Below are 55,384 nucleotides of genomic sequence, written 5' to 3'. Positions count from 1 at the left end.
GAATTCGTCGGGAAAGGCGGTCTTCTGGTAGTGCAGCTGCGCGCCGACATTGAGACCCATCGCGAGGTGCGGCGAAAAGGTTTCGTCGAAGGAGGGGCGCAGCCGCGTGTAGGCGTCGCGGATGTCCTGCGGATATTCGTGTTCATAGTCGATGACAGGCATGGCAAGCGTGCCGTCCCGGCCAAGCAGTGCTGCGGAGGCGCCATGGGTGGTGATCGAAATGGCGTCGAAGCCGGGCTCGCGCGCAAGACTCTTCAGCGCATCGAGCGCAAAGGACCAGAGAGCCTTTACGTCGTAATGCGGATAGAGACCGGTTTTGATCGCGATATTCGGCCGTTTCAACACAGCGATCTCGGCGCCCGTCTCGCTGTCGAGCACGACGACCTTGGCATTGGTCTTGCCGATGTCGAGGACGGCGATGCGGCGATAGGAGGTGGCGTTCATGGCATATGGAAGACGGTGACCAGGTCGCTCTGGACCGGTGAATTATCGGGATTGGTCGCCATGATATCGGCCATGTGCGCCCACCACTTTTTCACGACCGGATGGTCCGGCAGGCTCGCCATCGTGTGGTCGGCCGGCCGCGTCAACACGCCGAACAGCGTGTTGGTCTCGCGGTCGAGATGGATGGAATAGTCGCTGGCGCCTGACTTGTGCAGGAGATCGACCAATTCCGGCCAGATCTCGTCATGCCGCCGGCGGTATTCGGCTTCCATGCCGGGATTGAGCTGCATTTTGAAGGCGTGTTTTTCTAAAGTCATCGGGAGCTCATGACCTTGATGCGGCGGGCGATGATCGGGATGGCGATGGTGATGATGAGAAGCAGGCCGATGAAGATCGACATAACGATGCCGGGCACGTTCAGCAGGCCGAGGCCGAAGGTGACGAGGCCCATGACGAAGGCGGCGATGACGACGCCGACGATCGTGCCGGAACCGCCGAGGATCGAGATGCCGCCGAGCACGACCATGGTGACGACCTCGAGTTCCCAGCCCTGGGCGATCGACGGCCGGGTCGAGCCGAGGCGTGAGGTCAGGCAGACGGCGGCAACGCCGCTCATGACGCCGGTCAGCAGGAAGAGGATGAATTTGACGCGTTCGACCGGAATGCCGGAGAAGCGGGCGGCGAAGTCGTTGTTGCCGATCGCATAGACCTGTCGGCCGAAATTCGTCGCATGCAGCAGGATGGCAAAAAGGATCGCCAGCACGATGAAGAGCACGAATTCGAAAGAGAACACCCAGACGACATAACCTTGGCCGAAATAGGCGAAATCCGTAGGGTATTTTCCATAGGCCTGGTCGCCGAGCACGATATAGGAAATGCCGCGGAAAAGGCTCATCGTGCCGATGGTGACGACGATCGACGGCAGTTTCAGCACCGAGACCAGCACGCCGTTGAAGATGCCGCAGGCAAGGCCGGTGCCGATGCCGATCGCCACCAGGCCCGGAGTGCCGATGCCGACCTGCGCTGCCGCGCCCATCGCCGTCGAGGCGAGCGCGATGATCGCAGCGACCGAGAGGTCGATCTCGCCCGATATGACGAGCAGCGCCATGGCGAAGGCGATCATCGCCTTTTCGGTGAAGTTGAAGGTGGCGTCCGAGAGGTTCCAGGCATCGAGGAAATAGGGCGAAGCCAGCGAATTGAAGATGAAGATCAGGACGGCGACGGCAAAGAGCAGCACTTCCCAGCTCGCGACGACACGGCGAAAAGGTGTGCCGAGGCGGTCGGGGATGACCCGCTTTTGGTGTGTGGACACGGTGCTCATGCTGCGGCCTCCGTTCTGATCTCGGCTGCGGCGCGGTCGCGCAGGATGATGCGGCCGCGGTTGCGCTCACGCCTGGCGTTGAAGGCGACGGCGAGAATGATGACGGTTCCGGAGATCGCCATCTGCGTGAAGGGTGAAATGCCGATCACCGGCAGCGCATTCTTGATGACGCCGAGGAAGAGCGCGCCGAGCACGGTGCCGGCGACCGAGCCGACGCCGCCGGCAATCGAAATGCCGCCGATGACGCAGGCCGCAACGCTGTCGAGCTCGAAGCCATTGGCGATATCGACATAGGCAACGGCATAACGCGATACCCAGAGATAGCTCGCAAGCCCGGCAAGTGCGCCGGACAGAACGAAGGCCAAAAATTTCGTCCAGCCCGTATCGATGCCGGCATAGACGGCTGCAGTCGGATTGCCGCCGGTCGCATAGGCCGAGCGGCCGAACTGGGTGTATCTGAGCAGGACATACATCAGAAGCACGATGACGATGCCCACCCAGCCGAGAACCGGCAGGCCGAGGATCGGCGTGCGCGGCACCGACAGGAAGACCGGCGTCATCTGGTGAGCGTTGACCCACGCCCCGCCCGAAAGCACGAAGGCCATGCCGCGATAGATGGTGAGCGTGCCGAGTGTTACGACGATCGGCGGGATTTCGAGCGCCCAGACGAGAAAGCCGTTGATGGCGCCGAGGCAGGCGCCGATGACGATCGCGGCAAGGATGAGCACGACGAGCGGCAGATCGGGATAGGCGGCATTCATCATCGCGATCGCCATGCCGGTGAAGGCGAGGTTGGCGGCGACGGAGAGGTCAATCGATTTCGTCAGGATGACCGTCATCTGCGCCAGCGCCAGGATAATCAGGATGGAGGTATCGTTGAAAATGCCGGCGAGATTCTCCGGCGTTGCGAAATCGGCAGCGCGCGTCGAAAAGATCGCGATCATCACCACGATGATGAGGAACAGCAGGGTTTCGCGTTTTCTGATCAGTCTTGCCATGCTCTTACCTTATGCATTGCCGGTGGCGGCGCGCACCAGCGCTTCCGGCGACAACTCGGCGCGGTCGAAAATTCCGGCGGAAAGACCTTCCTTCATCACCAGGACGCGGTCCGACATGCCGATGATTTCGGGCAGTTCGGACGAGACCATGATGATCGACAGGCCCTCGGCGGCGAGTTCGCTGATGAAGCCGTGCACGGCCGCCTTCGAGCCGATGTCGATGCCCTTGGTCGGTTCATCGAGGATGATGACCTTCGGCGCCGTCGCCAGCCATTTGCCGATGACGACCTTCTGCTGGTTGCCGCCCGACAGCGTCCCGACGGGCACGGAAAGAGCAGCGGCGCGCAGGTCCAGCCGTTCGGCATATTTGCGGGCGAGCGCGAATTCTTCTGCCGCCCTGAGGAAGCCACGGCGCGAGGTGCGGGTAAGCGAAGGCAGCGTCATGTTCTGGAAGATCGGCATCGGCAGCGCCAGCCCGTGGCGGCCGCGCTCTTCCGGCACATAGACGATGCCGGCGCGGATCGCATCCTGCGGCGAATGGATGGTGATCTCGCGGCCTTCGAGCATCATGGTGCCCGAGAGCGGCCTGGTGATGCCGAAAAGCGATTGGGACAGTTCCGAACGCCCGGCGCCGATCAGACCGTAAATGCCGAGAATCTCGCCCTGGCGGAGCGTGAAGGAGATGTCGCGGAATTCGGTGCGATGGCTGTAATTGCGGATCTCGAGAACCGGGCCGCCGATGGCGACATCGACCTTCGGAAAGGCATTCTCGACGTCGCGGCCGACCATCATGCGGACGATCTCGTCCTGCGGCGTTTCCTTGAGCCGGCCCTGGCCGACTGCGCGGCCGTCGCGAAAGACGACGAAATCGTCGGCGATCTCGTACACTTCGTCGAACTTGTGGCTGATGAAGAGGATCGCCTTGCCCTTTTCCTTCAGGCCCCGGACGATGCGGAAGAGATCGTCGATCTCCTTGCGGGATAGGGCTGCCGTCGGCTCGTCCATGATGACGATGCGGGCCTCGATCGACAGTGCACGCGCGATCGCCACCAGATGGCGCTGCGCGATCGAGAGGTCCTTCAGCCGAATCGTCGGATCGATATTGCTTTCAAGCGCTGTCAGCAGCGCCTTGGCGCGGCTGTTCATCGCCTGCCAGTCGATGGTGCGCAAACGCGTGCGCGGCGCATGGCCGAGGAAAATGTTTTCAGCAACCGTCAACTCGTCGAACAGCACGGTTTCCTGATGGATGGCGGTGACGCCGGCATCGATCGCGGCCTGGGCGCTGGCAAAGGTCACCGGCTGGCCATCGACGAGGATCTCTCCTTCGTTCGGCCTGTAGATGCCGGTCAGGATCTTGACGAGCGTCGATTTGCCGGCGCCGTTTTCGCCGATCAGCGCGGTGACCGTGCCGGGATGCAGCGCGATGCTGACATTGTCGAGCGCCTTCACGCCCGGGAAGATCTGCGAGATGCCGCGCATTTCCAGAATGGCGGGCGCATCACCGGTTTTGCTGTCCGTGGCGGTTTGTTGAAAGGCGGCGTTCATCGAGCTTCTACCAGTGTCGAATGAGAATCCCGGCGGCCATCGAGCCGCCGGGCTTTTATGCGATGGCTCCGGATCAGAAGACCTTGGAGAACTGGTCGATATTCGAAGCATTGTAGACGAAGGGATCGGCCATGGCGGCTTCGCCGTTGTCGCCGACCTTGATCTTGCCCATGCGGCCGACTTCTATCTCGCTGCCCGGCTTGCCGTCGGTCTCGCCCTTGACGAGGCGATAGGCGATCTGCGTTGCGGAGTAGCCGAGATCGATCGGGTTCCAGATGGCGAATTCCTTCGTGGCGCCCGACTTGATCGCGCCGGCCATTTCGGACGGCAGGCCGAGACCGGTGACGTAGACCTTGCCGACCAGACCCTTGTCTTCGACGACCTTGGACGCGGCGAGAACGCCGACCGTCGTCGGAGCGACGATGACCTTGATGTTCGGGTTTGCCTTCAGCAGGCCTTCGGCTTCACGATAGGACTTGTCCGAGAGGTCGTCGCCATAGACGGTGGTGACGAGGTTGAGGCCCGGGAAATCCTTGAGCTGCTTCTTCATCTGGTCGATCCAGATGTTCTGGTTGGTCGAGGTGGTCGTGGCCGACAGGATGGCGAAGTCACCCTTGCCGCCGTCGAGATGATCCTTGACGAGCGTCAGGCACATCTTGCCGATCAGCTCGTTGGACGACGGGTTGAGCTGCAGGATGCGGCCTTCAGGTGCCACGCCGGAATCCCAGGAGATGACCTTGATGCCGCGCTGTGCAGCCTTCTTCAGCGCCGGAACGAGCGCGTCGGGATCGTTGGCCGAAACGGCGATGGCGCTGACGCCCTGGGCGATCAGCGAGTTGATGACTTCGATCTGGCCTTCGGCCGTCGTCGTCGTCGGACCGGTATAGATGACCTCAACGCCGCCGAGTTCCTTGGCGGCTTCCTGCGCGCCTTTGTTGGCGGCATCGAAGAAGCCGTTGCCGAGCGACTTGACGACGAGACCGATCTTGATGTCGGCGGCGCTGGCCGTCCCGGCCATCATGGCGACGGCAAATGCCACGCCGATTGCGAGTTTCTTTGCGAGTTTCATGCTTTCATCCTCCCACTTGATTGACACTCTTCACACCTCCCCGGTGCCTTATGCGACCGACGAGGAATCCTCCTTGATTGCCTGGGCGGCCGGGCTCGCGACAATGAGCCTGATGCCGGCATTCTCGATCATCCTGACGGCTTCTTCTGGAATGCCGTCATCGGTGATGATCGTAGACACACGCTCGAGCGGGCACAGAATGAGGCTCGACCGGCGATGGAACTTGCTGGAATCGGCCATGACGACCAATTCGTCGGCCTGATGCATCAGCTTCTGTTCGCTTTGAATAATCAGCGCGTCGGCTTCCATGATGCCGAGCGGGCCGATGCCCTGCGCGCCGATGAAGAAGCGGCGGGCGTAGAAATTGCGGATCGCGTCATTGTCGAAGGGGGAGAGGATCAGGCTCTGCTCGCGGTAGATCGCGCCGCCCGGCACCGTCACCGTGTTCTTCGAATGCTTGACCAGATGTTCGGCGATCGCGAAGGAATTGGTCATCACCTGCAGGCGGTGCGCCGCCATGAAATGCACCATCTGGAAGGTGGTCGTACCGCCATTGATGATGATCGCGTCGCCCGGATCGCAAAGCTCGACCGCCTGGCGTGCGATTGCACGCTTCTTGTCGATATTGACCGATTCCGAAACGCGGAAGGGGCGCCCGGCGAGATTGCCGAGCTGCGGCGGATGCACCGCTTCGGCGCCGCCGCGCACACGGCGGATCTTGCCCTGGACATGAAGAGCCGCGATGTCGCGCCGGATCGTGGCCTCGGAAGCCTCGGTCAGTTCGGAAATATCCTGAACCGTCACGACGGACTTTTCCTGAACGGCGCTCAGAATGATGCGATGGCGTTCGCGTTCGTGCATGGGGCTCCTCCTTCAATCGTTTATTTCGCACATATGACAATGTGTCAATCAAAAACGATCATAAATTTTCATATTGCGCTGCACAATTATCGAATTTGATCGTTTTCGATTGACAACCTCGGTTTTGATGAGCGATACCGTCTGCGAAAAGGGGCGCGAACTTTGCGCTCCGATGATGATTTCATATGGGAGGATGACATGGCGGCGAACGTCCGGCTTCTGGAAAACCGGTGGGATGATGCTTACGCGGCAGGCCTCGATGAGCCTGGCAAGCTGCTCTATCGTTCCAACCTGCTCGGCGCCGACAAGCGCATCACCAATTACGGCGGCGGCAACACCTCGGCGAAGGTGCTGGAAACCGATCCGCTGACCGGCGGCAAGGTGAAGGTACTTTGGGTCAAGGGATCGGGCGGCGACGTCGGCACGATCAAGCTCGACGGTTTCGCGACACTCTACCAGGACAAGCTGGAATCGCTGAAGGGCATCTACAAGGGTGTCGAGGACGAGGACCGCATGGTCGGCTTCCTGCCGCACTGCACCTTCAACCTGAACGCCCGCGCTGCCTCGATCGACACGCCGCTGCACGGCTTCGTGCCTTTCACCCATGTCGACCACATGCATCCTGACGCGATCATCGCGATCGCCGCGTCGAAGAATTCGAAGGAATTGACGCAGCAGATCTTCGGCGATGCGATCGGCTGGCTGCCCTGGCGCCGTCCGGGCTTTCAGCTCGGCCTCGACCTCGGCGCATTCGTTGCCGCAAACCCGAATGCCAAGGGCGTCGTGCTCGAGAGCCACGGCCTCTTCACCTGGGCGAACGATGCCAAGGCCTGCTACGAGCTGACGCTCGATATCATCAACAAGGCGATCGTCTGGTTTGCCGAAAAGACCGAAGGCAAGACGATTTTCGGTGGCGCGCTGGCACAAAGCCTGCCGGTCGCCGAACGCCGCGCCATCGCCGCCCGTTTGATGCCGGAGATCCGCGGCCGCATCGGCAAGCAGGAGCGTAAGCTCGGTCATTTCGACGATCAGGACGCCGTGCTCGAATTCGTCAATTCCAGCGATCTGCGGCCGCTCGGCGCGCTCGGCACCAGCTGCCCCGATCATTTCCTGCGCACCAAGATCCGCCCGCTGATCGTCGATTTCGACCCGGCCAAGCCGGATGTCGACGCGATCGTTGCCGGTCTCGACAAGGCGCTGGAGGACTATCGCGCCGACTACGCCCGCTATTATAACAACTGCAAGCATGACAATTCGCCCGCCATGCGCGACGCCAATCCCGTCATCTTCCTGGTGCCCGGCGTCGGCATGCTGTCCTTTGCCCGTGACAAGGCGACGGCCCGTATCGCCAGCGAATTCTACGTCAACGCCATCAACGTCATGCGCGGCGCCTCGACGGTGTCGCAGTATCAGGGCCTGCCCGAGCAGGAAGCCTTCGACATCGAATATTGGCTGCTCGAAGAGGCCAAGCTGCAGCGCATGCCGAAGCCGAAGAGCCTTGCCGGCCGCGTTGCCTTCGTCACCGGCGGCGCCGGCGGCATCGGCCGGGCGACGGCCGCGCGCCTCGTCGGCGAGGGCGCCTGCGTGGTGCTTGCCGATATCGATCAGGCAGCGCTCGAAGGCGCCGAAGCCGATTTCGTCAAGAAGTTCGGCGCTGACGCCGTGCGCAGCGTCCGGCTCGACGTCACCAAGGAAGATGCGGTGATCGCCTCCTTCGCGGAAGCCTGCGTCGAATTCGGCGGCATCGATATCCTCGTCTCGAATGCCGGCATTGCCTCCTCCGCGCCGATCGAATTGACCGAGCTGTCGACGTGGAACCGCAATATCGATATTCTCGCGACCGGCTATTTCCTCGTCTCGCGTGAAGCCTTCCGCCTGTTCCGCCGTCAGGCGCTCGGCGGCAACGTCATCTTCGTCGCTTCGAAAAACGGTCTGGCCGCCTCGCCGAATGCGTCTGCCTATTGCACGGCAAAGGCTGCCGAAATCCATCTCGCCCGCTGCCTGGCGCTGGAAGGCGCGGATGCCGGCATCCGCGTCAACACCGTCAACCCGGATGCGGTCCTGCGCGGTTCGAAGATCTGGAGCGGCGAATGGCGCGAGCAGCGCGCCGCCTCGTCGAAGATCGAGGTGGACGATCTCGAGGAACATTACCGCAAGCGTTCGATGCTGAAACTCAACGTGTTTCCGGAAGATATCGCCGAGGCGATCTATTTCCTCGCTTCAGACCTTTCGGCAAAATCGACCGGCAACATCATCAACGTCGATGCCGGCAACGTGCAGAGTTTTACGCGCTAGAGCAATTCCAGCAACGGTGCGCAGCGGTTTTGCGTCCGGAGCGCGTAAAGCAAACGGATAGAGCTATTTCCGGAGGATCACCCATATTGCGTGGATGATCCCCGGCAGATAGCCGCAGAGTGTCAGCAATATATTGAGCCAGAAATGCAGGCCGATCCCGACCTGCAAGAATACGCCAAGGGGCGGCAGGATGATCGCAAGAAGAATGCGGACAACGTCCATCGTAGCTCCTTCGTTTGAAGACATGTAAGCGTTTGAACGCGAACCGTGCCCCTATGGTTCGCGACCAGGGAGGAATAGATGACAGATTCCAGGATTGCGCCAGATCTGGTGGCGACTGACAACGACAAGCGGGCAACCGCGTTGAAGGCCGATTACGAGGCACTGGGCGCGACGCTTGCCCGTCGCGGCGTCGATATCGAGGCGGTCACCCGGAAGGTTGCGGAATTCTTCGTTGCCGTGCCCTCCTGGGGCGTCGGCACCGGCGGCACGCGTTTTGCCCGTTTCCCCGGTACCGGCGAGCCGCGCGGCATCTTCGACAAGCTCGACGATTGCGCCGTCATCAACCAGCTGACGCAGGCGACCCCGAAGGTCTCGCTGCATATTCCCTGGGACAAGGCGGATGCCCGGGAGTTGAAGGCCAAGGGTAACGCGCTCGGCCTCGGCTTCGATGCGATGAATTCGAACACCTTTTCCGATGCGCCCGGCCAGGCCCATTCCTACAAATACGGCTCGCTCAGCCACACCGACGCGGCGACGCGGGCGCAGGCGGTCGAGCACAATCTTGAATGCATCGAGATCGGCAAGGCGCTCGGCTCCAAGGCGCTGACGGTCTGGATCGGCGACGGTTCGAACTTCCCCGGCCAGAGCCATTTCACCAAGGCTTTCGAGCGTTACCTTGCCTCGATGGCGGATATTTACAAGGCGCTGCCCGACGATTGGAAGCTCTTCTCCGAGCACAAGATGTACGAGCCGGCCTTCTATTCGACCATCGTGCAGGATTGGGGCACCAACTACCTGATCGCCCAGACGCTCGGCCCCAAGGCCTATTGCCTCGTCGATCTCGGCCACCATGCGCCAAACACCAATATCGAGATGATCGTCGCCCGGCTGATCCAGTTCGGCAAGCTTGGCGGTTTCCACTTCAACGATTCGAAATATGGCGATGACGATCTCGACGCCGGCGCGATCGATCCCTACCGGCTGTTCCTCGTCTTCAACGAACTGGTGGACGCCGAGCAGCGCGGCGTCAACGACTTCAACCCGGCCCATATGATCGACCAGTCGCACAATGTCACCGACCCGATCGAAAGCCTGATCAACAGCGCCAACGAAATCCGCCGCGCCTATGCGCAGGCACTGCTCGTCGACCGCAAGGCGCTCTCCGGTTACCAGGACGACAACGACGCGCTGATGGCATCGGAAACGCTCAAGCGTGCCTATCGCGCCGATGTCGAGCCTATCCTGGCCGAAGCCCGCCGCAGGGCCGGCGGCGCGATCGACCCGATCGCCGTCTATCGTACCAGCGGTTATCGCAGACAAGTGGCGGCCGAGCGTCCGGCATCCGCTGCCGGCGGCGGCGGCATCATCTGAACGCTCGATTGTTTCACATGGGCTGAAGCCATGCTGATTAGGGATGATGGTTGCCGGCAGCGCAGGGGTGACGCGCTGCCGGCAACCTCGCCGTTTACGGCTTCCAGGCCCCGGCGATCTGGCGGGTGGCGATGTTCAGCCGGTTCCAGACATTGATATTGGCGATGGCGATGACGAGTGCCGCAAGGCTCTTGCCGTCATAATGCCGCGTTGCTTCGTCCCAGATATCATCCGGCACAGGGTCGGCGCGGTCGCTAAGGCGGGTAAGCGCCTCCGTGAGCGCAAGCGCGGCCCGTTCGGCATCGCTATAATAGGGAGCGTCACGCCAGCCAGCGACGGCAAAGAGCCGCTCATCGGTTTCGCCGTGTTTACGGGCAATGCGCCAATGGCCATCGATGCAGACGCTGCAGCCGTTGATCTGGCTGGAGCGCAGATTGACGAGTTCGAGCAGCTTTGGCGAAAGGCCGTTCTCTGCCGGCACCTTGCTGAGGGCATTGAGCGCCTGCATGGCCGCGGGAAGGACGAGGGCGGGATTTCCCATTCTCTCCTGAATGATATGTCTCCTTATACGTTTCGTGTTCGACGATCCGCCGGCGCTGTCACATCGGCCGGGTTTCATGCGTCATGGCTTTGACGGAACGCAGCGGAGGAATGTGACACGTGGACGAGAAAAAATGGCTGACTGACGAATTCGAGGCGAACAGAGCGCATCTGCGGGACGCAGCCTATCGCATGCTCGGCTCGCGCAGCGAGGCGGAAGATGCCGTTCAGGAGGCCTGGCTGCGGCTTAGCCGCGCGGATACGACAGGGGTCGGCAATCTTGGCGGCTGGCTGACGACGGTGGTGGCGCGCATCTGCCTCGACATGCTCCGCGCCCGCAAGACCCGACGCGAGGAGCCGCTGGAGGCGCCTGTCCATAGCGGGATCGCCGATCCCGCGAACGATCCCGAGCGCGAAGCCGCCTTTGCCGATTCGGTCGGTCTGGCATTGCTCGTCGTGCTACAGACGCTGGCGCCCGCCGAACGTGTCGCCTTCGTGCTGCACGATATGTTCGACTTGCCCTTCGACGAGATCGCGCCGATCATCGGCCGTTCGTCCGGTGCCACCCGCCAGCTCGCAAGCCGCGCCCGCCGTCGGGTGCAGGGGGTGGACGAAGCGCCGGATGTCGATTTCGGCCGCAAGCGGACGATCGCCGAGGCCTTTCTGACGGCCTCGCGCAACGGTGATCTGGAGGGCTTGATCGCGGTGCTTGCCCCTGACGTCGTCTTCCGGCCGGATGCGACGGCCGCCCGCTTCGGCACCATTGGCGAAATGCGCGGCGCAGCTCACGTGGCTGAAGCCTTCAAGGGTCGGGCGCAGGCGGCAGAAATCGCCATCGTCGGCGGCGAGCTCGGATTCGTCGTGGAGATCAAGGGCCAGCTTCGCGTCGTGGTGGCGCTGACGATCGCCGATGGCAGGATCGCCGCGATCGACGCCATCGCCGATCCGGATCACCTGGGACGGCTTGACTATTCTATTCTTCGAGATTGAAAAGAAACGCGAATTCGCCCGCTCTTCGAAACCGGGGGCGCCTCGGATGGAGCGCGCCGCTCACGTTTCTTCAGCGATGACGGCCGGGTCATTTTTCTTGACAGCGGCGTCCTCGGCCTTATTCTATTATAAAGATTTATATAACATAACTATGGAATTGTAGCGATCCAGATACCTCTCTGCATCTTTCGCTACCCAACACTCTTCCATAATGACCCGCAGACGGATGGCCGAGGAGTGATCCCGGTCCGAGACTTCGAAAGGAATGCATGTCATGTCCGGCGACCAGATGAAGAAGCCGCTTCTCCTCACCAATGTCAAACCGGTGGCCTTCGGTGCCAGCACATCCGAGGGGGCAACCGACATTCTCGTCAATGCCGACGGCAGGATCGCCGAGATCGGTCCGTCGCTTTCCGTCTCGCAGGATGTGACGCGCATCGACGGCAAAGGCGCCTTCATTTCGCCGGGCTGGGTCGATCTGCACGTGCATATCTGGCACGGCGGCACCGATATTTCCATCCGCCCGTCCGAATGCGGCGTCGCGCGCGGCGTCACCACACTGGTCGATGCCGGTTCAGCCGGTGAGGCGAATTTCCATGGCTTCCGGGAATACATCATCGAGCCTTCGCGCGAACGCATCAAGGCCTTCCTCAATCTCGGCTCGATCGGCCTCGTCGCCTGCAACCGCGTCGCGGAATTGCGGGATATCCGCGATATCGATCTCGACCGCATTCTCGAAGTCTATGCCGCAAACAGCGAGCACATCGTCGGCATCAAGGTGCGCGCCAGCCATGTCATCACCGGATCCTGGGGCGTCACCCCGGTCAAGCTCGGCAAGAAGATCGCCAAGATCTTGAAAGTGCCGATGATGGTGCATGTTGGCGAGCCGCCGGCGCTCTATGACGAGGTGCTGGAGATCCTAGGCCCCGGCGACGTCGTCACCCACTGCTTCAACGGCAAGGCCGGGTCGAGCATTATGGAGGACGAGGACCTCTTCAACCTCGCCGAGCGCTGCGCCTCCGAAGGCATCCGTCTCGACATCGGCCATGGCGGCGCCTCCTTCTCCTTCAAGGTCGCCGAGGCGGCGATCGCGCGCGGGCTTCTGCCGTTCTCGATCTCGACTGACCTGCACGGCCATTCGATGAACTTCCCGGTCTGGGATCTGGCGACGACGATGTCGAAACTTCTCAGCGTCGGCATGCCTTTCGACAAGGTGGTGGAAGCCGTCACCCATGCACCGGCATCCGTCATCAAGCTGTCGATGGAGAACCGGCTTTCGGTCGGCTCGCAAGCGGAATTCACCATTTTCGATCTGGTGGATTCCGATCTCGAAGCGACGGATTCCAACGGCGAAGTTTCGGTCCTTAGCAAGCTGTTCGAGCCGCGCTATGCGGTGATGGGCGCCGATGCCTTCGCCGCCAGCCGCTATGTGCCGCGGGCGCGCAAGCTGGTGCGCCACAGCCACGGCTATTCCTACAGGTAGGATCCGCTGAAGGGCTCAATCCTCAGCGGTTGCGCCAGCCCATCAGCTTTTCGATCCGCTCCGCTGAACTGCGCACGTGGGCCGTATAGTGGTTCTCGTCGGAAAACGCCTTCTGTTCCGGCAGCACGATGGAAATGGTGGCGACGCACTGGCCGTCTCGATCGCAGATCGGCGAGGCGATGCAGGCAACCGCATAATCCGATTCCCCCGCCTGGATCGACAGCCGCGACTCGAAGGCCTTGCCGGCGGCTTCCGACAGCGTGCCCGGATCAATCTCGGCGCGGCCGGTCGGTGAAGAGCGGGCGCAGCGCTTGAACAGTTCGATGCGCTCCTCCTCGGCCAGGTGGCCGACGAGCAGCCGGCCGGAGGCCGTCCAGTTCAGCGGCACCCTTGTGCCGACGCGGGACGCCACCTGAAAATGGCTGGGGCCGTCGGCCATGGCGAGCACCAGCATATAGTCGCCGTCGCGGCCGCAAACCTGCACGGTTTCGCCGGCCTGGCGGCAGAGATCGTGCATTTCGTGGGTGGCGATGCTCATGAAATCCAGCGACCTGGCATAGGCAAGGCCGTAATGGTAGAGCCGCGCGCCGAGCCAGATCGAGCCGTCGGCCTGGCGCGTCAGCATGTTTTTCTCGACGAGATCGTCGACGATGACATAAACGGTCGACAGCGGCGCCTTCACCGCCTTGGCGATAGCATAGACGCCGGCGGGCGATCCGGTCTCGTAAAGATGATCGATCACCTGAAGCGCCCGGTCGATGCCGCTGACGCGCGCGCGGCGTGCCCCCTTGCCACCGGCCTCGCCGACGACGCCCTCATCTTCGGAGTAAACTGCGGATGATGTGTTTCCGTCCAATTTCACGCCCCTCATAAAACTGCGATCATGTTACATTACTATGGCATAGTTGTCGCTGTGGCAAATCGCAACATTTCGCGGGTTGATCGTATGGGCTAATGTGACGGCGGTCGAATCCCGGAGGCTGCGTGATACCCCACGATACCGTCCACTTCATAACAACCGATGATGCGCGCCGACGATGCTGCAAGCTTTTGCCAGCCCCTTGTCCAGAGTGACGAGCGTGGCGTCGCTGCCGAGCGCGACAGCGAGATGCAGAGCATCACTGGCGCGAAGACCGATATTAAGTTGATCAGTCATTCGTGCCGATTCGACAAAGTGCGATCGAGATATCGGCAGAAGTTCGAAGGTCGTCGAACATAGTTCCTTGAACAACGCCAAAGCCTTGCTGCGTTCGTCCGGATCGATTTGTCCGTTTCTCGCCTTAAGCGCGATGGCGCTCGAAAATTCGGTGATCGTCCAGCCGCTGACCGCAATTTCTTCGGATCGAAGCGTCGCTAGCCATTGCTGCACGTCGTCCGTGCGGGTTTCGATCGTCCACGCGGCGACGAGGACTGACGTGTCGATATAAAGCATCAGTAACGGTCGGTGTCGCGCATGTCGCGGATGAAAGTCGTGGAATCGACCGGTTCGGCCGGCGGTTTCATCGAGGCGGTCAAAGCCTTCAACCGCTCGACATCGATCGGTTTTTTGCGTGTCTTGACGGGCACGAGCTGCGCCACCGGTTTGCCATGCCGCAAAATCTCGACGGTCTCGCCGGCTTCGACGCGATTGAGTAATTCACTGAGATGGGCTTTGGCTTCCGCCAGATTGAAACTTGCCATAATGTGCCCTGATGACCAATTTTCTGGTCATTTTAGTTCGAAAGCAAAACTGCCGCAAGGCCGCTGGAACAACAAGCCGTAGCCCGAGTTTGACCCCCTGAACCCAGGAGGTCACCATGCCAAATTATCCCACACCGCCTTTCCCGTCCCAGAAACAGCCGATGCCGGGTTTCACGGCACAGATGGACCCCATTCCCGACCATGGCGAAAAGAGCTATCGCGGCTCCGAGCGGCTGAAGGGCAAGCGGGCAATCATCACCGGCGGCGATAGCGGCATCGGCCGGGCGGTGGCAATCGCCTATGCCAGGGAAGGTGCCGATCTGGTGCTCTCCTATCTTGACGAGGACGAGGATGCCGATGAGACGAAACGGCTCGTCGAGCAGGCCGGACGCAAGGCTATACTCGTCAGCGGTGACATCCAGGATCCCGCCCACTGCAGACAGATCGTCGAGACGGCGGTCAAGGAGCTGGGTGGGATCGACATTCTCGTCAACAACGCCGCGCATCAGGCGAGCTTCAAGAGCATCGACGAGATCAGCGATGAAGAGTGGGAACTGACTTTCAAGGTCAATATCCATTCGATGTTCTACCTGACCAAGGCAGCCGTCGCCCATATGAAGCCCGGCAGCGCCATCATCAACACCGCTTCGATCAATTCGGACAATCCGAACCCGACGCTGCTTGCCTATGCGACGACCAAGGGCGCGATCCAGAATTTTACCGCCGGTCTTGCCCAGCTTCTGGCCGAGAAAGGCATTCGCGCCAATGCGGTGGCGCCCGGGCCAATCTGGACGCCGCTCATCCCTTCGACACTGCCTGAAGAAAGCGTCAGCAATTTCGGCAAGCAAGTGCCGATGAAACGGCCCGGCCAACCGGCCGAGCTTGCGACAGCCTATGTGATGCTGGCCGATCCCTTGTCGAGTTATGTCTCCGGCACGACCATCGCAGTTACCGGCGGCAAGCCGATCCTCTAAAGCGCGTCGCGATCGTTCAAATTCGCTCTGTCGCAAAACCGCTGCACACTTTTGCGCGACATGCTTTAAAGCGGCAAGGGCCGCCGTCTGGTTGTGACGGCAGCCCTTGACGGGGGCAGGGAGAGATCCCCAAGCTGTTTAGGCGGCTTCCTCAGCCGAAGCAGGGCATTGCCGGCAGATTGGCGCGGCTTGCCAGTGCTCCGATCATATTGCCCACCGAAGTCGAGCGCGGTTCGCGTTTGCGGGCGGCCGTCTCCAGGAGTTGCTTGAAGTCTTCAAGCTTTACGCCGTCGGCGCGCAACACCATGGCGATCAGGGGGTCGCGAAGGGCTTCGGATATTGTCAGGTCATCTCTGGTCTTTGTCATGGTTGTCCTCCTTTCGTGGGCGGTCGCCCGTGTTCCACTTTCCGCTGCCATGCCCTCGGCATTGACTTTCGCGTTTCGTGGTGTTACCGGTAAGTAACAATGCATTTGTTACCGATCGGTCACATTGATGTCAAGGACTAAGTCCGCAAAAAAATCAGAAACTTCGAATGAAATCCCCGCAGCCGTTCCAGAAGATCGCTTGCCCCCGCGCGAGCGTATCGTCTCGACAGCCTCGGAGCTTTTCCGCGAGCGCGGCATCCGCGGCATTGGCGTCGATGCCATTGCCGACGCGGCTCTGACCAACAAGATGACGCTCTATCGGCATTTTGGCTCGAAGGACGAGTTGGTCTGCGAGACGCTGCGCCGCGCCTCCGAAAAGGCGGGTGCCATCTGGCGCGATCTGGAATCGGCCTATCCCGGCAATCCGCGCGCCCAGCTGGACGCCTGGGTGGAGCTGCGGGCGCAATGTCTGAACGGCGAGCCCGCCGGCTGCGATCTCGCCAATGCCGCCATCGAGCTGAAGGGCGAGGGCCATCCCGCCCACGAAATGATCGAGCGGCACAAGGCCGAACAGCGTGATCGCCTGGCCGCGCTCTGTTCGGCGGCCGGCGCGCGCGAACCCCGGCTTCTTGCCGATACGTTGACGCTGCTGCTCGAAGGCGCGCGCGTCAGCCGCCAGGCCATGGGCGCTGCCGGCTGCTGCGGTCATTTCGCCAAGGCCTGCCACGCAGCGATCGCTTCCTTCGCCTGACCGCCGCAAGTGTGTGGGAGGGGAACCTTACCACTTCCATGCCGTTTTTAAACTAACCCGAGGGCGATGTGGAGGCAGGGAGATGAACTACGTCTATCTCAAACGCCTGTATGCCAAACGCGCCGAGCTCGAAGCCAAGCTGGAGCTCCATGATGCGCGCTATTGTTTCGGCGAGGAAGAGGTCGATGACGGCACCGACAGCGATTTGCGTCAGCGGCTGAGCGAAATTTCCGAGGAAATTGCTACGCTGGAGAGCAGGCCGGGCCGATAACTATTTAATTTGCAACAGCATTCAGATTTTAAGCCGACAGGCATAAAATCAGTCTGTGCTAGCACTGAGGATTTTCATCGTCCGATCGTCGAATTTTCCCTGATAGAAACGCTCGATCACCCGGTGGAAGGGCGAACCGTGGTCGCTGATCGCGGCAAACAAGGTCATCGACGAGCGCAGCTTGAGGTCGTCGGGCGAGCCCAGGATTTCGTGCGCCGATCTGCCGCCAACAGACAGGATCGCCTCGACGCAGCGCAGCAGCCGGCTTGAGAGAATGGGATCGGCGAGATAGGCGGCGGCTTCCTCGGCCGAGCGGATCGCATATTTTTCGGCCATCGCCGACATACCGAGACCGGCGATCTGCGGGAATATGAACCACATCCAGTGGGACGTCTTGCGCCCGGCTTTCAGCTCTAAAAGCGCCTGTTCGTAGACGCCGTTCTGGGCATCGATGAACCGATCGAGATTATAGTCGATTTCACCGGCCATGGTCCTTTTCCCTTCCTGCTGTCGATGCAGCCTGGGCCAAGGTCTCCATGCCCGGCGAGCCACTGCATAATTCCTCAAATCGGAATCGATTTTAAGGACAAAATTACACAGCAATTCAAAGTGCTACAGCGTCCGTTGCGCGTCCGAAAAGACGCGGCGCTGTAGCTGCTATTAGCAGACCCTCTCGGCGTAGGGGCTACTGTCGCGGCAATGGCCGTAGGCCGGATGAGCCGGCGTGTTATCGCCGGCCGGGGCGGCAATGGCCGATGTCGTCATCGGGTCCGTATCGCCGGAAGAATATGCGGCAAAACCCGCAAAGCTCAAGAGAACCAGCGCTCCGACCACGACAATGCGCTCGAAGGCCGAAAGTTTCTGGGCGCTGACATGATCTACATAATCGCGCTCGCCTAAACCGGCGGTTTCGTCCTCTTTTACATGGAGAGTCACCATATCCTCGCGACGACTTAAAGTTCCACAATCTGTCATTTTAAATACTCCTGCAACACATGCGGAGCGGAACCGGGTTCTTAGAGCAAACTCTCACCCTCATGCCGAACCGGCTTCGCATGCGAGCAGCATGTGTGTCTTCGATCGTGGCAATTGAAGGGACGATATTCAAACTCAGTGTTCAAAAAATCGTACCAATAAATGCAAAATATCGTGAAGCTCTGGTTGACCGGCATGATCCGGGGTAGTCCAGAGAGGAACATCTTTCTTCTGGATAGTCCCATGAGCAAATCCTTCGGCGCGATGTCGGTCGCGCAGCTTTCCGTCCTCATTCAAGGTGGCGCGGCCGACCCGGTCGAGGTGGCCGAGGCGGTCTTCGATTCCATCGCGAATTATGCCGACAAGTCGGTCTTCACCACACTGCTCGAGGGCCGGGCGATGGAGGAGGCGCGCACCTCTTCGCGACGTTTGCGGGAAGGGCGCTCGCTTGGATTGCTGGACGGCATTCCGATCGCCTGGAAGGATCTCTTCGACATCGAGGGCCTGCCGACGACGGCGGGCTCCGTCGTTCTGGCCAAGGATATGCCGGCCAAGCGCGACGCGGCTGTCGTCGCCTTGCTCAGGCAGGCGGGCATGATCGCCGTCGGGCGCACAAACATGAGCGAATTCGCCTTTTCCGGCCTCGGCATCAATCCGCATTACGGCACGCCGGCAAATCCGCGAAGCACCGATCTGCCGCGCATTCCGGGCGGCTCGTCCTCCGGCGCCGGTGTCGCCGTCGCGGCCGGGATCGTGCCGGTCGCCATGGGCACCGATACCGGCGGCTCGGTGCGCATTCCCGCCGCCTTCAACGGTATCGTCGGTTATAAGGCGACACGCGGCCGCCACGCGATGGCGGGCGTCTATCCGCTGGCAAAGAGCCTGGATTCGCTGGGACCGCTCTGCCGCAGCGTCACGGACGCGGTCTGGATCGACGCGGCAATGCGCGGCCTGACGGTGCCCGATGTCGCCACGCATCCCCTGCAAGGGCTGGAACTCGTCGTGCCTGAAAATGTCGTCTTCGATGGCGCTGAAGCCGGGGTCGTCGATGCGTTCGAGGCAGCTCTGGGACGTCTTCAAAAGGCGGGCGCCAAGGTTGCCCGCACCGTCATCCCCGCCTTCGATGAGATATTCGAGCTGATGACGAGATATGGTCCGCTGGTCACGGCGGAGGCTTTCGCACTTCACCAGGAACGCTTGGCCGGACCGGACGCGGACAGGATGGATCACCGTGTCGTCATGCGCACCCGTCTCGGAAGCAGGACGACGCTGCCCGATTACCTCAGAATCCTCGAGGCGCGCAGCCGCCTGATCGCCGATGTCGAGCGCCTTGTCGGCGACCGGCTGCTCGCCTTTCCGACTGTCGCCCATGTCGCGCCGCCGATCGGGCCGCTGGAGCAGGATGACGAACTGTTCTTCGCGACGAACAACAAGACGTTGCGCAACACCGCACTCGGCAATTTCCTCGACTGGTGCGGCGTTTCCATTCCCTGCGGCACCGGCGAGGCTGGCATGCCGGTTGGCCTGCTGCTTTCGGCCACTGCCCATCGGGATGAGGCGCTGCTGGGGATTGCCCTTGCCGCCGAGGCGGTTGTCCGCGGCGATTTTGCCTGATGGCAATTGAACCGACTGGCTTTTGTTGCCATTGATGGCATGAGGAGATCCTGGAGGAAGACACGTGCAGGTTTTGCAAAACGGACGTTTCGCGGTTTCGACATGGTCGCTGCATCGGCTGCTTGGCGCCGTTCATGCCTATAGTCCCGATCCCGACAAAAGCGCTGCGCCGAAAGAACCCTATGGCCCGGGTGCCACGGCGCTGATCGACGTGCCGGCGGCGCTCTCGGCGCGCGGCGTTAACCGGCTGGAGGTCTGTTCCTTCCATCTGCCGAGCCTCGACGCCGCCTACATGAGCGACTTGCGTGGCGCGATGGCGGCCTCGAACGTTCTGTTCCAGACGCTGCTCGTCGAGGACGGCGATCCGAGCCATCCCGAGACAGCCGAACGCGACGTCGAATGGATGGCGGGGTGGATCGACATTGCCGCAGCCCTCGGCGCGCAGAGGATGCGCGTCATTGCCGGCAAGCAGAAGCCGACGGAGGAAAACCTTACCCGTGCCGCCAACCATCTGAACTGGCTGGCCGGAAAGGCCGAAGACAGCGGTGTGCGTGTCGTCGTCGAGAACTGGTTCGACCTGCTGCCGTCGCCGGTCGAGATGAACTGGCTGCTGGACCGGCTGGACGGCAGGGTCGGCCTCAACGGCGACCTTGGCAACTGGCCGGCGCCAGCAAAATATGAAGGCCTTGCCGATATCATGGGCCGGGCGGAAATCTGCCATGCCAAGGCCGATTACGGCGCCGCCGGTCTCGACACCGAGGATTACCGCAGGTGCCTGGAGATGTGCGAGAGAGCCGGTTACGACGGTCCCTTTACGCTAATCTATGACTCGCCCTTCTTCCCCGATGAATGGGACGGCATCCTGCTGCAAAAGGCCTTCATCGAGGATTTCCTGCGTGAGGCGCCGGCGCGCAGGACGGCTTAAATCAGACGCGCTTCTTGCTCATTCCTAGTGCATGATGCCGAAACGTGTGAGCGGTTTTCGGACGACATCATGCTCTAACTATATAATGTAGAACAGGATTCAGATTTTAGGCCGAGCCGGCCTAAAATCATCCTGTTCTAGCGTGGGAACCTTTGGTTTTCCTCCAGCACGTTCAGATCCATGTGGTTGCGCATATAGCGCTCCGAGGCTTTCTGCAGCGGCTGATAATCCCATGGATAATAGGCCCCATTGCGCAGCGCCGCATAGACCACCCAGCGGCGCGCCTGGCTTTCGCGCACGGCGGCGTCGAAATCGGCAAGATTCCAGCGCCGGCCGGCCTGTTCGACAAGCCTTGCCAAGATCTCGGCATGCGCCGGGTCGGACGCCAGATTGTCGAGCTCCTGCGGATCGGCCTGGAGATTAAACAGCATCGGCGGGTCCTTCTCGCAGAGTGAGAGCTTGTATCGTCCGTCCCGGATACAGACGAGCGGCGCCTCGGAACCCTCTGCGGCATATTCCATCGGCACCGGGCTGCGGCTGCCGGTGCCTTGGGCAAGTGCAGCCAGATCCTCGCCCTCGGTCCATGGCTTCAGCGAGGCAATATCGATCCCCGCAAGACCGGCAAGCGTCGGCGTCACGTCGAGAGTGGAGACAGGCTGGTCGATCCGTCTGGGCTGCCAGCCGGGTGCTGCGATCATCAGCGGAACGCGGGCCGATCCTTCGAAGAAGTTCATCTTGAACCAGAGGCCGCGGTCGCCGAGCATGTCGCCATGGTCGGAGGCAAAGAGGATGATCGTGCTTTCAGCCATGCGGCTTCGTTCCAGGACGTCGAGAATGTCGCCGATCTTCTCGTCGACATAGGAGATATTGGCGAAATAGCCTCGCCTTGCCCGCCTGATTTGCTCATCGCTGATGTCGAAAGCGTCGTGATCACAGGCTTTCATCAGACGCTGCGAGTGCGGGTCCTGCCGCTCGAAGGCAATCGGCGCAACCGCCGGGTCCAGTGCCGGGCAATCCTCATAGAGGTCCCAGAATTTGCGGCGCGCGACATAGGGGTCATGCGGATGCGTGAAGCTGACGGTCAGGCACCAGGGGCGCTCGTCGTGTCCGCGCGAGAGATCGAACAGCTTGCGGCCGGCTTGGTAAGCGACCTCGTCGTCATATTCCATCTGGTTGGTGATCTCGGCAACGCCGGCGCCGGTGACTGAACCCAGATTATGATACCACCAGTCTATACGCTCGCCGGGCTTGCTATAGTCGGGCGTCCAGCCGAAGTCGGCCGGGTAGATGTCCGTCGTCAGGCGCTCTTCGAAGCCATGCAACTGGTCGGGGCCGACGAAATGCATCTTGCCGGAAAGCGCGGTCTGGTATCCGGCCGCGCGCAGATGATGCGCATAAGTCGGAATATCAGAGGCAAATTCCGCCGCATTGTCATAGACGCGGGTTCGGCTCGGCAATTGCCCGGACATGAAGGAAGCCCGCGCCGGTGCGCAGAGCGGGCTTGCCGTATAGGCGTTGGTGAAACGCACGGAGCGCTCCGCCAATGATTTCAGATGTGGCGCATGCAGGAAATCGGCAGGGCCATCGGGAAAGAAAGTGCCATTCAACTGATCGACCATCAGGATGAGGATATTCGGACGCGCCATGTGAAATTGTCTCCTATGGTCTCAAAGGCCGGGCCGATCTTCCTGGAAGGGGACGTCCCTTGCTATTTGCAGATCTTATCAAAACCACTATCATATCGCTTGTAAAGCCAGCTTTTTTTGATGCTTGCCAAAAGGATTTTTTATGCCAGACCGCCTGCCTGAGCTGGGATGGATGCGCATCTTCGCTGAGGTCGCAAGGCTCGGCAGCTTTTCGGCCGCGGCGGCAGTTCTCGGCCTTACGCAGCCTGCCGTCAGCTATCAGATTCGGCGGCTGGAAGAGCAGTTCGGCGTCGCCCTTCTGCGCCGCCAGCACCGCGGCGTCGAGTTGACCGCGGAGGGCGAACGGCTTTTCCTGGTTGCCGCTAAGACGGTCGCTGACGTCGATGCCCTGGCGCGCAGTTTCCGTACTGAGGCTCAAAGGCCGGTTGTCAGACTGAGAACCGACTATGCCTTTTCAGCGCTTTGGCTGATCCCGCGCATGCATGGTTTTCGCCTGCTTCACCCCGAAACGGATATTCAGATCGTCGCGACCCAAAGGCTTGAGCCCGGCTTTCGTGACGACGCAGATGTGGTGGTGGTCTTCGGCACAAATGCCGAATTCGGCGCTATCGGGTCGCTTCTGCTGCCGGAAAAGGTCGTGCCTGTCTGCACTCGAGGCTTTCTCGATCGCAACGGCCCGTTCGACGATCCGCAGCAGCTTGCCAAGGCGATCCTCATCCATCTCGATTCGCCGATGCCATCGCCTTGGTTCGACTGGCGAAGTTATTTTGCCGAATTCTCCGTTACTCGCGATCTCCACGCCGGCCGCGGCGATGTCAGCTTCAACACCTACTCGCTGGTCGTCCAGGCCGCTCTCAGCGAACAGGGCGTGGCGATCGGCTGGATGGGTCTGGTCGATACGCTTCTCTTCACGCATATGCTGGTGGAAGCCGGGCCGCCGCTCGAGGCCTGGGACCGCGGTTATTGGCTGATACCGCCGCGATCGGCAAATGTTGATAGCGAGAGGCTCAGCACCTGGCTGGTGGATGAAGTCGGCAGGACATGACATTCATTGCATCCGGAATATGTTCGCTCTCAGGAGAGAAGCCTTGTCATGACCGACGCCGATCGACATTGTGGCATCGATTCATAGGGAAGGGGCGAAGCATGTCGCGAACCGTCGGATACGTCGTTGGACTGCTCATGATCCTCCTGGGGCTGATTTGGATCGCCCAGGGAAGCGGTTATTTTCCCTATCCTGCATCCAGTTTCATGATCAACCAAAGCATCTGGGTTCTCTGGGGAAGCATCATGGCTGTCGCTGGGCTCGCCGTGACAATCATTATTTCACGACTGCGCCGGAGAGGATGAGCCGGCAACCCGTGCATAGCTTTGAGGGAATTCGGCATTCAAGAGTTCCTCGAGCAGAAATATCTGGCCGCTGGCGGCCTGTCGAATTGAGGAGAATGGCATGAGCGCAGCTGAAATCGACGGCTTTGCGGACCGGATCAGGCATCAGCGGGGCGGAATGATCTCCGCCTGGATCGGTATTCCCGACGCCACGCTTGCCAATCACCTGGCGCAGGAGGCCTTCGACACCATCGTGCTGGATATGCAGCACGGCATGTGGGACATGCCGTCGGCAGCGAATGCCGTCGCCCAGGTGCGGCTTGCCGGCAAGCCGGCGCTGGCGCGCATACCGGTCGGTGATTTCGCGTCCGCCTCGCGCCTGCTCGATGCCGGTGCCTCCGGCATCATAGCGCCGATGATCAATTCGGCCGAAGACGCGCAAGCCTTCGTCAGGACTACGAAATACCCGCCTCTCGGCGAACGCAGCTGGGGACCGTCGCTGGCGCTCAACCATACAGGCCTGTCGGCCGATGATTATCTGAAGAACGCCAACGCGCTGACCGTCGCCATCGCCATGATCGAGACCCGGGCGGCACTCGAGGCGATCGACAGAATCCTCGGCGTTGCCGGCATCGACGGTATCTTCATCGGCCCCTCCGACCTTTCGATCGCACTCTCGAACGGCGACCAGGTTGCGCCGAACGCCGCCGAGATCGACAGCGCCATGCAGCATGCGGTTTCGCGCTGCCGCGCCCATGGCAAATTCGCCTGCGCCTTCGCCGCCGACGGCGAGCGGGCGGGCGAGCTACTGAAATTTGGCTTCGATCTGGTCATTGCCGGTGCGGAGACCGCGCAACTGCGCTCCGGTGCCCGCCGCGCCATCAATGCCGCCCGCAGGATCGCTTCGGGTAGCTGATCCGAACGCGCCTCATTGCGCAGCCCCTCGCCGGACACGCATTTGTTGCGTCTACGCAAGCCTCGCGAAAGCTTCGCCAGACATGATCTCAGGTAATTGGGAGACCGTCTATGGATGATGCAGCAGCTGAGGACCGCGTACTCGAATTTGGCGCAAGCCGCGTCTATATCGGCAAGTATTCCTATGGTGTTTTGGGGACGCGGATCTTTACCTATGATCAGGGCGCGTCATTGCATGTCGGCAGGTTCTGTTCTGTGGCCATGGACGTGAACATCCTGCTTGGCGGAGAGCACAGGACCGACCGCTTCACGACATATCCTTTCGGCCATCAGAAATTTCTGGTGGAACTCGGCGGTGAGGGGATTACGCAGCCGAGCGGCACGAAAGGCGATGTCGTCATCGGCAACGACGTCTGGATCGGCTTCGGCGCCACCATCCTTTCGGGCGTTACCATCGGCGATGGGGCGGTCATCGCCGCCCGCGCGCACGTCTATCGCAACGTCGAACCTTTCGAGATCGTCGGCGGCAATCCGGCCAAGCACATAAGATACCGCTTCAACGCCGAGATGCGCGACCTTATGATGCGGCTCAGATGGTGGGAGCTGCCGGATGAAAGCATCAAGCAGATTTCCGAGATACTGTCCTGCAGCGAGCCCACCAAGGAGCTTCTGGACCTCATGCTGCAGGCATTCCGCGGCCAGGACGCGATCGGCGAGCAGCGGACGGACGCCGCCTGAGCGTCAGCCGGCCGATTTGACGGCAAGCCATATCACGTGGCGGGCGCCGCGTTTGCGGTTGGCGCGGATATTAACGAGATCGACGACAAAGCCGCTGTCCCTGAGGCGGCGCGTGAAATTGGGATCGGGACCGGACGACCAGACGGCCAGCACGCCGCCGGGGCGCAACGCGTCGCGGGCGGCGCGAAGGCCGGCAAAATCATAAAGCCGGTCGTTGGATTTGCGGGTCAGGCCATCAGGGCCGTTGTCGACATCGAGCAGAATGGCGTCATAGGCAGCCTTGCCGGCGCGGATCGCCTCGCCGACATCGCCCTGATGGATGCCGACGCGCGCATCGTCGAGACAGCCCTTGAAGACCTCGGCCATCGGCCCGCGGGCCCAGGCGATCACGGCCGGTACCAGTTCGGCGACGGTGACGCCGGCATCTTTCGGGAGAATGGCGAGAGCGGCGCGCAGGGTGAAACCCATGCCGAGCCCGCCGATCAGCATCCTTGGCTTCGGCTGCGACTTGATCCGATCCCAGGAAAGGGTCGCCAGCGCTTCTTCCGAGCCGCTGAGACGGCTGTTCATCAGCTCGTTGGCGCCGAGCATGATCGAGAACTCGCTGCCGCGCTGCTTCAGCCGCAATTCGCCGTTTTCACCGGGAATGGTCGCGGAATCGAGTTGGATCCAGGGCAGCATGACGGCTTCGCCTCGCATGAAAGGAACCGTCCCCTAGCATAGGGCGCTAGATGAGGCCAGCAAGCCGGCTTCAGATCATCCGCATGAAATGATCCTGCTCGAATTCGACGATGTCGTCCTGCGGCAGGGCCGAACGGCGGCGGATGTCCTCCACCTCGTCGGGCCTCAGCCGCGCCTTCGGATCCTCGAACCGGACCTCGGGATCGGGCACGGCCGAGAGCAGCAGCTGGGTATAGGGATGCAGCGGATTGTCGATCACCTTGGCAACGCTGCCCCATTCGACGATCTGGCCGGCATACATCACGGCGATGTCCTCGGCGACATAACGGGCGGTGGCGATATCGTGGGTGATGTAGAGCAGGCCGAGATTCATCTCCTGCTTCATCTCGTTCAACAGGTTCAGCACGCCGAGGCGCACCGAGACGTCGAGCATGGAGGTCGGCTCGTCGGCGACGATCACCTCCGGCTTGACGGCCAAGGCGCGAGCGATGTTGACGCGCTGGCGCTGGCCGCCGGAGAGCTCATGCGGATATTTCGGCGCGACGAGATCGGGATCGAGCCTGACGCGCTGCAGCAGTTCGCGGATCGCGGCGTCGATCTCGGCCCCCTTGATTTCCGGGCGGTGCAGTTTCAGTGGCCGCCGGAGATGATGGGCGATGGTGTGGGCAGGGTTCAGCGAGGCGAAGGGGTCCTGGAAGATCATCTGCACCGAACGGCGGTAACGGGCGATCTCGGCGGATTTCGCCGCCTCGACAGGCCGGCCCTTGTAGAGAATCCGGCCCGATGTCGGCAGATATTCGCGCATCGCCATGCGGGCGCAGGTGGTCTTGCCGCTGCCGGATTCGCCGACGAGCGCCAGCGCCCGGCCGGCATGCAGCGAAAACGAGATGGCGCGCGCCGCATGCACGGCCCCGAAGCCATGGCCGAAAGTCTTCGTCACCGTGTCGAGTGCGAGAATGGCGTCTGTCATAGCAGCACTCCTCCATGCAGCGAGGGGAAGGAAGCCCAGAGCTTTTTCGTGTAGTCATGCTTGGGCGTCCTGTAGATCGCCTCGGCCGTGTTCTGCTCCACCAACTGGCCTGATAGCATGATGCCGATGCGGTCGCAGAATTGCACCATCAGCCCGAGATCATGGGTGATGAACAGCACGGAGAAGCCGAAGCTGCGGCGCAATTCGTTGATGCGCTGCAGGATCTCGCGCTGGACGACGACGTCGAGCGCCGTCGTCGGTTCGTCCATGACGACGAGCTTCGGATCGAGCGCCATGCAGATGGCGATAACGATGCGCTGGCGCATGCCGCCGGAAAACTGGTGCGGATAGTCGCGCATGCGATCCGGCGCGATATCGACGAGCGTCAGCATCTCGGCGGTGCGCTCGCGGGCTGCAGCACGGCTCATGCCCTTGTGGGTGCGCAGCATGTCGTAGAATTGCGTCTCGATGCGCAGCACCGGGTTCAGCGAGTTCATGGCGCTCTGGAAGACCATGGCGACATCGCGCCAGCGGAATGCGTTGAGCGCCTGCCGGTCGAGGCCGAGCACGTCGCGAGCGTCGAGCAGGATGCGGCTCTCCTTGCGGATCAGCGCCGGCGGCTTGTGCAGGCGGCTGATGGCAAAAGCGATGGTGCTCTTGCCGCAACCGGATTCGCCGGCAAGGCCGAAGACTTCGCCGGGCGCGACATCGAAGCTGACATCGCTGACGGCCCGGAAATCCTTCTCCTCGCCGATATAGTCGATGGTGAGGTTCCTCACCGAGAGCAGCGGCTGCGTCACAGGCGGCCCTCCCCTGTTCGAACGAGCAGGGACCAGCGCTTCAGATGATTGCCGGTGCGCAGTCGCGGATTGGCGATCTCGTCGACGGCGAAATTCAAGAGCGACATGCCGATGCCGAGGAAGGCGAGCGCGAAGCAGGGGGTGAGGATATCCCACCAGGCGCCGACCGAAAGGGCCGAGGCCTTCTGTGCATTGTAGAGCATCGTGCCCCAGGAGATCGCTCGGGGATCGCCGAGGCCGAGGAATTCGAGTGTCGCTTCGGTGATGATCGCGAAGATGACGCTGCCGATGAAATTGATGCCGACGATAGATATCACGTTGGGAAAGATCTCGAATGTCATGATGCGCCATTGCGGCTCACCCATCATCTCGGCCGATTTGACGAAATCCTTCTGCTTGACGGAGAGCGTTTCTGCGCGGGTGACGCGTGCGCCCCAGGCCCAGGAGGTGGCGCCGAGGATAAGGGCGATGACGAGGGGGCTTGCCTGGCCGATGAAGGCGGCAAGCACGAGCAGCAACGGTAGGTTCGGAACGACCAGCACCATGTTGGTGAAGAAGCTGATGATCTCGTCGGTCTTGCCACCGCGATAGCCGGAGATGATGCCGAGCGCGGTGCCGACGAGGGTGATCAGCAGGCCGGCGCCGAAGCCGACGGCAAGCGATGTACGGGCGCCGTAGATCAGCCGGGCGAAGACATCCTGGCCGATGCGGGTCGTGCCGAGGATATGATCGAGCGATGGCGGCTGGTGCGGCCGCCCGGTGCGGGCGGCGGGATCGTACTGCGTCAGCAGGGGCGCTGCGATCGCGACGAGGACGATGAAGGCGATAATGACGAGACCGACGAGCGCCTTGCGGTTTCGAAGCAGGGTCTTCATTTCACGCTCCCTTCAGCCTGGGATCGAGCAGCACATAGCTGACGTCGACGATAAAATTGGCGATCAGCATGGTTGCGGTCATGATGAGGAGCTGGCCCTGGATGACAGGGTAGTCCCGGGCGAGGATCGCCTGGTAGAGAATGTTGCCGAGGCCGGGATAGTTATAGACGACCTCCGTCACCAGCGATCCGCCGAGGATGGTGCCGATGGCGATGGCAAGGCTGGAGACGGTCGGCAGCAGGGCGTTGCGCGCCGCGTACCAGAGCATCACATGCCGATCCGAAAGGCCCTTGGCGCGGGCCATGACGATATAGTCCTCGCCGAGCAGATTGATCATGTTGTTGCGCATGGTGACGGTGAAGCCGCCGATCAGCACGGTGCAGAGGGTCACCATCGGCAGGATGCCGTGGTAGGCGAGGCTGCCGATATATTGCAGGCTGAAGGCGGGATCGAGCGATGGGTCGGCGGCATAGCCGTTCGGAAACCAGCCGAGCGTGAAGCCGAAGATGAAGAGCACGATCAGCGAGGTGACGACGGCCGGTACCGAGGTTGCGAAGATCGCGCCGACGGAGACGACGACATCGAACTTGCTGCCGCGCCGCCAGGCGGCGACGATGCCGAGGAAGGTGCCGATCGCGAAGCTGACGATCGTCGCCGTACCCATCAGGCCAACGGTCCAGATGAGCGCATTGCCGAGCACCGAGGTGACGGGTAGCGGGAAATACTTGATCGAGCGGCCGAGATCGCCGGTGAAGATGCTGCCGAGATAGGTGAGGTACTGCTGCCAGAGCGGCCCGTCGACGAAGCCGAAGGTGAGTTTCAGCGCCTGCAGACTTTCCGGCGGCAATTCGGTGCCGGCGCTTGAGAACATGATCTGCACCGGATCGCCCGGCATCAGACGCGGCAGGAAGAAATTGATCGTCGCTGCCGCGATGAAAGCTGCCATGTAGAAGACGAGGCGGCGAAGCAGGAAAGCCATGGGAACTCCGTCGTGACGGGAGCGGCGTTTTACGCCGCTCCCGAGAATTTGCGATGCTTACTTGACCGGCTCGAGAGCCAGGAGGTTCAGCAGGCGTGCCGGGTTGGTCCGGGAGATCGACGGGTTGACGAAGGGGTTTTCCTTGGTCGACCAGCCGCTGAAGCGCTTGGTGTTGTACTGATACCAGTTCGGATTGTTGAAGACGGGAATCATCGGCATGTTTTCAGCGACGATGCGTTGCGCCTTGTTCATCGCGTCCTTCTGCTTGGCAAGATCGGCGGTATGAGTGAACTCGGTGACGAGTTTTTCGACCTCCGGATTGAACCAGCGCTGCGCGGTGAAGCGGGTCTTGCCCTTGTCCGAGGCGCTGAAGGCGCGCTTATAGGGGTAATAGGGCGAAGCCGAAGCCGGCAGGCTGTTGATCGCCGCATCGAAAGTGCCGTTGATGAGGTTGCCGGTCCAGACGGCTTCCTCCGGCGTTTCGATCTTGGCGTCGATGCCGACAGCCTGGATGCCTTCCACGGCGATGTTGACTGTATCGACCCAGTCCGTCCAGGAATTCGGGACAATGATGGAGAAGGAGATCTTACTGCCGTCGGGATTGTCGCGGAAGCCGTCGCCGTCCTTGTCCTTGTAGCCTGCCTCGTCGAGCAGGGCCTTGGCTGCATCGGCGTCATAGGTTGCGAACTTGCCGAAGTCGGCCTTGATGGATGGGTCCGCCCAGCTCTTGTAAAGCTCGCCCATCAGGCCGGGGTCTTCGTTCAGCGTCGGATAGCCATAGCCGGCGACGTCGATCATCGTCTTGCGGTCGAGCGCCATGCTGACCGCACGGCGGAATTTCAGGTCGTTGAAGGCCTTCTTGTTGTTCTCGTTTGCCGTTTCCAAGTTGAACAGAAAGGCGACCATGCTGCTTGGCGAATACCAGTAATGGAAGTGCGCCGGATCCTTGGAAACATAGACATTGTCGATATCGGGAATGAAGGAGACGCCCCAGTCGAGCGTGCCGTCGGCCGTTGCCGTCAGGATCTGGTTGTTGTCGGCAAGCTGCGGGAAGCGTATGCAATCGACCTTCAGGTGAGCGTTGTCCCAATAGTGCGGGTTGCGGCACTGGTCATAGGTCTGGCCGGTGAAGCGCGGCACCTCCGTCAGCGGGCCGCTACCAACAGGGGTCTCGTTGGCGAAAGTCACGGGATCGGCGACGTCCTTCCAGACATGTTCCGGGACGATCGGCAGCTGCGAGATCTGCTCGGCGGCAAGCGAGCTCGGATTGGCGAGCGTGAAGCGCAACGTCTGACCGTCGACCGCCTGCACGTCGGTGACGAAGGTCCAGATGCTGACGAAGTCGAGCGCCGGGAATTTTTTCAGGTAATCATAGGTGAACTTGACGTCGGCTGCCGTCAGCGGCTTACCGTCAGACCATTTCAGATCTGAGCGCAGCTTGAATTCGATGCTCTTCAGATCATCGGAGAGCTTGAAGCTTTCGGCCAGGCGATAGACCGGCTTGTTGCTGTCGAAGCGGTTGAAGACGACCAGCGGCTCGTAGATGAAATCGAGCGTCGACTGGCGCGCCGAGGTCTGGTTGAACGGGTTGAAGTTGCGAACCCAGGTCGTTGCCGGTTCGATATTCGCCGTCAGCACCGTTTGCGCCATGGCGGATCCGGAAAGCAGGGTGATTGCTGCGGCTGCAAGAAAATGTTTCTTCATGTTTTATTCCCCTTTTCTTATGCGGTGAGAGATGGCGCGCCGGTCAGGAGACAAACGCGCTTGCAAACATGTCTTCGACTTCTGCATGGGCGGCGCGGACATCGACCTTGAGATTGCCGAGGCGGGCCTTGCCGGCAGCGATCCGCTGCAGGGCAGCTTCCGTCAGCGGACGGGCGGCCTTGGCGGCGGCTTCGCTTTCCGGAATGTCGCCGTGGCTGTGGAGCGCAATGTCGAAGCCTGCGTCGAGCACCTGTTTGACACGTTCCGGCAAAGTGCCGGAGAGCGACTCCATGAAGATGCAGTCGGAAATCAGCACGCCGTCATAACCCATCTCCTTGCGGATCACGTCGTGCATAACAGGCGAGACGGACGCCGGCAGCTCGGCGTCATAGGCCGAGTAGACGACATGGGCGACCATCGCCCAGGGCGTATCTTTCAGCGCCACGAATGGCTTGAAATCGGTGGCGGTAAGCGTCTCGCGGCTGGCATTGACCACCGGACGCTCCTTGTGGGAGTCGAGCGTCGCACGGCCATGGCCGGGTATGTGCTTGATAACAGGCATGTTGCCGGTCTCGAGCAGGCCATCGACCACCTCGCGGCCGAGGGCAGCGATGAAATCGGGATCAGGGCCAAAGGAGCGGGCGCCGATGACCGCGCTCGTCGTCTCGAAGACGAGATCGAGAACGGGCGAGCATCCGCTGGAAAGGCCAAGTTCCGTCATCATCGCGCCCATGGCCTGGGAGGAAAGGCGCAATGCTTTTTTGCCGAGATCGAAATCGCGGCGCGCAAGTTCGGCGAACTGGCCGAAGCTGCGGAAGAGCGGCCAGGGACCGGCATCGAGATGCTGAACGCGGCCGCCTTCCTGGTCGGTGAAGACAGGCGCGTCATCGCGGCCGACAGCTTCGCGGAAGCGGTCGATCAGCCGCCTCGTCTGCTCCGGCTCGCGCTGATTACGTCGGCCGACGAAGAGGCCGAGCGGATTGGTGTCGCGAAAGAGGGCGAATTCATCATCCGAAATGGTGGGATTCGGAAGGCCGACGAAAAGGGCGAGCGGGGTCGAGGACAATTCTGGTGCTCCGGGATCAGCTGGTCATTTCGGCGTGCTTCTCAGCATGCCTTCGTAGATGCCCTTGTCGGGGGCGGGGATGACGATTGCGCCTGCGGCCTTGGCGTAGAAATCGACCGGGCCGGCATCGCCGATGAAGGCATAGGCGTGACCGAGCGCCTTCATGGTCTGAAGGCAGGCGGAAAAGAGGGCGAGCCCGATCCCTTTGCCGCGCGCATCGGGATCGACGCCGGTGGGGCCGAAGAAGCCGCGCGCCGTCGTGTCGTAGCAGGCAAAGCCGAGCAGCTTGCCGCTTTCAACGGCGATCAGGCAGGCAGCAGGCTGGCGGGAGAAGGCGACGGTGACTTCGCTCGCCCAGCTCTCGCTGAACCGTTCGCGAACCCAGCTGACGATCAGATGCAGTTCCGGGGGGAGGGCCGGACGGATGGAGATGCCGACATCGTCGGCTTTGCATTTCAGGGCGGCGAGCTCTGTGGAAAATAAGCGCACAAGCAGGTCTGGCACCTGTCACCCTCCATTTATTCCGTTACTGCGGAACGTATCCCCTTTTAGTGTCATAGACTTGGCCATCTGGCCGGGCTTGTCAACTAGGTTTTTAAAACGGCCAAAGGCGCGACCCGCCGCAGTCCCAGGGTTTCAACGCAAAGTAGGTGCCGAACGCAAAAACGGCCCGGGAAGCCGGACCGCTTTCGATTGGAGGCATGTTGGCTGAGCGAACGCCTATTCGCCGTCTTTCCAAAGTGCATGAAAATGCTGCACCGGGCCGTGGCCGGAGCCGACGGTGAGGCGTGCGGCAGCCGCGACCGCGCCGGCGAGGTAATCCTTCGCGATGGCGACGGCCTCCCGCGCCGAAGCGCCCTTGGCTAGCTCGGCCGCCAGCGCGCTGGAGAGCGTGCAGCCGGTGCCGTGGGTGTTCTTGGTCGGCACGCGCCTGGCTTCGAACCAGTGCAGGCCGGCGGCCGTGGCAAGCACGTCTGGGCTCTCGTTACTGTCGAGGTGGCCGCCCTTGACCAACACCGCGGTGGGGCCAAGCGCCAGCAGGCGTTCGGCCTGCGCCGCCATGTTAGCTCGGTTTGTCGCCACCGGCTGGTGCAGCAGGGCGGCGGCTTCGGGCAGGTTGGGGGTCAGAAGCGTGGCAAGCGGCAGCAGCCGCCGGGTCAACACGTCGACCGCTTCAGGCGCGAGCAAGGCGGCTCCACCCTTGGCGATCATAACAGGGTCGATGACGATGGGAATGTCGCGGCGGTCAGTTAGCGCACCGGCAACGGCATCGGCGATGCCGGCATTGGCGATCATACCGATCTTGACGGCATCAACGCGCACATCCGCAAAGACGGCATTGATCTGGTCGGCGACGAATTGCGGCGGCACCAGATGCACGCCGCTGACACCTTGCGTGTTCTGCGCCGTCAGCGCAGTCAGCACCGCCATGCCGTAGACGCCGCGGGCGGAAAAGGCCTTGAGATCGGCCTGGATGCCAGCGCCGCCGGAGGGATCGGAGCCGGCGATGGAGAGAACGTTGCGGATCATGTGCGGACCTTTCTAATTTCTGCAGCGATGCGGCGCGTGGCGGCTTCGGGGTCGGGCGTGCCGCAGATGGCCGAAACGACGGCAAGGCCCTTGGCGCCTGCGGCGAACACCTGAACGACATGATCCGCCTTGAGTCCGCCGATCGCGACCGATGGCACCGGCGAGGCCTTTACCAGCCTTGCAAGTCCGTCAAAGCCGATCGGCTGCTTGTGATCGGCCTTGGTCGGTGTCGCAAACACCGGCCCGACGCCGGTGTAATCGAGGAGATCAGGATCGACGGCGTTAGCAAGCGCCTCGCTCTCGACCGACAGGCCAAGGATCATCTCAGCACCGATCATCGCCCGGGCTTTACGCGCATCCATGTCCTCCTGACCGATATGCAGGCCGTCGGCGCCGATGGCGATTGCCGCCTCGACGTCATCATTGACGATGAGGAGGGCGCCGGTCCCATCCAGCACCTGTTTCAGGGCGCGGCCGGTCTCGATCATCCTGATGGTGCCGGCATGTTTGTCGCGCAGCTGCACCATGGTCGCGCCGCCGGCAACGGCAAGGCGCGCGGTCTCGACCATGCCGATCCCCGCGCAGAGATCGGGGTCGAGGACGAGATAGAGCGAAAGGTCGAAAGCCTTCATGCCGCCGATATCCTTGCCCTGGCGTCAAGCGTTTCGGCGTCGAGCGCGGCCAGCGCATCGAGGAAGCGCCAGGAGAAGGAGCCGGGGCCGGCTGCTCCAAGGGCGGCCTCCTCGCCGGCGATGGCGAAGGTTGAAAGTGCAGCGACCGTCGCACCGAAGATGTCCTCAGGCGCTGTCGCGGCAAAGGCGCCGACAAGGCAGGTGAGCGAGCAGCCGAGTGCTGTAACCTGAGGCATCAGGACCGATCCGCCTTCGATGCGCACAGCTCGCTCGCCATCGGTTACGAAATCCACGACGCCGGTAACGGCGACCACCGCCTGCTGCCGTTCCGCCAGCCATCGCGCCGAACCTTCCGCTTGCTCGACCGGGTCGCGGCTGTCGACCCCCTGGCCGCGGCTCTCGCCGCCGGCAAGCGCGATGATCTCGGAAGCGTTGCCGCGAATGATAGTCGGTCGCAGGGCGAGCAGTTCGGCAACCGCATTGCGGCGGAAGGCCGTGGCATAATGCGCGACTGGATCGAGCACCCAAGGTTTGCCGGCTGATGTCGCCACCTTCGCCGCCGCCTGCATGCCGTCAATCCATTGCGTCGACAGGGTGCCGATATTGATTGTCAGCGCGCCGGCGATCGCGGCGAATTCGCCGGTTTCTTCGGCGGCATGCACCATGGCGGGCGAGGCGCCTGATGCAAGCAGAACATTCGCGGCGATATTCATGGCGACGTAATTGGTGATGCACTGAACGAGCGGCGGCTTCTCGCGCATCGCCTTCAGCATCGCTCCTGGTGTGGTCCTGGTCTGCATGTGGCCCCTTTCAGGCGGGGGGCGGGCACGGGGCGGTTCATGCGGGCGGTGCCGCGGCCCCGAGCGACTCCCTCCGCCGGCATTATCCGGTTCAGGTTCGAAGGGTGCTTCTCAGCCCGTCTGTCGACGGGCGCCCCTGTCTCTCATCGCGCTCTTTTCGCAGAGAATGGGGCGACTGTCACCCCGAAAATGACAATTCCACGACCTGCCGACGCGTCTCTTCTACGAAAAGGCGGTCAGCCGACGATCTTTGTCAGCAGCCGTCCGATATCCTCGTTGGCGACAGTTTCGCCATGCTTGACCCTCAATCACGCATGCGCTTCCCTGCCGCGATAGACCTCCGGATCGGGGATCGGAACCGCGGCGATCAGTGCGCGGGTGTAGTCATCCGTCGGGTTCTCGAAGATATCCCGCCGCGTGCCGGTTTCGATGATGCGGCCGGCGCGCATGACGGCGACGTTGTGGGACATGCGCTCGACCACGGCCATGTCGTGGGAGATGAAGAGATAGGCGAGCCCCATCGTTTCCTGCAGTTCGAGCAGCAGGTCGAGCACGCGGGCGCGGACGGAGACGTCAAGGGCTGCGACGCTCTCGTCGGCGACGATCAGCTTTGGCTCAAGCGCGAGCGCCCGTGCGATGCAGATGCGCTGGCGCTGGCCGCCTGAAAATTCGTGCGGGTAGCGCGTCGCCGCATCAGGCGTCAGGCCGACCCGGCGCAGCAGTTCGGCGACGCGGTCCTGCCGTTCGCTGTGGTTGCCGATGCCGTGGATGACCATCGGTTCGCCGATTGCCTTACCGACGACCATTCGCGGGTCGAGGGAGGCATAGGGATCCTGGAAGATCATCTGCGCCGAGCGGCGCACGGGCCGCATCTTGCGCTGGCTGAGGCCGGCAATTTTGCGGCCGTCGATCAGGACATTGCCCTTGAAGGGGATGAGACCGAGCACGGCCTTGCCGGTGGTCGATTTGCCGGAGCCGCTTTCGCCGACGAGGCCGAGCGTTTCGCCCGGCAGGATATCGAAGGAAACGCCTTCGACGGCTGCGACCGGCGGCTTGCCCTTGAAAAACCGGCTTGCGGCATTGCCATAGGTGACGGTGAGGTCGCGCACGTTCAGCACCGGCGTGCGGTCCGGATGCAGCGTCTCGATGGCGCGCTGGCTGATGCGCGGCGGACGGTCGGTGCCGGCAAGCGCGCCGAGCCGCGGGACGGCGGCGAGCAATTGCTGCGTATAGGCCTCCTTCGGCCGCTGGAAGATGGCGAGCGCCGTTCCCTGCTCGACGATCCTGCCATTCTGCATGATGACGACGCGGTCGGCCATTTCGGCGACCACCCCCATGTCGTGAGTGATGAGGATGATCGAGGCGCCGAATTCGCGCTTCAACTCTCGCATCAGCTTGAGGATTTGCGCCTGCACGGTGACGTCGAGTGCGGTTGTCGGCTCGTCGGCGATCAGCACCTTCGGCCGGCAGGAGAGCGCCATGGCGATCATCACCCGCTGGCGCATGCCGCCGGAAAGCTCGTGCGGGTACTGCTTCAGCCGCCGGGCCGGCTCGGTGATCTGCACGGCATCGAGCATCTTCAGCGCCACCGCCTCGGCATTGTCGCTGCCCTGGTGCGCGCGGATTGCCTCAGTCAGCTGGTTGCCCACCGACATGACCGGGTTGAGCGAGGTCATCGGCTCCTGGAACACCATGGCGATATCGCCGCCGCGCACGCTGCGCATCGCGCGGTCGGAAAGCGTGAGCAGGTCGCGCTCGCCAAGCAGCACGCTGCCGGAGGCCACCCGCAGCGAGGCCTTCGGCAGGAGCCCCATGATCGACAGCGAGGTGACCGACTTGCCGGAGCCGGATTCGCCGGCAATGCAGAGCGTTTCGCCGCTTGCAAGCTCGAAGCTGACATCCTGGAGCACCGGCTTGCGGCCTTCGGGGGTGCGGGCATCGACGCTCAGATTGCGAAGGCTGAGCACCGCTGCGGCGGCGGGCATGGCTTCGTTCACGCGAACACGATCCTCGGGAAGTAGAAGGAAACCACCCAGTTCGGCTGGTCGACGATCTCGCTGATCCGCAGATCGCCGCAGACCGAGCAAAGCAGATAGGCATCGACGGCGCTCATGCCGTGTTCGGCGCCGAGAAGATCGATCATGCGCATGACGCTTTCGCGCGCCCCGGTCATCAGATCAGGGCCGATGCCTGTCGTCACCTCGTAGCCGGCGCCGTCGAGATGGCGGGTCACCGGTTCGGTCGTGGTGAAGCGCGGCGTCTGCAGCTTGGCGCCCTTGACGAGTTCGATCGTCGCTTCGACGTTCATCTGGCTTTCGATCGCCGTGCCGCAGACTTCGCCATCACCCTGGGCGGCATGGGTATCACCGATCGAAAACAGCGCGCCGTCGACCTCGACGGGCAGGTAGAGCGTCACCCCGGCCGTCAGGTCGCGGATGTCCATGTTGCCGCCGACGCGGCGTGGGGGAACGACGGAGTGGGTGCCGGGCTCGGCGGGTGCGACGCCGATCGTGCCGGCGAAGGGCTTTAGCGGCACGCGGCCGCCCGGGCCGTAAAGGGCGGGCACCATGCTGTTGGCGTCATAGGACCAGACATGCAGTGCCGGATCCGTGAACTGATCCGCGAGCAGGCCGAAGCCCGGAATATTGGCCGTCCAGCCGACGCCCGACGGAATGAACTTGCGCAGCGTCACCTTCAGCGCATCACCGGGCTTGGCGCCTTCGATATAGACCGGGCCGGAGACCGGGTTGATCTTGCCGAAATCGAGCGCGTTCAGCGTTTCGAGCGTCGCGTCGTTTCCGAGCTGGCCACCCGATGAATCCATGCATTCGAAGTGGATCGTCTCTCCGGGCTTGGCGACGACGGCGGGGGGGAAATCCTTGTTCCAGCCGAAATTATGCTGGGCGCGGTGGATGGTGTGGGTGCAGGCGATGCACATGTCATATCTCCCTCGATTTTATGATGCCTTCCCGGCATGGACCGGGAAGGCTTTGTTTCTTCAGGGCCTATTGCTTGACGTAGATCGCGTCGTAATTGATGACGCGGGTCGGATCGATGTAGATGTTGTCAGCACCGCCCATGCGCATCGACTTGGCGACGACGCGGCGTTCGTTGATCACAGGGATCCATGGCGCATCGGCCATGATATCGGTGAAGATCTTGCCCCAGGCGGCGGTGCGCTCGGCTACCTTTGCCGGATCGGACATCGAGTCGGCGGCAACGGCGCGCTTGTCGAGTTCGGCGTTGCAGTACCATGACCAGTTCCAGCCGCCCGGAACCGCGCCGGCGCAACCGAGAATCGGGCCGTAGAAGTTGGACGGATCCGGGAAGTCGGCGATCCAGGCCATGCCGCCCGACCAGATCATCGGCGCTTCGCCTTCCGTGCCGCCGGCCGAGATGACGTTTGCCTGGGCCAGCGCTCGGACCTCGGCCTTGACGCCGACAGCGGCCAGATCCTGCTGAATCGCCTGGGCGATGCGCGGCTGCGGATCGGTGTTGGTGGAGTAGAGCACGGTCTCGAAGCCGTCGGAATAGCCGGCTTCGGCAAGCAGCGCTTTGGCTTTCGCCACGTCATAGGCATAGCCGGTGAAGGACTTGTCGTAGCCCGGCATCAGCGGCGGCAGCGGCTGGTTGGCAGGCGTTGCGCGGCCGTTGAGGATGCGGGTGATGCGCTCCTTGTTGATCGCCATGTTCAGCGCCTGGCGAACCTTGACGTTGTCGAAGGGCTTCACCTTGGTGTTGAGGGTGATGTAGCCGGTATGCAGCTGTTCGCCGTCGACGATCATCTGCGCGCCGTCGGCCGAATTCTTGATTTCAAGAAACTTCGCCGGCGGAATGCCGTCGCCGGCAATATCGACCTCGCCCTTCTGCAGGCGCAAGAGCGCCACCAGCGGCTCTTGGCCGACCTCGACCTTGAAGCTGTCGATATAGGGAACGCCCTTGACGAAATAATCCTTGTTGCGCTCGAAAACGAGCTGCTGGCCGATTGTCCAATCCTTCAGGATGAAGGTGCCGGAGCCGACCGGCTTCTTGCCGAAGTCGCCGGCCGCGGCCTCGACGGCTTCCTTCGGCACGACCGAGGCGAAGTTGATGGCGAGCACGTGCAGGAAGGTGGCGTCGGGGCGCGAGAGGTTGAAGATGACGGTGCTATCGTCCGGCGTCTCGATGCCGGAGAGCGTCGTCGTCTTGCCGCCAGTTTCATCCTCGAAGCCCTTGATCGCCCCGAAGAAGCCGGCGCCGGGCCCTTGAGTCTTCGGGTCGACGGCGCGTTCGATCGAATATTTCACGTCGGAGGCGACGACCTCGCGGCCGTTCGAGAACTTCACGCCCTTGTGCAGCTTGAAGGTATAGGTCAAGCCGTCGGCCGACACGGTGAAGCTTTCGGCAAGCGAGGGAACCGGGTTCGGCGTGCCGGGCGCGTAGTCCATCAGGCGGGAATACAGGCTCTTGATCATCGACCAGTTGACCCAGTCGTAGCCGATCGCCGGGTCGAGTGTGGTGATGTCGTCCTTGTAGGTGACGACGATATCGCCGCCCTGCTTGGGCGTTTCCTGCGCCATGACGGACAATGGCGCGAGCGCCACCATCGTTGCCATGGTCGTCTGTTGCAGCCAGCGTTTGAACATCTTGGTTCCCCTTCTTTGGTTGCTGTCAGCGTGTGCGGATGCGCGGGTCGATGACCGGCGCGACGAGGTCGGCAAGCAGGTTGCCGATGATGATGGCAAGTGCCGAGGTCAGGGTGACGCCCATGATGATCGGGATGTCGACCTGCTGGATTGCCTGCCAGGCGAGCTGGCCGATGCCGGGCCAGCCATAGACCGCTTCAACCACGACCACGCCGCCCATGAACTGGCCGATGTCGATGCCGATCATGGCGATGATCGGCAGCACGGCATTGGGCAGCGCATGGCGCAGGATGACGCGCTTCGAGGAAAGGCCCTTGGCGCGCGCCGTGCGGACATAATCCTGGTTCAGCACGTCGATCATCGACGAGCGCACCATGCGGGCGTACCAGCCGGCGCCGCAGATGCCGAGCGTTACGGCAGGCAGGACGAGATGCGAGAAGCTGCCGTAGCCGCTCATCGGAAACCAGCCGAGCGTTGCCGCCAGCAGGTAGAGCAGCAGCAGGGCGACGAGGAATTGCGGTGCGGAGGTGCCGACAAAGGAGGCCATCATCACCAGCCGGTCGACGAAGCCGCCGCGGCGCATGGCAGCGATGGTGCCGAGCGTCAGGCCGAGCACCACCTCGACGAAGATGCCTGCAAGCATCAGCGTCAATGTTGCCGGCAGGCGGGCGGCGATCAACGTCCAGACCTCGGTTTTCTGCGCATAGGAGCGGCCGAGATTCCCGTGCAGCAGATTGCCGAGATAGGTGCCGAACTGGACCAGCAGCGGCTGGTCGAGGCCAAGCTCACGGCGGATGTTGGCGACCGTCTGGGCGGTGGCGCTGCGGCCGGCGATCATGCGGGCCGGATCGGCCGGAAGGGCGTAGAGCAGCACGAAGGTGATTGCCGCGACGCCGAGCAGGATGAGAGCCGCCTGTGCCAGCCTCCGGAGCATGAGTGACGCCATTAGCCCCTCCCGCGCTGGGTCGGGTCGAGAATGTCGCGCAGCGCGTCGCCAACGAGATTGAAGGAAAGCGCCGTCAGAAGGATGATCGCGCCCGGAATGAAGACGAGCCAGGGGGCGGCTTGGAAATAGCTTTGGCTCTCGAAGATGATGTTGCCCCAGGAGGGCTGCGGCGGCTGGACGCCGACGCCGAGGAAGGAGAGTGTGGCCTCGAGCAGCACCGTGGTGGCGATGCCGAGCGTGCCCCAGACGATTGCCGTCGGCATGAGGTGCGGCAGGATATGCATGAAGAGCACGCGCATGTGGCCGGCGCCGAGCGAGCGCTCAGCCATGATGAAATCTCGCTCCACCAGGCCGCGGGTCTCGGTATAGACGATGCGGGCGACCTGCACCCAGTTGACCAGCGCAATCACCATGGCAACGATCCAGAGGCTCGGCTTCAAAAGGGCTGCCAGCACGATGGCGAGCAGCAGCGCAGGAAATGCCATCATCAGATCGGTGAAGCGCATCAGGATGTTGCCCGGCAGCCCGCGGAGATAACCGGCAACGATGCCGACGAAGAGGCCGATCGTCACCGCGATGCCATTGGCGACAAGGCCGATGATCAGCGAGGTGCGGGCGCCGAAGAGCAGGCGCGAGAACAGGTCGCGGCCGAGCGTGTCGGTGCCCAGCAGATAGGGACCGCCCGGTGGCAGCGGCGCGCCTTCGAGCGAGAGGCCGTCAAACATCTGCTCGTCCGGGCTGAACGGCGCGATCCACGGCGCTGCAATCGCGAGCGCGATGACGAGTGTGACGACGATCAGGCCGAACAGCGCCGTCGGCTGGCGGATCATCTGTTTCAGCACATGCATCAACCCGCCTCCGGCAGGGGTTCGGCACCCGCCAGGATGAAGGCTGATATCTGCTCCATCGGCAGGCGGCGGCGCATGGCGCAATTGCGCAAGATTGAGTAAGCGCTCTCCTCGTCGATGCCGTGTGCGGCCTGAAGCTTTTCGACGGCGGCATGAACGAGCGGCCGCAGCCGGACGCGCTCTTCGAGATATTGCAGCTTCTCCACGGTCGCCTTGCGCTCCCGATGAATGGAGACGGCCATGACAAGCGCCGGATAGACGGCCGATGTGGCGATCGGCTTGGCGATGATCGCGCCGGCGCCCTGTGCGAGCGCCCAGGCGATGCGGCCGGGCGCTTCCGAGCCAAGCAAGGCGACGACGGGGCAGGCAGGCGTTTCGCCGTTCCAGGGCAGCAGATCGTCCCAGCCTTGATCGGCATCGACGATGACGAGATCGGGCAGTGTCGCGGCCGAGAGCGGCGCCCATTGCAGCGTTGCATGCATGCCGAGCAGGCGAAGCTGGCGGATCAGCTTTTCGGTGTTGCCGTCCTCGCGGTGCAGGACCATCGCCTGCCAGCCGGTGAAATTGGGTGTCTCTCTCATGACACCACCCTTAACCGCGGCAAGGCCTGTCGGTTGCGGCCGGTCAGATAGGGGTCGGCGGCGAGAGGCGGCTGCGAGGCGACGACATCGAAGCCGTTGTCGGCGTTGATCCGGCCGAGATGGAAGGGCAGGGCGGCATGATTGGTCTCGCGGTCGATCGAAAGTGCGCCGAACGGGGTCGGCCAGGATCGATTGTAGAGCTCGCGCCGAACGGCCTCGGGCTCGTCACTACCGGCAGCGACGATCGCGTCGACGCAGAGCCGGACGGCGGTATAGGCGCTGGCAAAGACGCTGGAGACACGCCGCTCGGCGCCGTGATGCTCGGTGACACGGGCCTTGAAGGCGGCATTTTCGGGGGTCGCGATACTATCGAAATAGGAAGCGGCGCAAAGCTGGCCGGCAGCAGCTCCGGCGGCGATATCGTCGAGTTCGCATTCCATCAGGTCGCAGCTCACGACCGGGCAGTTTTCCGCGCGAAAGGCCGGGTCGCGATCACCGAGGGCCTTGATCGCCTCCAGGAAGGCGTAGCTCGAGGGGCCGATCAGATTGTTGAGGATGAAGCTCGGGCGGCGTTGCGCGATCTCGGCGACGATGCGCTCGACGGCGGTTTCCTCGAGCGGAAGATAGCGTTCACCAAGCACCTCGCCGCCGGCATTGGTAATGAGTTCGCGGGCGAGCCGGTTCATCTCCCAGCCCCAGACGTAGTTGGCGCCGACGAGATAGGGCCTTGCGCCGTAACGCGGGATCAGGTGCTCGAAAAGCGGCAGCAGATGCTGGTTCGGGCAGCCGCCGACATAGATGACGTTCTCGTTGGCCTCGAAACCTTCATAGGGGCACATATACCAGAGCAGGCCGTCATGTTTCTCGACGAGCGGGATGACTTCCTTGCGTGCCGCAGATGTGATCGTGCCGACGATATGGCGGCAACCGGCGCGCAGAAGATGGCGCGCACCGTCCAGATAGGCGGCAAGATCGGCATGCGGGTCGAAGAAGGCGGGTTCGATCGCCAGCCCTTCGACGCCGGCATATTCGGCCATCGCGAAATCGGCGCCGTCGCGAGCGTCGCGGCCCATCGAGCCGTAGGGCCCGGTGGTCGAAAAGAGGATGCCGATTTTCAGCGCGTCGTTCATCAAGTGACCACATCAAAAACCCCACGACGCTGGTCCCATCGAGCGATGAGGCGTCATGGGGCGAAACTGCCCAGAGACTATCGGAGTCATGTCAATGCGGCTGGCCTTCTGCCTAATCCGCAGGCCTGAGTAAAATACAGGCAGCTTGTCTTTGTCAAGTGTGCTGCGCTGCACTCGCAGTCATTTGATCTTGTTCTTTCGGTAGAGCAGCCAAAGGTCGCTCTTCTAGCTCAAATCATGCAGATCCTTGGCGGTCGCCGGCCCAATCGAGAATTCGGAAAAACGCACCGTCAGTCCGCTACGCTCCGGCGTGCAGGCGGTCGGTCCGACCTCGTAGTTTGCCGCTGCCGGGAAGGGCGCTAGCCGCAGCAGCGGCCAGAAGCTGCCATCGCGCGAGGCCTGGATGCGCATCGCGCCGTTGGCGACAGTGACGCGAATACGGAAATCCTCCAATTCCCTGAAGGGCTGTGCCACCGACCAGTCGGACTTGCCGTCGGTGACGACGGTGCTGAGGAAGGCTTCACCGTCGGTGAACTCGACGCCTGTTTTCACCCAACGTTTTTCGTCGATGCGAACCATCAGGCCGGCCTGGTCGTAGAGCGTGCGGAATTCGCCCTGGACGCGGATCTGCGCGGTGAAGGCGTCGGTGGTGGGAAAGGCGAGGAAATGGCCGCTGTCGCGGGTGAAGCCGTAATGGGTTTCCCGCCAGAAATCTGTTTTCTCGTCGGTCGTTAGGGTGAGGCCGGCTTCCTCCGCGTGCCAGATGGCCGGTTCGTTCAGCCATTTTCCGTCGTTGAAATTGGTGCTCATCTGATTGTCCCGTTCTGTTGAGGCGTCACCGCAGGGTGTTTGACTCACCTTGGCATAATGCGCGGTCTTGTTGCAGGCCGGCGCAGCCGAAGTTTTGTGTTTTTCCGGCGTCTCGGCTTCGGCCGAGGGCATAATCCGTCGCTCATGCTTGACAGGATCGATCCATCTCTTATTCTGTTACAAAAATATGAATTACATAATTGTGGAACTAAACGGGAGCTGTCACATGAAAACACTGGTCGCATTCCTTCTCGGCACCGCGCTTGTCGCCCTGCCTTCGACCCTCTTTGCCCAGGAAAAGGGCGGCGTCATCAATGTCGCGACGATCGGCGAGCCGCCGACGCTCGATCCGATGTCGTCGACGGCCGATCTGGTCGGCATCGTCACCCAGCACATTTTCGAAACACTCTACACCTTCGACAAAGGCTGGAACGTCACGCCGCTTCTGGCCGAAAGCCTGCCTGAGATCAGCGCCGACGGCAAAACCTATACGATCAAGCTCAGGACCGGCATCAAGTTCCACGACAATAGCGACATGACATCGGAAGATGTCGTCGCCTCGCTTGGCCGCTGGATGAAGATCGCCTCGCGCGGCAAGCAGGTGGCCGGCTTCATCGATAAGGTCACCGCCGTCGATCCGGCGACCGTGACGATAACGCTGAAGCAGCCCTATGCGCCGCTGACCTCGCTGCTCGCCTTCAACAATTCGGCCGCAATCATCATCCCGTCCGAAAAGCAGGACGAGCCGATGAAGGACTTCATCGGCACCGGTCCCTACATGTTGAAGGAGCGCAAGGCTGACCAGTATATCCAGCTCGTCCGTTTCGATGGCTACAAGTCCCGCGAAGGCGACAGCAATGGTTATGGCGGCGCCCGCCACCAATATCTCGATGAGATCCGCTTCGTGCCGGTGCCGGATCCGAACACCCGCGTCGAGGCAGCCGTTTCCGGCCAGTATGATTATGTCGACTCGATCCCGGTCGAATCCTACGACAAGCTGAAGGCCTCCACCGCCTCGCAGCCGATCATCCTGAAGCCCTTCGGTTATCCCGTCTTCGTCTTCAACACGAAAGAAGGTATTGCCGGGAATGTCGAGGTCCGCAAGGCGATCCGTCAGGCGCTCAGCATGGAAGATATGCTGGCCGCGGCCTTCGGCAGCACGGATTTCTACGCGCTCGACGGCGCCATCTATCCAAAGACCTTTGCCTGGTCGACGGATGCCGGCGTCGAGGGCGCCTATAACGTCGCCGATCCGGAAGGGGCGGCCGCTGCCGCCAAGAAGGCCGGCTACAATGGTGAACCGATCCGTATACTGACCAGCCGCCAGTACGAATTCCACTACAAGATGGCGCAGGTCGCCGCCGAATATCTGAAACTTGCCGGCTTCAACGTCGATATGCAGGTGGTGGACTGGGCGACGCTGACGCAGCGCCGCGCCGATCCGAAGCTCTGGGATATCTACATCACCCACAGCCCCTTCCTGCCCGAGCCGGCCCTCATCGGCTCGCTCTCGACCAGTTCGCCGGGCTGGTGGGATACGCCGGCTCGCAAGGCCGCCGTCGACGCCTTTACATCGGAAGTCGATCCGAAGAAGCGCGTGGCGCTCTGGGCCGATGTCCAAAAGGCGATCTATGCCGATGCCCCCTTCATGAAGATCGGCGACTTCAACGCCGTTTCGGCTGAGTCGACCAAGCTCGAAGGCGTCGATCCGGCTCCGTGGCCGTATTTCTGGAATGCTTCGATCAAGAAGTGATGGAGTGACTTTGATGGCCACCGCTTGCTCCCTCATCCCTGTGCCCTCAGGGCTTTGCCCGAGTGAGGTCACAGGGATCCAGCCACGGCGCGTCTGTGCCGTGATTGACCCTTATTCGGTCAAGGAGTCTTCCGCGCCCAAGGACTTGGGCGCGCTGGATTCCTGTGACAAGCACAGGAATGAGGGGAGAGGATCGGCGGATTCCGCTACGATGCCACATGGACCAAGCGCTGGAGCATGGTTCGGATGATACGCTACATCCTCCAGCGCCTGTTCGGCATGATCGTCGTGATGTTTCTCGTCGTCACGATCGTCTTCGTCATCGTGCGCGTGACCCCGGGCGATCCGGCCGCCGTGATGCTCGGGCCGGATGCGACGCCGCAGGATATTGCCGACCTCAGGGCCCGGCTCGGCCTCGATCAGTCGCTCGGCCTGCAATATGTCTATTATATCGGCCAGATGCTGAGAGGTGATCTCGGCCAGTCGATCTTCCTCAACATGCCTGTCACCTCGGCCTTGCTCGATCGGGCCGAGCCGACCTTCTTCCTGACACTGTTTTCGCTCGCCATTGCCAGCATCATCGCCCTGCCGATCGGCATCTATGCCGCCTATCGGCGCGGTTCCTTCATAGACCAGGCAGCAACGACGCTTGCGATGTTTGCCGCCAGCATTCCGAGCTTCTGGCTCGGCCTGATCCTGATGCAGTTCTTCGCCGTCAGGCTCAACCTCTTCCCGGTCTCGGGTTATGGCGGTCCGGGCTCGACCTTTTTCGAGCGCATGTATCACCTGACGCTGCCTGCCTTTGCGCTCGGCATCGTCTCCTCGGCGCTGATCCTGCGTTTCACTCGCGCGTCGATGCTCGATGTGCTCGGCGACGATTATATCCGTACGGCCCGCGCCAAGGGGCTGATCGAGCGTCGGGTGATCCTCAAGCACGCGCTGAAGAATGCGCTGATCCCGATCCTGACGGTGATCGGCCTGACGGCAGCGGTCCTGATTTCAGGCGCCGTCGTCACCGAGACCGTCTTCGGGCTGCCCGGTGTCGGCAACCTCGTCGTCTCGGCGGTGCTACGCCGCGATTATCCCGTCATCCAGGGCGCGCTGCTCGTCATCGCCGCGCTCTACGTGCTGATCAATTTTGCGATCGACATGCTCTATCTGCTTGTTGATCCGAGGGTGCGCTACTGATGGCCGATATCGCAATCAAATCAGTCGAAGGCGAAGGCAGCAAATTCGCCAGGCGCCTGCTGAAGCGCAAGACGGTCGCCTTTGGCCTGCTGATCCTGACAATTTTCGTGCTTCTGGCAGTCTTCGCGCCTCTTGTCGCGCCCTATTCGCCGTCGAAGCTTTCCATCGTCAACCGGCTGAAACCGCCGAGCGGCACCTTTGTCTTCGGCACCGACGAATTCGGCCGCGACGTCTTCTCACGCACCATCTTCGCCGGCCGCCTGTCGCTGCTCGTCGGTGCGGCTGTTGTGACCTTGTCGGCCGTGATCGGCGTGACGCTCGGCCTGCTTGCCGGCTTTTTCCAGAAGCTCGACACGCCGATCGCCCGATTGATCGATGCGATGATGGCATTCCCCGATATTTTGCTGGCAATCGCGCTCGTCGCCGCCCTCGGCCCGTCGTTGACGACGGTCATCATCGCGCTGTCGATCGTCTATGCGCCGCGGCTTGCCCGCATCGTGCGCGCATCGACGCTGGTCATTCGTGAACTCCCCTATGTCGAGGCGGCGAGGGCGCTCGGCATTTCGACCTTCCATATCATGACGCGGCATGTGCTGCGAAATCTGCTGTCGCCGATCCTCGTGCAGGCGACGTTCCTATTCGCCAGCGCGATGCTTGCCGAAGCCGGCCTGTCTTTCCTCGGCCTCGGCGTCAGCCCCGAAATCCCGACCTGGGGAACGATGATTGCCGCCGGCCGCCAATATATCGGCCAGGCCGACTGGATGACGCTGTTTCCGGGTGTCGCCATCATCCTCTCCGTGCTGTCGCTGCAGATGGTCGGCGATGGCCTCAGGGACATGCTCGATCCAAGACTGCGCAAGGATCTTTAATCCGCCGACCAAGCGTCGGCCCAATCGAAATTCGCCTAATCGAAAATTGCATGACAGGAGTTTGCGTGAATCAGTTTCCTACCGCCGCCGGCAAGGTCGAGAACTCGCCTTACGAACGGCTTGCGGCCCTCGGCATAACGCTTCCGCCGCCGCCGCCGCCGATCGCCAATTTCGTGACGCACGTGATCGAAGGCAATATGCTCTATCTCTCCGGGCAGGGCCCGCGCGAGGCCGACGGCTTCATGCATGCCGGCAAGGTCGGCGGTGGGGTCAGTGTCGAGCAGGCCTACGGTCACGCGCGGCTGACCGGCATCAATCTGCTTGCCGTCATGCAGGATGCGCTGGGCGATCTCGCCCGCGTTAAGCGGGTGGTCAAGCTGCTCGGCATGGTCAATGCCGTGCCTGATTTCGAGGATCATCCAAGCGTCATCAACGGCTGCTCGGATCTGTTGATCGCAGTCTTCGGGCCGGCGGGCGAACATGCCCGCTCGGCCGTCGGCTTCGGCTCGCTGCCCGGCAACATCACCGTCGAGATCGAGGCGATCGTCGCCTTGCACGGCTGACGGGAGTTCGACACAGTTGATCGACCGCCCCATGTTTCGTTTTTCGACCCAGAATCCTGGAGATCTCCATGTCCACTGATATCCGCCCATCGCTTGACCTTCGCCCTGTCATCAATGTATCGGGCACGATGACCAGCCTCGGCGCCTCGATCGTCGTTGCCGAAGCGATCAGCGCGATGGCATCGATCCTGCCGCACTTTGTCGAGATCAACGACCTGCAGCGCAAGGCAAGCGCCGTCATCGCAAGGCTGACCGGCGGCGAGGCGGGCTTCGTCACCGCCTCCTGCTCGGCCGGCATTTCGCTTGCCGTCGCCGGCGCAATCACCGGCAATAACCTGCTGGCGATCGAGAAGCTGCCGGATGTGGTGTCGGAGAAGAACGAGGTGCTGGTGCAGATGGGCCATATCGTCAGTTACGGCGCCCCGGTCGACCAGGCGATCCGGCTTGCCGGCGGCAAGGTCGTGCTTGTGGGGCAGGCGACCTCGACGCACCGCTTCCACATGGAAAACGCCATCACCGACAAGACCGCCGCCGCCGTCTATGTCGTCTCCCACCATGTTGTCGACTACGGCCTGCTGAACCTCAAGGAATTCGTCGAGATCGCCCATGCCAAGGGCGTGCCCGTCATCGTCGACGCGGCCTCGGAATATGACCTGCGCATCTTCCTGGAGCAGGGAGCCGATATCGCGCTCTACTCCGGCCACAAATTCCTCGGCGGCCCGACCTCGGGTATCGTTGCCGGCAGGAAGGAGCTGGTGCGCCATGCCTTCCTGCAGAACATGGGCATCGGCCGCGGCATGAAGGTCGGCAAGGAGAGCATCTTCGGCGTCATGGCGGCACTCGAAGCCTGGGAAAACCGCGACCATGCCGGCATCCGGGAACGCGAGACCGGCTATCTCAACCTGTGGAAGCGCACGCTCGACGGCCGCACTGGCCTCACCGCGCTGATCGAGCCTGATCCGACCAACAATCCGCTCGATCGGCTGCGCCTGATCGTCGATCCCGAGCAAGCCCATATCACCGCCTGGGATCTGGCCGATGCGCTTGCCAAGGGCAACCCGCCGATCATCGTGCGCGATCATGAGGTGGAGCACCGCTATTTCTATCTCGACCCGTGCAATCTGCACCCGGGCGAGGAGACGATCGTGGCGGAGCGCCTGGCGCAGGAACTCGACAAGGCGCGCGCCTCCAACGAGATCATCGCAACGCCGATCGAAAACCGCAGCAGGCACCGTTTCGACGGTGTGCTGCGCTGGCCGGATTGAACCGCCGCCGCTCATCCGCCGCAAGAGGAACAGTAAATGGCCAGCGCCCAAACGAAACCGATCCAGACGACGACCGACGTTCTTTCCGTCGACAGGCTGACGACCTCCTTTCTGGTGGACGGCGTCTGGAAACCGGTCGTACGCGATGTTTCTTTCACGGTGGCGCCAGCGGAGACGGTGGCGATCGTCGGCGAATCCGGTTCGGGCAAGAGCGTCACCTCGCTCTCGATCATGCGGCTGCTGCAGGCGGATACGAGCCGTGTCGAGGGCCGCGTCATGCTCGGCGGACGCGACCTTCTGGCCTTGTCGGAAAATGCCATGCGGCAGGTGCGCGGCAACGAGGTGGCGATGATCTTCCAGGAGCCGATGACATCGCTCAATCCGCTCTTCACCATCGGCGACCAGATATCCGAGGCGCTGCTCTGCCATTCCGATATGAGCAGGGCCGATGCCAAAGCCGAGACGATCCGGCTCTTGGAAAAGGTCCGCATCCCCTCGGCTGCCTCGCGCTTCGGCGAATATCCGCATCGTTTCTCCGGCGGCATGCGCCAGCGGGTGATGATTGCCATGGCGCTTGCCTCGCGGCCGAAATTGCTGATCGCCGACGAGCCGACGACGGCGCTCGACGTCACCATCCAGGGCCAGATTCTCGACCTGATCAAGATGCTGCAGGATGAGGAGGGGACCTCCGTTCTCTTCATCACCCACGACATGGGCGTCGTCGCCGAGATCGCCGACCGGACGGTGGTGATGTATCGCGGCGAACAGGTGGAAAGCGGCGCCACCGCCGATATTTTTCACCGCGGCAAACATCCCTATACGAGAGCGCTGCTTTCAGCCGTGCCGGTGCTCGGCTCCATGCAGGGCAGGCAAAGGCCGCTGCGCTTTCCCGTGGTCAATACCGCAACGGGTGAATCGGATATTCCCGCCGAGGTCGCCGATACGGTGGCAGCGACGCCTGTCCTACAGGTGAAGAACCTCACCAAGCGCTTCGACATTCATTCCGGCCTGTTCGGCCGGCTGACCAGCAGGGTGCATGCGGTCGAAAACGTCTCCTTCGATCTTCATGCCGGCGAGACCCTGTCGCTCGTCGGCGAATCCGGCTGCGGCAAGTCGACGACCGGCCGCGCCATCATGCGGCTCATCGAGCCGCAGGCCGGTTCCGTTCTGGTCGAGGGCAGGGAGGTGCTCGGCCTCGACCGGAAGGATCTGCGCGACATGCGCAAATCCGTACAGATGATCTTTCAGGATCCCTTTGCCAGCCTCAATCCGCGCATGACGGTTGGTGCCGCGATCGCCGAACCCTATCTCGAACACAGGATGGGTAATTCGAAGCAGGCGAAAGACGTCGTCGCCGATCTTTTGGTGAAGGTCGGCCTGTTACCGGAGATGGCCGCGCGTTATCCGCACGAGTTTTCCGGCGGCCAGCGCCAGCGTATCTGCATTGCCCGCGCGCTTGCCTTGCAGCCGAAGGTCATCGTCGCCGATGAAAGTGTCTCGGCGCTCGACGTCTCGATCAAGGCACAGGTCATCAACCTGATGCTCGACCTGCAGCAGAGCCTCAACCTTGCCTTCCTGTTTATCTCGCACGATATGGCGGTGGTCGAACGCGTCAGCCACCGTGTGGCGGTGATGTATCTCGGCGAGATCGTCGAGATCGGCCCGCGATCCGCGGTCTTCGAAAATCCGCAGCATCCCTATACGAAGAAACTCATCGCGGCAGTGCCCGTGCCCGATCCGGACCGTCGCCATGAAAAGCGGATGGTGGCGAATGACGAAATCAAGAGCCCGATGCGCGCCGTCGACTATCAGCCTGCGAGCACGTCTTATCGCGAAGTCGGGCCGGGCCACCTGGTCATGGCCGATCGGTAGACTCGCCATCGCGTTTCGGATCTGACGAGCGCTATTCCATCGCCAGGATCATGTTGCGCACGACCGGGTAGATTTCCCCCTCCCAGCGGCGGCCGCTGAAGACGCCGTAATGTCCGACATTGGCCTGAAGATGATGGCGCTTCAGATGCGGGCGCAACGAACGACAGAGATCGTGCGCGGCCGACGTCTGGCCGAGCGCGCAGATGTCGTCGCGGCCGCCCTCGACGGTCAAAAGCGCCGTGTTGCGGATCTGGCCCGGGTCGACCTTGCGGCCATGGTGGGTGAGGTCGCCGGTCGCGAGTTCCGCCTTCTGGAAGACGCGTTCGATGGTTTCGATGTAGAATTCTTCGGTGAGGTCGAGCACGGCGAAATATTCGTCGTAGAACTTCTTGATCTTGCCGGCTTCGGCCGTCTCGCCCTTCGCCAGATGGTCGTAGAGCCTGCGATGAGCGTCCTGGTGGCGCTGCATGTTCATCGACATGAAAGCGACGAGCTGGAGGAAGCCGGGATAGACCCGCCGCCCGGCGCCCCGATAACGCCAAGGAACGCCCGTGATCAGCGAGTTCTCGAACCAGGCGAGCGACTTCGATACGGCAAGTTCGTTGACCTTCGTCGGGCTTTCGCGCGGATCGATCGGCCCGGCCATCAGCGTCATGGTCCGCGGGGTGGCGGGATGCCGCTCTTCCGACATCACGGCAACGGCGGCCAGCGCCTGTACGCAGGGTTGGCAGACGGCGAGGATATGAGCGCCGGGGCCGATTTCCTCCAGGAAATGCATGATGTAATCGACATAGTCGTCCATGCCGAAGCGTCCGGCCGACAGCGGCACGTCACGGGCGTTGACCCAGTCAGTGATGTAGACGTCGTGGTCGCGCAGCAGAGTCTGCACGGTGCCACGCAGCAGCGTGGAAAAATGGCCGGACAGCGGTGCGACGACCAGCACCCGCGGCCGCTTTGCATCGGTGTCCGTTGCAAAGTGCAGCAGCGTGCCGAAGGGCATGTCGAGTACGGTCTCGACGGTGACGGGCACCACGCGATTGCCGATCATGACCGAGTCTATAGCGAAATCCGGACGCTGGTGGGTGATCTCGAAGCGTGAGATCATCTCCAGCGCGGCGGCGAAGTGCCGTCCCATTTCGCTGCCGGATCCCCAGAGCGCTGTCGCGGAGAAGATCTGCAGGCGCCGCGCCAGATCGCGGAGCGGCGCGATGAGATCATCCTGGAACTGATAGGCCTGGTAGAGCATGGCCGAAATCTCCCGCACTGCCGCATCGATGCGGCGGTGCAAAAAATGCTAGTGGAATATGTTCTGCCATGCGAGAAGATTATCGAGGAAGAAGCAACATTGTCCGACAAGGATACGAGCCCGATGTCGCAAGCTGCACTGACGATTTCCTCGAAGAACTACTCCTCATGGTCTCTGCGCGGCTGGCTGCTATGCCGGATGGCGGGGCTGGATTTCACCGAAGTCCTTGTGGAGATGGATGACGAGGCGCGTCAGGAACTGCTTCTGCTTTCACCATCGGTTCTGGTGCCGAGGCTGACCCATGACGATGTGACGGTCTGGGACACGCTGGCGATTGCCGAATATCTCCACGAAGTGACGCCGACTGCCGGGCTCTGGCCCGTCGAGCGGGCGGCGCGCGCCCGCTGCCGGTCGGTCTCGGGCGAGATGCATTCGGGTTTCCATAACCTGCGATCAGCATTGCCGATGAACCTCAAGGCGCGGCATGCGAGCTTCAAGATATTTTCGGGCGCGCGGCCCGATGTCGAGCGTGTCAAGGCGATCTGGACTGAATGCCTCGACGCGAGCGGCGGGCCGTGGCTTTTCGGGACCGCGCCGACCGTGGCCGATGCGATGTATGCGCCGGTCTGCACCCGCTTCCGCACCTATGCGGTGGAGCTCGAACCGCAGCTCGAAGTCTATGTGGAAACGGTGCTGTCCTGGCCGCTGATGCGCGAGTGGACCGAAGGCGCGATGGCCGAGCCGGACGAGATCGTCGAACTGGAAGTCGAGTTCTGACGGAAACCCGGCCGGGCGGCTCCCCATCGATTTTGACGGGCCGAATTAAGAGTTGCCTGGACGATGAGCGGCGCATAAAGCAGATGCAGTGCCACATGCCGCGAAGCCTGGACCGATGAACAGAGATTATTATTCCAAACTCGGCGGATTGCCGCCGCAAACCGAGCTGCTTTCCAGCAAGGCCGTCTTCACCACAGCCTATGCGGTCATCCCGCGCAGCGTCATGACCGACATCGTCACCAGCGTCCTTCCGCATTGGACGGGGACACGGGCATGGGTTCTCTCCCGGCCGCTCTCCGGTTTCTCCGAGACCTTCTCGCAGTATGTGATGGAGGTTCAGCCCGGCGGCGGAAGCGATCGGCCGGAGCCCGACAAGCGGGCCGAAGCGGTTCTGTTCGTCGTCGAAGGCGAGATGACCGTGGAGCTCGGCGGCAACAGCCATGCGCTGCGCGCCGGTTCGTTCGCCTATCTTCCGGCGGGCTCGGTCTGGCGCCTGAAAAATAGCGGTTCGACTGCGGCAAAATTCCACTGGATTCGAAAGGCTTTTCAGGAGGTCGAGGGGTTGGAACCGCCGCCGGCGATCGTCACGCATGAGGACCAGCACCCCATCTCGGCAATGCCCGATACCGATGGACGCTGGGGGACGACCCGGTTCATCGATCCGGCCGATGTCCGCTACGACATGCACGTGAATATCGTGACTTTGGAGCCGGGTGCCGTGATCCCATTCATGGAAACCCATGTCATGGAGCACGGTCTCTATGTGCTGGAAGGCAAGGCCGTCTATCGGCTGAACCAGGATTGGGTCGAGGTCGAGGCTGGCGACTTCATGTGGCTGCGCTCCTTCTGCCCGCAGGCATGCTACGCCGGTGGCCCCGGCCCTTTCCGCTACCTGCTCTACAAGGACGTCAACCGTCATATGACGCTCTGGTAGGAGCGATGGTGAGGGACGATGCAACTCGAAACTGAACGCCTGATTTTGAGGCCCTGGCAGCAGCAAGATCGCAAGCCCTTCGCTGCGATCAATGAGGAACCCGACGTTGTCAGATATCTCAATCCTCTGACCGACGAACAGTCGGATGCGATGCTCGACCGTATCGACCGGCACTTCGAGGATCATGGCTGGGGATTTTGGGCGCTGGAGGAGAAGGCAAGCCGCCAGTTGATCGGCATGTGCGGCCTCGCCAAGGTTTCACCTGCTTTGCCATTTGCCCCGGCAGTCGAAATCGGTTGGCGGCTTTCAGCCTCTCGGCACGGCGCCGGATATGCACGTGAGGCCGCGGAACGGTCTCTCGACTTTGCGTTCAACGAGCTGAAGCTTAACCGCATCGTCAGCTTCACAGTGCCCGCAAACAGCAATTCCTGGGGTTTGATGAGGCGTCTGGGGATGAACCGGACCGGTGTGTTCAATCATCCCAATTTCGCCGAAGGGCATCCGTTGCGCCATCACGTGCTCTATGAACTGCGATCATCAAACGGGGACATTTCAGCCGAGTGCCTTTAGGCAACTAAGAGGAGATTTTGATAATGTTGGCAATCTATGATTGCGA

General features: G+C 62.1%; 58 protein-coding genes and 1 riboswitch (1 of these 59 cut by a window edge). Of the genes, 22 read left to right on the top strand and 36 right to left on the bottom strand.

The features are described 5' to 3' along the window. The 7 genes from RWK44_RS18405 to RWK44_RS18375 all read right to left on the bottom strand — a co-directional run. Positions 1-444 carry the 5' end (the start) of an FGGY-family carbohydrate kinase gene (locus tag RWK44_RS18405; protein ID WP_131640514.1) on the bottom strand. Its footprint begins 936 nt before the window's first position, so 444 of the gene's 1,380 nt are visible here — the first part of the coding sequence; its start codon is at positions 442-444; its stop codon lies off the left edge, out of view. Beyond that, positions 441-761: an L-rhamnose mutarotase gene (gene rhaM / locus RWK44_RS18400; protein WP_003553870.1), complete on the bottom strand. Its 321-nt coding sequence runs from the start codon at positions 759-761 to the stop codon at positions 441-443. Before rhaM ends, RWK44_RS18405 begins: the two co-directional genes overlap by 4 nt. Then, positions 758-1,765 carry an ABC transporter permease gene (locus RWK44_RS18395; protein WP_131662295.1) on the bottom strand — a complete coding sequence of 336 codons (1,008 nt, stop codon included), beginning with the start codon at positions 1,763-1,765 and terminating at the stop codon, positions 758-760. Before RWK44_RS18395 ends, rhaM begins: the two co-directional genes overlap by 4 nt. After that, positions 1,762-2,763 (bottom strand): ABC transporter permease, encoded by a 1,002-nt coding sequence (locus RWK44_RS18390; RefSeq protein ID WP_003553868.1) that lies wholly within the window; start codon positions 2,761-2,763, stop codon positions 1,762-1,764. Before RWK44_RS18390 ends, RWK44_RS18395 begins: the two co-directional genes overlap by 4 nt. 9 nt (positions 2,764-2,772) lie before the next feature. Then, positions 2,773-4,308, bottom strand: coding sequence for a sugar ABC transporter ATP-binding protein (locus tag RWK44_RS18385; RefSeq protein ID WP_131662071.1), 1,536 nt, complete (start codon positions 4,306-4,308; stop codon positions 2,773-2,775). A 73-nt stretch (positions 4,309-4,381) separates the two neighbouring features. Then, entirely contained in the window at positions 4,382-5,377 is a 996-nt protein-coding gene (gene rhaS, locus RWK44_RS18380; protein WP_003553864.1) for a rhamnose ABC transporter substrate-binding protein, read from the bottom strand. Between the two features lie 48 nt (positions 5,378-5,425). Further along, the gene (locus RWK44_RS18375) at positions 5,426-6,238 is read right to left on the bottom strand and encodes a DeoR/GlpR family DNA-binding transcription regulator (protein ID WP_003547829.1); all 813 of its coding nucleotides are present in this window, start codon (positions 6,236-6,238) and stop codon (positions 5,426-5,428) included. Positions 6,239-6,436: 198 nt separating this feature from the next. Between RWK44_RS18375 and RWK44_RS18370 the strand changes: the two genes are divergently transcribed. Next, positions 6,437-8,533: a bifunctional rhamnulose-1-phosphate aldolase/short-chain dehydrogenase gene (locus RWK44_RS18370; protein ID WP_221945106.1), complete on the top strand. Its 2,097-nt coding sequence runs from the start codon at positions 6,437-6,439 to the stop codon at positions 8,531-8,533. A 63-nt stretch (positions 8,534-8,596) separates the two neighbouring features. Here RWK44_RS18370 and RWK44_RS18365 read toward each other — a convergent pair whose 3' ends face one another. After that, complete coding sequence (locus RWK44_RS18365) at positions 8,597-8,755, bottom strand: YqaE/Pmp3 family membrane protein (protein ID WP_017958027.1); 159 nt, start codon at positions 8,753-8,755, stop codon at positions 8,597-8,599. 78 nt (positions 8,756-8,833) lie between these two features. Between RWK44_RS18365 and rhaI the strand changes: the two genes are divergently transcribed. Beyond that, the gene (rhaI, locus tag RWK44_RS18360) at positions 8,834-10,126 is read left to right on the top strand and encodes an L-rhamnose catabolism isomerase (RefSeq protein ID WP_316029215.1); all 1,293 of its coding nucleotides are present in this window, start codon (positions 8,834-8,836) and stop codon (positions 10,124-10,126) included. Between the two features lie 94 nt (positions 10,127-10,220). Here the strand turns inward: rhaI and RWK44_RS18355 are convergent, their stop codons facing one another. After that, positions 10,221-10,679 (bottom strand): carboxymuconolactone decarboxylase family protein, encoded by a 459-nt coding sequence (locus RWK44_RS18355; RefSeq protein WP_131662292.1) that lies wholly within the window; start codon positions 10,677-10,679, stop codon positions 10,221-10,223. Between the two features lie 107 nt (positions 10,680-10,786). On the opposite strand from RWK44_RS18355, the gene RWK44_RS18350 reads away from it, so the two are divergent. Both RWK44_RS18350 and RWK44_RS18345 read left to right on the top strand, forming a co-directional pair. Continuing rightward, positions 10,787-11,656 carry a sigma-70 family RNA polymerase sigma factor gene (locus tag RWK44_RS18350; RefSeq protein WP_131662291.1) on the top strand — a complete coding sequence of 290 codons (870 nt, stop codon included), beginning with the start codon at positions 10,787-10,789 and terminating at the stop codon, positions 11,654-11,656. 274 nt (positions 11,657-11,930) lie between these two features. Then, complete coding sequence (locus RWK44_RS18345) at positions 11,931-13,139, top strand: amidohydrolase/deacetylase family metallohydrolase (RefSeq protein WP_131662290.1); 1,209 nt, start codon at positions 11,931-11,933, stop codon at positions 13,137-13,139. A 22-nt stretch (positions 13,140-13,161) separates the two neighbouring features. Here RWK44_RS18345 and RWK44_RS18340 read toward each other — a convergent pair whose 3' ends face one another. The 3 genes from RWK44_RS18340 to RWK44_RS18330 form a co-directional block, all read right to left on the bottom strand. Then, positions 13,162-14,010 (bottom strand): IclR family transcriptional regulator, encoded by an 849-nt coding sequence (locus RWK44_RS18340; RefSeq protein WP_131662289.1) that lies wholly within the window; start codon positions 14,008-14,010, stop codon positions 13,162-13,164. A 138-nt stretch (positions 14,011-14,148) separates the two neighbouring features. Further along, complete coding sequence (locus tag RWK44_RS18335; protein ID WP_131662288.1) at positions 14,149-14,571, bottom strand: type II toxin-antitoxin system VapC family toxin; 423 nt, start codon at positions 14,569-14,571, stop codon at positions 14,149-14,151. After that, positions 14,571-14,819, bottom strand: a complete 249-nt coding sequence (locus tag RWK44_RS18330; RefSeq protein ID WP_131662287.1) for a type II toxin-antitoxin system Phd/YefM family antitoxin — start codon at positions 14,817-14,819, stop codon at positions 14,571-14,573. The genes RWK44_RS18335 and RWK44_RS18330 overlap by 1 nt, the downstream gene beginning before the upstream one ends. Positions 14,820-14,935: 116 nt before the next feature. Here RWK44_RS18330 and RWK44_RS18325 point away from each other — a divergent pair, with 116 nt between their 5' ends. Beyond that, the gene (locus tag RWK44_RS18325) at positions 14,936-15,793 is read left to right on the top strand and encodes an SDR family oxidoreductase (protein ID WP_131662079.1); all 858 of its coding nucleotides are present in this window, start codon (positions 14,936-14,938) and stop codon (positions 15,791-15,793) included. Positions 15,794-15,944: 151 nt separating this feature from the next. On the opposite strand, the gene RWK44_RS18320 is transcribed toward RWK44_RS18325, so the two are convergent. Next, positions 15,945-16,160: a hypothetical protein gene (locus tag RWK44_RS18320; RefSeq protein ID WP_003547846.1), complete on the bottom strand. Its 216-nt coding sequence runs from the start codon at positions 16,158-16,160 to the stop codon at positions 15,945-15,947. 127 nt (positions 16,161-16,287) lie between these two features. On the opposite strand from RWK44_RS18320, the gene RWK44_RS18315 reads away from it, so the two are divergent. Continuing rightward, on the top strand, positions 16,288-16,911 hold the full coding sequence (locus RWK44_RS18315) for a TetR/AcrR family transcriptional regulator (RefSeq protein ID WP_131662286.1): 624 nt from the start codon (positions 16,288-16,290) through the stop codon (positions 16,909-16,911). A gap of 82 nt (positions 16,912-16,993) precedes the next feature. Further along, positions 16,994-17,182, top strand: coding sequence for a hypothetical protein (locus RWK44_RS18310; RefSeq protein WP_003547852.1), 189 nt, complete (start codon positions 16,994-16,996; stop codon positions 17,180-17,182). Positions 17,183-17,230: 48 nt separating this feature from the next. On the opposite strand, the gene RWK44_RS18305 is transcribed toward RWK44_RS18310, so the two are convergent. After that, a complete protein-coding gene (locus RWK44_RS18305; protein WP_131662285.1) occupies positions 17,231-17,671 on the bottom strand; it encodes a DUF1810 domain-containing protein in 441 nt (146 codons plus the stop codon). A gap of 171 nt (positions 17,672-17,842) precedes the next feature. Continuing rightward, the gene (locus tag RWK44_RS18300) at positions 17,843-18,121 is read right to left on the bottom strand and encodes a hypothetical protein (protein WP_131662532.1); all 279 of its coding nucleotides are present in this window, start codon (positions 18,119-18,121) and stop codon (positions 17,843-17,845) included. Positions 18,122-18,400: 279 nt separating this feature from the next. Between RWK44_RS18300 and RWK44_RS18295 the strand changes: the two genes are divergently transcribed. Beyond that, the gene (locus RWK44_RS18295; protein WP_316029214.1) at positions 18,401-19,771 is read left to right on the top strand and encodes an amidase; all 1,371 of its coding nucleotides are present in this window, start codon (positions 18,401-18,403) and stop codon (positions 19,769-19,771) included. Positions 19,772-19,835: 64 nt separating this feature from the next. Next, entirely contained in the window at positions 19,836-20,696 is an 861-nt protein-coding gene (locus RWK44_RS18290) for a sugar phosphate isomerase/epimerase family protein (protein ID WP_131662283.1), read from the top strand. Between the two features lie 137 nt (positions 20,697-20,833). Here RWK44_RS18290 and betC read toward each other — a convergent pair whose 3' ends face one another. Then, positions 20,834-22,342: a choline-sulfatase gene (betC, locus tag RWK44_RS18285; RefSeq protein WP_131662282.1), complete on the bottom strand. Its 1,509-nt coding sequence runs from the start codon at positions 22,340-22,342 to the stop codon at positions 20,834-20,836. Positions 22,343-22,484: 142 nt separating this feature from the next. On the opposite strand from betC, the gene RWK44_RS18280 reads away from it, so the two are divergent. From RWK44_RS18280 to RWK44_RS18265, 4 genes are all read left to right on the top strand, one after another. Continuing rightward, positions 22,485-23,387 (top strand): choline sulfate utilization transcriptional regulator, encoded by a 903-nt coding sequence (locus RWK44_RS18280; RefSeq protein ID WP_131662281.1) that lies wholly within the window; start codon positions 22,485-22,487, stop codon positions 23,385-23,387. A gap of 101 nt (positions 23,388-23,488) precedes the next feature. Next, positions 23,489-23,692: a hypothetical protein gene (locus RWK44_RS18275; RefSeq protein WP_026265569.1), complete on the top strand. Its 204-nt coding sequence runs from the start codon at positions 23,489-23,491 to the stop codon at positions 23,690-23,692. A 100-nt stretch (positions 23,693-23,792) separates the two neighbouring features. Further along, positions 23,793-24,587, top strand: a complete 795-nt coding sequence (locus RWK44_RS18270; protein ID WP_131662280.1) for an HpcH/HpaI aldolase family protein — start codon at positions 23,793-23,795, stop codon at positions 24,585-24,587. 110 nt (positions 24,588-24,697) lie between these two features. Then, complete coding sequence (locus tag RWK44_RS18265) at positions 24,698-25,324, top strand: CatB-related O-acetyltransferase (RefSeq protein WP_131662279.1); 627 nt, start codon at positions 24,698-24,700, stop codon at positions 25,322-25,324. Between the two features lie 3 nt (positions 25,325-25,327). Here the strand turns inward: RWK44_RS18265 and RWK44_RS18260 are convergent, their stop codons facing one another. From RWK44_RS18260 to RWK44_RS18170, 19 genes are all read right to left on the bottom strand, one after another. Continuing rightward, positions 25,328-26,005 carry a spermidine synthase gene (locus RWK44_RS18260; RefSeq protein WP_131662278.1) on the bottom strand — a complete coding sequence of 226 codons (678 nt, stop codon included), beginning with the start codon at positions 26,003-26,005 and terminating at the stop codon, positions 25,328-25,330. 70 nt (positions 26,006-26,075) lie between these two features. Next, a complete protein-coding gene (locus RWK44_RS18255) occupies positions 26,076-26,975 on the bottom strand; it encodes an ABC transporter ATP-binding protein (RefSeq protein WP_131662083.1) in 900 nt (299 codons plus the stop codon). Further along, entirely contained in the window at positions 26,972-27,775 is an 804-nt protein-coding gene (locus tag RWK44_RS18250; protein WP_316029213.1) for an ABC transporter ATP-binding protein, read from the bottom strand. Before RWK44_RS18250 ends, RWK44_RS18255 begins: the two co-directional genes overlap by 4 nt. Further along, the gene (locus RWK44_RS18245; RefSeq protein ID WP_033183630.1) at positions 27,772-28,650 is read right to left on the bottom strand and encodes an ABC transporter permease; all 879 of its coding nucleotides are present in this window, start codon (positions 28,648-28,650) and stop codon (positions 27,772-27,774) included. The genes RWK44_RS18250 and RWK44_RS18245 overlap by 4 nt, the downstream gene beginning before the upstream one ends. Position 28,651: 1 nt before the next feature. After that, on the bottom strand, positions 28,652-29,629 hold the full coding sequence (locus RWK44_RS18240; protein ID WP_020052701.1) for an ABC transporter permease: 978 nt from the start codon (positions 29,627-29,629) through the stop codon (positions 28,652-28,654). 57 nt (positions 29,630-29,686) lie between these two features. After that, positions 29,687-31,333, bottom strand: coding sequence for an ABC transporter substrate-binding protein (locus RWK44_RS18235; protein WP_131662275.1), 1,647 nt, complete (start codon positions 31,331-31,333; stop codon positions 29,687-29,689). Positions 31,334-31,376: 43 nt separating this feature from the next. Next, entirely contained in the window at positions 31,377-32,399 is a 1,023-nt protein-coding gene (locus RWK44_RS18230; RefSeq protein ID WP_131662274.1) for a glycoside hydrolase family 3 N-terminal domain-containing protein, read from the bottom strand. A 24-nt stretch (positions 32,400-32,423) separates the two neighbouring features. Continuing rightward, a complete protein-coding gene (locus tag RWK44_RS18225) occupies positions 32,424-32,903 on the bottom strand; it encodes a GNAT family N-acetyltransferase (protein ID WP_131662273.1) in 480 nt (159 codons plus the stop codon). 216 nt (positions 32,904-33,119) lie between these two features. Beyond that, positions 33,120-33,929 (bottom strand): bifunctional hydroxymethylpyrimidine kinase/phosphomethylpyrimidine kinase, encoded by an 810-nt coding sequence (gene thiD / locus RWK44_RS18220; protein ID WP_131662272.1) that lies wholly within the window; start codon positions 33,927-33,929, stop codon positions 33,120-33,122. Continuing rightward, positions 33,926-34,561, bottom strand: coding sequence for a thiamine phosphate synthase (gene thiE, locus RWK44_RS18215; protein WP_131662271.1), 636 nt, complete (start codon positions 34,559-34,561; stop codon positions 33,926-33,928). The genes thiD and thiE overlap by 4 nt, the downstream gene beginning before the upstream one ends. Next, positions 34,558-35,361, bottom strand: a complete 804-nt coding sequence (gene thiM, locus RWK44_RS18210; RefSeq protein WP_131662270.1) for a hydroxyethylthiazole kinase — start codon at positions 35,359-35,361, stop codon at positions 34,558-34,560. The genes thiE and thiM overlap by 4 nt, the downstream gene beginning before the upstream one ends. Positions 35,362-35,412: 51 nt before the next feature. Then, positions 35,413-35,509: riboswitch (TPP riboswitch) on the bottom strand. Positions 35,510-35,669: 160 nt separating this feature from the next. Then, positions 35,670-37,358: an ABC transporter ATP-binding protein gene (locus RWK44_RS18205; protein WP_316029212.1), complete on the bottom strand. Its 1,689-nt coding sequence runs from the start codon at positions 37,356-37,358 to the stop codon at positions 35,670-35,672. Beyond that, entirely contained in the window at positions 37,355-38,299 is a 945-nt protein-coding gene (locus RWK44_RS18200) for an acetamidase/formamidase family protein (RefSeq protein WP_131662268.1), read from the bottom strand. The genes RWK44_RS18205 and RWK44_RS18200 overlap by 4 nt, the downstream gene beginning before the upstream one ends. A 67-nt stretch (positions 38,300-38,366) precedes the next feature. Then, a complete protein-coding gene (locus RWK44_RS18195; protein WP_316029211.1) occupies positions 38,367-39,986 on the bottom strand; it encodes an ABC transporter substrate-binding protein in 1,620 nt (539 codons plus the stop codon). Positions 39,987-40,011: 25 nt separating this feature from the next. Further along, entirely contained in the window at positions 40,012-40,932 is a 921-nt protein-coding gene (locus RWK44_RS18190; RefSeq protein WP_168283403.1) for an ABC transporter permease, read from the bottom strand. Next, positions 40,932-41,780, bottom strand: a complete 849-nt coding sequence (locus RWK44_RS18185) for an ABC transporter permease (RefSeq protein WP_131640561.1) — start codon at positions 41,778-41,780, stop codon at positions 40,932-40,934. The genes RWK44_RS18190 and RWK44_RS18185 overlap by 1 nt, the downstream gene beginning before the upstream one ends. Further along, positions 41,780-42,361, bottom strand: coding sequence for an ANTAR domain-containing response regulator (locus tag RWK44_RS18180; protein ID WP_316029210.1), 582 nt, complete (start codon positions 42,359-42,361; stop codon positions 41,780-41,782). Before RWK44_RS18180 ends, RWK44_RS18185 begins: the two co-directional genes overlap by 1 nt. Then, positions 42,358-43,491, bottom strand: a complete 1,134-nt coding sequence (locus RWK44_RS18175) for a transporter substrate-binding protein (RefSeq protein WP_131662264.1) — start codon at positions 43,489-43,491, stop codon at positions 42,358-42,360. Before RWK44_RS18175 ends, RWK44_RS18180 begins: the two co-directional genes overlap by 4 nt. Positions 43,492-43,716: 225 nt before the next feature. After that, positions 43,717-44,301: a DUF1349 domain-containing protein gene (locus RWK44_RS18170; protein ID WP_221945076.1), complete on the bottom strand. Its 585-nt coding sequence runs from the start codon at positions 44,299-44,301 to the stop codon at positions 43,717-43,719. Positions 44,302-44,527: 226 nt separating this feature from the next. Between RWK44_RS18170 and RWK44_RS18165 the strand changes: the two genes are divergently transcribed. From RWK44_RS18165 to RWK44_RS18140, 6 genes are all read left to right on the top strand, one after another. Next, the gene (locus RWK44_RS18165; protein ID WP_221945074.1) at positions 44,528-46,054 is read left to right on the top strand and encodes an ABC transporter substrate-binding protein; all 1,527 of its coding nucleotides are present in this window, start codon (positions 44,528-44,530) and stop codon (positions 46,052-46,054) included. Positions 46,055-46,300: 246 nt separating this feature from the next. Next, the gene (locus RWK44_RS18160; RefSeq protein ID WP_165404267.1) at positions 46,301-47,242 is read left to right on the top strand and encodes an ABC transporter permease; all 942 of its coding nucleotides are present in this window, start codon (positions 46,301-46,303) and stop codon (positions 47,240-47,242) included. Next, positions 47,242-48,111, top strand: a complete 870-nt coding sequence (locus RWK44_RS18155; RefSeq protein WP_222061390.1) for an ABC transporter permease — start codon at positions 47,242-47,244, stop codon at positions 48,109-48,111. The genes RWK44_RS18160 and RWK44_RS18155 overlap by 1 nt, the downstream gene beginning before the upstream one ends. A gap of 50 nt (positions 48,112-48,161) precedes the next feature. After that, the gene (locus tag RWK44_RS18150; protein ID WP_221999296.1) at positions 48,162-48,674 is read left to right on the top strand and encodes a RidA family protein; all 513 of its coding nucleotides are present in this window, start codon (positions 48,162-48,164) and stop codon (positions 48,672-48,674) included. 68 nt (positions 48,675-48,742) lie between these two features. Beyond that, a complete protein-coding gene (locus tag RWK44_RS18145; protein ID WP_316029209.1) occupies positions 48,743-49,939 on the top strand; it encodes an aminotransferase class V-fold PLP-dependent enzyme in 1,197 nt (398 codons plus the stop codon). Positions 49,940-49,975: 36 nt separating this feature from the next. After that, on the top strand, positions 49,976-51,811 hold the full coding sequence (locus RWK44_RS18140; protein ID WP_316029208.1) for an ABC transporter ATP-binding protein: 1,836 nt from the start codon (positions 49,976-49,978) through the stop codon (positions 51,809-51,811). Between the two features lie 31 nt (positions 51,812-51,842). Here the strand turns inward: RWK44_RS18140 and RWK44_RS18135 are convergent, their stop codons facing one another. After that, a complete protein-coding gene (locus tag RWK44_RS18135) occupies positions 51,843-53,057 on the bottom strand; it encodes a polyhydroxyalkanoate depolymerase (RefSeq protein WP_131640568.1) in 1,215 nt (404 codons plus the stop codon). A 123-nt stretch (positions 53,058-53,180) separates the two neighbouring features. Here RWK44_RS18135 and RWK44_RS18130 point away from each other — a divergent pair, with 123 nt between their 5' ends. The 3 genes from RWK44_RS18130 to RWK44_RS18120 all read left to right on the top strand — a co-directional run bounded on the left by RWK44_RS18130 (position 53,181) and on the right by RWK44_RS18120 (position 55,338). Further along, positions 53,181-53,834: a glutathione S-transferase gene (locus tag RWK44_RS18130; protein ID WP_316029207.1), complete on the top strand. Its 654-nt coding sequence runs from the start codon at positions 53,181-53,183 to the stop codon at positions 53,832-53,834. A 115-nt stretch (positions 53,835-53,949) separates the two neighbouring features. Next, complete coding sequence (locus RWK44_RS18125; protein ID WP_221999300.1) at positions 53,950-54,768, top strand: bifunctional allantoicase/(S)-ureidoglycine aminohydrolase; 819 nt, start codon at positions 53,950-53,952, stop codon at positions 54,766-54,768. A gap of 18 nt (positions 54,769-54,786) precedes the next feature. Continuing rightward, the gene (locus RWK44_RS18120) at positions 54,787-55,338 is read left to right on the top strand and encodes a GNAT family N-acetyltransferase (protein ID WP_168283416.1); all 552 of its coding nucleotides are present in this window, start codon (positions 54,787-54,789) and stop codon (positions 55,336-55,338) included. Positions 55,339-55,384: the final 46 nt, after the last annotated feature.

Source organism: Rhizobium sp. 25PS6, from assembly GCF_032464655.1.
In the GTDB taxonomy this organism is placed as follows: Bacteria; Pseudomonadota; Alphaproteobacteria; order Rhizobiales; family Rhizobiaceae; genus Rhizobium; species Rhizobium laguerreae.
Note: the sequence above shows the minus strand (reverse complement) of the source record. Positions and strands in the feature narration are given on the sequence as shown.

Bases quoted from the DNA above. Each gene is read 5' to 3' on its own strand.
- RWK44_RS18335 (WP_131662288.1), bottom strand. From the start codon at position 14,571: ATGCTTTATATCGACACGTCAGTCCTCGTCGCCGCGTGGACGATCGAA.
- rhaS (WP_003553864.1), bottom strand. From the start codon at position 5,377: ATGAAACTCGCAAAGAAACTCGCAATCGGCGTGGCATTTGCCGTCGCC.
- rhaM (WP_003553870.1), bottom strand. From the start codon at position 761: ATGACTTTAGAAAAACACGCCTTCAAAATGCAGCTCAATCCCGGCATG.
- RWK44_RS18155 (WP_222061390.1), top strand. From the start codon at position 47,242: ATGGCCGATATCGCAATCAAATCAGTCGAAGGCGAAGGCAGCAAATTC.
- RWK44_RS18385 (WP_131662071.1), bottom strand. From the start codon at position 4,308: ATGAACGCCGCCTTTCAACAAACCGCCACGGACAGCAAAACCGGTGAT.
- RWK44_RS18150 (WP_221999296.1), top strand. From the start codon at position 48,162: ATGACAGGAGTTTGCGTGAATCAGTTTCCTACCGCCGCCGGCAAGGTC.
- RWK44_RS18320 (WP_003547846.1), bottom strand. From the start codon at position 16,160: ATGACAAAGACCAGAGATGACCTGACAATATCCGAAGCCCTTCGCGAC.
- RWK44_RS18270 (WP_131662280.1), top strand. From the start codon at position 23,793: ATGAGCGCAGCTGAAATCGACGGCTTTGCGGACCGGATCAGGCATCAG.
- RWK44_RS18280 (WP_131662281.1), top strand. From the start codon at position 22,485: ATGCCAGACCGCCTGCCTGAGCTGGGATGGATGCGCATCTTCGCTGAG.
- RWK44_RS18390 (WP_003553868.1), bottom strand. From the start codon at position 2,763: ATGGCAAGACTGATCAGAAAACGCGAAACCCTGCTGTTCCTCATCATC.
- betC (WP_131662282.1), bottom strand. From the start codon at position 22,342: ATGGCGCGTCCGAATATCCTCATCCTGATGGTCGATCAGTTGAATGGC.
- RWK44_RS18180 (WP_316029210.1), bottom strand. From the start codon at position 42,361: ATGAGAGAGACACCCAATTTCACCGGCTGGCAGGCGATGGTCCTGCAC.
- RWK44_RS18145 (WP_316029209.1), top strand. From the start codon at position 48,743: ATGTCCACTGATATCCGCCCATCGCTTGACCTTCGCCCTGTCATCAAT.
- RWK44_RS18370 (WP_221945106.1), top strand. From the start codon at position 6,437: ATGGCGGCGAACGTCCGGCTTCTGGAAAACCGGTGGGATGATGCTTAC.
- RWK44_RS18260 (WP_131662278.1), bottom strand. From the start codon at position 26,005: ATGCTGCCCTGGATCCAACTCGATTCCGCGACCATTCCCGGTGAAAAC.
- RWK44_RS18130 (WP_316029207.1), top strand. From the start codon at position 53,181: ATGTCGCAAGCTGCACTGACGATTTCCTCGAAGAACTACTCCTCATGG.
- RWK44_RS18330 (WP_131662287.1), bottom strand. From the start codon at position 14,819: ATGGCAAGTTTCAATCTGGCGGAAGCCAAAGCCCATCTCAGTGAATTA.
- RWK44_RS18310 (WP_003547852.1), top strand. From the start codon at position 16,994: ATGAACTACGTCTATCTCAAACGCCTGTATGCCAAACGCGCCGAGCTC.
- RWK44_RS18125 (WP_221999300.1), top strand. From the start codon at position 53,950: ATGAACAGAGATTATTATTCCAAACTCGGCGGATTGCCGCCGCAAACC.
- RWK44_RS18120 (WP_168283416.1), top strand. From the start codon at position 54,787: ATGCAACTCGAAACTGAACGCCTGATTTTGAGGCCCTGGCAGCAGCAA.
- thiM (WP_131662270.1), bottom strand. From the start codon at position 35,361: ATGCAGACCAGGACCACACCAGGAGCGATGCTGAAGGCGATGCGCGAG.
- RWK44_RS18140 (WP_316029208.1), top strand. From the start codon at position 49,976: ATGGCCAGCGCCCAAACGAAACCGATCCAGACGACGACCGACGTTCTT.
- RWK44_RS18175 (WP_131662264.1), bottom strand. From the start codon at position 43,491: ATGAACGACGCGCTGAAAATCGGCATCCTCTTTTCGACCACCGGGCCC.
- RWK44_RS18195 (WP_316029211.1), bottom strand. From the start codon at position 39,986: ATGTTCAAACGCTGGCTGCAACAGACGACCATGGCAACGATGGTGGCG.
- RWK44_RS18170 (WP_221945076.1), bottom strand. From the start codon at position 44,301: ATGAGCACCAATTTCAACGACGGAAAATGGCTGAACGAACCGGCCATC.
- RWK44_RS18185 (WP_131640561.1), bottom strand. From the start codon at position 41,780: ATGCATGTGCTGAAACAGATGATCCGCCAGCCGACGGCGCTGTTCGGC.
- RWK44_RS18160 (WP_165404267.1), top strand. From the start codon at position 46,301: ATGATACGCTACATCCTCCAGCGCCTGTTCGGCATGATCGTCGTGATG.
- RWK44_RS18190 (WP_168283403.1), bottom strand. From the start codon at position 40,932: ATGGCGTCACTCATGCTCCGGAGGCTGGCACAGGCGGCTCTCATCCTG.
- thiD (WP_131662272.1), bottom strand. From the start codon at position 33,929: ATGATCCGCAACGTTCTCTCCATCGCCGGCTCCGATCCCTCCGGCGGC.
- RWK44_RS18365 (WP_017958027.1), bottom strand. From the start codon at position 8,755: ATGGACGTTGTCCGCATTCTTCTTGCGATCATCCTGCCGCCCCTTGGC.
- RWK44_RS18255 (WP_131662083.1), bottom strand. From the start codon at position 26,975: ATGACAGACGCCATTCTCGCACTCGACACGGTGACGAAGACTTTCGGC.
- RWK44_RS18295 (WP_316029214.1), top strand. From the start codon at position 18,401: ATGAGCAAATCCTTCGGCGCGATGTCGGTCGCGCAGCTTTCCGTCCTC.
- RWK44_RS18300 (WP_131662532.1), bottom strand. From the start codon at position 18,121: ATGGTGACTCTCCATGTAAAAGAGGACGAAACCGCCGGTTTAGGCGAG.
- RWK44_RS18135 (WP_131640568.1), bottom strand. From the start codon at position 53,057: ATGCTCTACCAGGCCTATCAGTTCCAGGATGATCTCATCGCGCCGCTC.
- RWK44_RS18340 (WP_131662289.1), bottom strand. From the start codon at position 14,010: ATGAGGGGCGTGAAATTGGACGGAAACACATCATCCGCAGTTTACTCC.
- RWK44_RS18235 (WP_131662275.1), bottom strand. From the start codon at position 31,333: ATGAAGAAACATTTTCTTGCAGCCGCAGCAATCACCCTGCTTTCCGGA.
- RWK44_RS18245 (WP_033183630.1), bottom strand. From the start codon at position 28,650: ATGAAGACCCTGCTTCGAAACCGCAAGGCGCTCGTCGGTCTCGTCATT.
- RWK44_RS18265 (WP_131662279.1), top strand. From the start codon at position 24,698: ATGGATGATGCAGCAGCTGAGGACCGCGTACTCGAATTTGGCGCAAGC.
- RWK44_RS18325 (WP_131662079.1), top strand. From the start codon at position 14,936: ATGCCAAATTATCCCACACCGCCTTTCCCGTCCCAGAAACAGCCGATG.
- RWK44_RS18200 (WP_131662268.1), bottom strand. From the start codon at position 38,299: ATGTGCATCGCCTGCACCCACACCATCCACCGCGCCCAGCATAATTTC.
- RWK44_RS18315 (WP_131662286.1), top strand. From the start codon at position 16,288: ATGTCAAGGACTAAGTCCGCAAAAAAATCAGAAACTTCGAATGAAATC.
- RWK44_RS18165 (WP_221945074.1), top strand. From the start codon at position 44,528: ATGAAAACACTGGTCGCATTCCTTCTCGGCACCGCGCTTGTCGCCCTG.
- RWK44_RS18345 (WP_131662290.1), top strand. From the start codon at position 11,931: ATGTCCGGCGACCAGATGAAGAAGCCGCTTCTCCTCACCAATGTCAAA.
- RWK44_RS18240 (WP_020052701.1), bottom strand. From the start codon at position 29,629: ATGGCTTTCCTGCTTCGCCGCCTCGTCTTCTACATGGCAGCTTTCATC.
- RWK44_RS18375 (WP_003547829.1), bottom strand. From the start codon at position 6,238: ATGCACGAACGCGAACGCCATCGCATCATTCTGAGCGCCGTTCAGGAA.
- thiE (WP_131662271.1), bottom strand. From the start codon at position 34,561: ATGAAGGCTTTCGACCTTTCGCTCTATCTCGTCCTCGACCCCGATCTC.
- RWK44_RS18305 (WP_131662285.1), bottom strand. From the start codon at position 17,671: ATGGCCGGTGAAATCGACTATAATCTCGATCGGTTCATCGATGCCCAG.
- RWK44_RS18395 (WP_131662295.1), bottom strand. From the start codon at position 1,765: ATGAGCACCGTGTCCACACACCAAAAGCGGGTCATCCCCGACCGCCTC.
- rhaI (WP_316029215.1), top strand. From the start codon at position 8,834: ATGACAGATTCCAGGATTGCGCCAGATCTGGTGGCGACTGACAACGAC.
- RWK44_RS18275 (WP_026265569.1), top strand. From the start codon at position 23,489: ATGTCGCGAACCGTCGGATACGTCGTTGGACTGCTCATGATCCTCCTG.